The sequence below is a fragment of the Eubacterium sp. AF19-12LB genome, from assembly GCF_003479125.1.
Taxonomy (GTDB): Bacteria; Bacillota; Clostridia; order Lachnospirales; family Lachnospiraceae; genus Eubacterium_U; species Eubacterium_U album.
Window position 1 is genome coordinate 1 of sequence record NZ_QUGP01000001.1, and the last position, 57,671, is coordinate 57,671.

Sequence of the window (57,671 nt, forward strand, 5' to 3'; positions counted from 1 at the left end):
TCAGTGTAAAATGTACTTGGGTCATGTAAAAGTCCTCCTGGGTATGTTTTTGTCGTTAATAAAACAGCTAATACACCGGTTGAACCAGCAAACATAGAAGTAAACAATCCTACGTTTGTCATATCACCTGTTTTTACAGGGTTCTTTTGTCCGCTAGGCTTTGTTGGAGTAGTTGGCTTGCTCGGTTTCTGTGGCTGTTGTGGACTTACAGGTTTATTTGTTACTTTTTCTTTTACGGTAACTGTAATTGTTTTTTCAGTAATTGCACCATTTTTATCTACTACACGGAAAGTTACATGATAAGTGCCAGCCTTAGAAGTATCTACATCATTTGCAATAATGTTATCTTTTGTTAAAATAATCGTTCCGTCCTCTTTATCTGTTGCTGTCACATTTGCCAATGGGTCGAACGTATCGCCTACATTCAATGTAACATCATTTGCTGAAATGATTGGAGCAGAGTTAAGGTCGCCTGTATTTTGTTTCACAGTTACAGTAATCGTTTTTTTAGCAGAAGCTCCGTTTTTATCTGTTACTTTATAAGTCACATGGTAAGTACCAGCCTTAGAAGTATCTACATCATTTGCAACAATATTATCTTTTGTCAAAGTGATAGTTCCGTCCTCTTTATCTGTTGCTGTTACATTTGCCAATGGGTCGAAAGTATCGCCTACATTCAATGTAACATCATTTGCAGAAATAGTTGGTGCTGTATTATCTTCTCCTTGTGAGTTTAACGATAATTCTACTTTTAAAACAACGTTTCCGTCTTTATAAGTACCGCAATCATACTCATAAGTAACTGGTTTTTTTACATCATCTACCGTTATAATTCCTGTATCTTTATCTAAAGTTCCATTTGCAGTAACTTTTACTTTTGAAATATCTATTCCTTGTTCAACATCTTTTTTTAAGTCGATTTTATTCCCTTTAATATCAATATAACCGTTGCCTACAAAAGCATGATTATTTTCAAGAACTTTATTCTCTCCGACATTTAACCAGTATAAATCATCGCAAATTAATTTTTTAATTTTTGTGTTTTTACTTATATCAAGACCTCTTATCCCTTGTTCAAAAATTTCACCGCAACGTAGCATTTCAAGTTCTAAATTATTGCTTAAATCTAATTTTTTAATAGTTGTATCATGACAAAAAAGGCGTGTCAGTTTTGTGTTTTTTGTTACATCTAATTCAGCTATATTTGTCATATAACATGATAGTTGTTTCAAATTAGGGTTCTTACTTATATCAAGTGTTTTTACTTTTGTATCTCCTATATCTAAAGTGACTAATTGCGGATTATGTGTGACATCAAGTTCCATTAATCCTGTATTGCTACAAGATAGTTGTTCTAAGTTAGGATTGTTTGTTACATCTAAATTGGAAATAGAGGTACTATCTGCAAATAACGTATTCAATTTTTCATTCTTAGATACATCAAGACTGTTAATTGATGTATTATCGCAAACGAAAGCTTCCAAATTCGGATAACGTGTTAAATCAACGCTTCTTACTTTTGAAGAACGACAATCTAATCTTTTTAAAGATGAGTTTTTAACCGGACTTAAGTCTGAAACAGAAGTCGTAGAAACATCTAAAGACTGCAAATTTGTTAGATATTGAATACCCTCTAATGAAGATATCGTTTTCATATCATGCAAGTTTAAGAATTGGGCTTTTGATATTTCATCAACAGATAACACACTATCGCCGTCTTTATCAAATTCTGCAATGATTTGTTCTCTAAATACTTTGTCTGGAAAATGTGCTTCATCAATAGCAATGCTTCCAGCTTTTACTTCTGTATTTTTGCTTGCTTCAACGGTCTTATCTTCGGTAACCACTTCTTTTTCTGGTGTTGCAGGTGTTTCCTGTTTTGTACTTTCTTCTTTTAAAGTTTCTGCATTTTCAGCAGTTTCTTCCTGTTCCTTGTCTGTTATATTCTCTTGTACTTCTGCGTTTTCTGTTTTCTGTTCCACAGGAACTTGCTCTGTCTTGTTTTCTTCTACAACGGCTTCCTGCACAACTTCTGTGTTTTCCTGTGCCATGACAGGAGTAGGAAGCCCTGTAAGTGCAGTTGTTGTTCCAATCATCAATGCGGAACTTACTGCAAGGACTTGTTTTTTCTTCATAGTTTGTTCACTCCTTATTTTTCATAAATTCTTTGCATAGAAAAACGCACAAACTCCCCCTTATAACTGGATAATCTGTGCGTTCTGTTTATTATTGATAGAATTGAAAAAAGGGCAGAATTTACTTGTCTGTCTGTCTGTCTGTCTGTCTGTCTGTCTGTCTGTCTGTCTGTCTGTCTGTCGCAAGCGTAACAATGTGTGAACATGACTGTCAACCCTTTCTTTCAAAAAAATTCAATCCTTGCTTCTATACAAAAAACATTATACTGGAAACAAACACCTCTTTCAATCTTTTTATGCGTGCAAGATAAAAAAATTGAGACATCACACTTTTCCTTTTTTCCTCTTGAGTACCCACAACAGAAAAGAAAAAGCCCTGTCAAGAGCTTGCCACCATTGGTGGTGCTTTGCACTCTTGATCGGGCTTTTTGTTTGCTGTATCTTCTCGCAAGAGGAAAAAGATTACTCGTCCTCATCATCAAAATGGTTATTCCTTAATACTTCCCGTAACAGTTCCATATCCTCTTTTGAGTTCGGATTTATCATTTTCACGACTTGATAAGGTGTCCTATATTTATGTCCCTCTATGCTTTCCCCAAACATATCCATACTGTATAAATCATCATAGCGGTCTAGTAATTTTTGAAACTTCAAATGCTGGATAAATTCTTTGATTGGGTAAAGGTCGGACGCTTCAATGCTTTTCCCGTTGATATAGTCTGTAATGTATTCCCGTAACTTTTCCAACTCATATTCCAGCCATTCTTCCTCGCTGTCAAAGAAGTTATCATAGTGTCCGTGTTTCAGTTCTGCATTTAGACGTTCTTCTGTTCTTAAAAACTGACAGACTTCTTTTTCAGACTGATTGACATACTTCCATTCTCCCGATAATAATTCATTCGGCGTTACGTCCAGCACTTCCATTATCTTTTCCAGCGTTTCATAAGCAGGATAGTTCAACCCTCTTTCAATCTTGGAAAGGCTCTGCATATTGATACCGATTTTGTCCGCAAGTTCCTGTTGTTTCATTCCCCTAAATTTTCTTATGGTCTGTATATTATTTCCTAAATGGCTTATTTTCATTGCACAACCCTCCATATCTCGTTATATCTTCACTGTTATAAGTCTATCATGCTTAATATGATTTGTAAAGACAAAAAAAGATATTGACAAATAAGCATATAAGAATTACTATGCTATTGTGAGTGAATAAGCACAATAGCATGAAATACAAAAACATTCAAAAAGAAATACCCATCTGATTAAACCCGTAGATATGAATATTGGTTGAAATGGAACTTGTTAGAAAAGGCAAAACAGGACTTGCTGACAAAGTATTTCTGACACGGTGGCGGAAGCCTCTCAGGCTTACCGCCATGACACCTTGTGTCAAGGGGAAGAAATGCTTTGTCGGCTGGCGAGCCTGCGAGCCTTGACTGTGCCCCCGTTATCTAACAGGGGGGCACTATTTCACAAAAGACAAGTCAAAAACCATACAACCCCAAAGCTGTAAGGAGTAATGAGGAGTTTTAAGAAGATAGTAACTTCACATTCTTTTGAATGGTGGTTTACAGGTATTTCAAGGCTATTGTGGGATTGGAGGAATACAATGAACAATTTAGAATTTGCACTTGAAATGAAGAACAAACGTCTTGCAAGCGGTCTTTCACAAGGAGAACTTGCAAGTCTTACCCATGTATCAAGATATAGTATCAACCGCTTTGAGAACGGAAAAGCCAACGCCAGCAAGGAAACACAAAATATTATCCTGCGTTGTCTGAATTACTATATCTGCGATAAGCCTTTTTATCTGCTCGTTGATTATCTGTCTGTCCGTTTTCCAACGACTGACGCATTGGAAATTGTCCGAAAGGTGCTTGGCATGAAAGCAGATTATTTTATCCATTATGACTATGGATATTATGGCTATAAAGAGCATTACGCCTACGGGGAAATCAAGGTTATGGCTTCTGATGATGAACACATGGGCGTATTCTTGGAATTAAAAGGAGCAGGCTCACGCAACATGGAATATGTCTTACAGGCACAGAACAGGGATTGGTATTCATTCTTAAACCGCTGTCTTGACTGTGGCGGTGTTATCCGACGTTTTGACTTGGCAATCAATGATATGTGCGGTCTGTTGGATATTCCCGTTTTGTCTGAAAAATATAAAAATGGCGGTGCGGATTGTCGCTGTAAAAACTATGAAAATGTGCAGGGCGGTAAACTAAGCGGGAAAAACCGTAATTTAGCAAGTACCCTTTATATCGGCTCAAAAGCAAGCACAAAATATTTCTGCTTATATGAAAAGCAAAAGGAACAGGCAACAAAAAAGAAACATACGGATATTATCAACCGTTTTGAAATTCGTCTGCGTGATAAAAAGGCAGTACAGGCAGTTGAGGAATTGTTATTGACATATAACCCTCATGGGTTGGTGTTTTACCTTATTACTGATTTTGTGCAATTTCCCGATTATCCGCTGTGGGAGATATTCATTTCCCATGACAGTTTACCTTTTGAAATGAACCCCGTACCTGTCAATATGGAACGCACTCTGCAATGGCTGGAAAGACAGGTCATGCCGTCAATCGTGATGATAGAGGAAATCGACAGGCTGACAGGCTCAAACTACATGAAAATGATTGATGAATGTACCCACCTTTCCGAAAAACAGGAAATGCTTGTAGAACAGATGTGTACGGATATAGCAGATGTAATCGAAAGTGAGGGAGTGTTTTATGAGTAATGCACAGGATATTCCCGTATGGGAAAAATATACCCTTACCATTGAAGAAGCGTCAAAGTATTTCCGTATCGGAGAAAACAAGTTAAGACGCTTGGCAGAGGAAAACAAGGACGCTGGCTGGCTCATTATGAATGGCAACCGCATACAGATTAAACGCCGACAGTTTGAACAGGTTATTGACAAATTGGACGCAATCTAATGCAAATGAGCCTTGTATGTGTTATGATGAACACAAGTCATATCAAGGCTCTTTCCAACAAGGAAAGGAGCAGACACCATGAAAGAAAAAAGACGGGATAGTAAAGGACGTATCCTGCATACTGGAGAGAGCCAACGAACAGACGGAAAATACTTATATAAATATGTGGACGCATTTGGAAACACAAAATATGTGTATGCTTGGAGATTGACACCCACAGACCCGACACCAAAGGGAAAACGGGAAAAAACCTCACTTCGAGAACTGGAACAGCAGATAAGACGGGATATTGAGGACGGTATCGACAGCACAGGCAAGAAAATGACGCTTTGCCAACTCTATGCCAAACAGAACGCACAGAGGGCAAATGTGAAGAAAAGCACAATGAAACAACGGGAACAACTCATGCGGTTATTGAAAGAGGATAAGTTAGGTGCTAGGAGCATTGATACAATCAAGCCCTCTGACGCTAAGGAATGGGCGTTACGCATGAAAGACAAAGGCTTTTCCTACAATACCATTAACAACCATAAACGCTCGTTAAAAGCGTCATTCTATATCGCCATACAAGATGATTATGTGAGGAAAAACCCCTTTGATTTCAAGCTAAGTGAAGTCCTAGAAAATGATACCAAAGAAAAAGTCGCATTGACAGAGGAACAGGAACAAGCCTTACTCTCATTCATCAAGGCGGACAATGTGTATCACAAGCATTATGATGATGTGCTGATATTGTTAAAAACAGGACTTCGTATCTCGGAACTGTGCGGACTGACAGTAGCCGATATTGATTTCAAGAATGAAGTTGTGATTATCGACCACCAGTTATTAAAGAGTAAGGAACAAGGCTATTATATTGAAACGCCTAAAACAAAAAGCGGAATAAGGCAAGTGCCATTAAGCAGAGAAACGATACAGGCATTTCAAAGGGTTATGAAGAAACGCCCAAAGGCAGAACCATTTGTGATAGACGGACGGAGCAATTTTCTGTTTGTCAATCAGAAAGGCAAGCCGAAAGTTGCCATTGATTACAACGCCTTATTTATCCGTATGGTAAAGAAATACAACAAGCACCACAAGGACAATCCCTTGCCACATATCACACCGCATACGCTACGCCATACGTTCTGCACAAGACTGGCAAGCAAGAACATGAACCCAAAAGATTTACAATATATCATGGGGCATTCAAACATCAGTATCACAATGAACTGGTACGCTCATGCGTCCATAGATACCGCAAAATCAGAGGTTCAGCGTCTAATCGCATAGAAGTATTTACCACGATTTTAACCACGCTTGATAGCGAAAATATAAGAAGATAGACCTAGATATGTGAGGTTTACCACAAAAGCAAAATGCCCGTAGAGCCTATAAAATAAGGCTTTGCGGACATTTGAGAAGATATAAAAAGATAGTCAAAAAGACATATATAATTTTATTTAATTGTAGAGATTATTTACGTGCAGCGCGTAACTCTGGTTCATTTTTTGAGAAAAGGGATATGATGCTTACACTTGTATTCTTAAGATTTATTGGTGAAAAGTATGAGGATGGTGTTGAAAAATTAAAGCAGACACTTAAAGAACAGGGATTAGACCCAGAGGATGAAAACATAAGAGCAGCATTTTTTGATGATGCTACTTTTGCAGATGGTACATATAATTTACCGCCAGAAGCCAGATGGTCAACAATTATCAATACACCTGCTCCTAAGTTAAATGTTGCATTAGATACAGCATTACAAAGACTTGAGGAAGAGGATCCACAATTAAAAGGATGTTTTGTAAAAGGTACATTTACAGCACGTAATCTAGCTGCGAATGATATAAAGAAGATTGTTGATGAAGTAAATAAAATTAGTCATAAAGCATTTGGGGAGGAAAAGGATCTTATCGGTCGTGTATATGAATATTTTCTTAAAGAGTTTGCGGTAAATGCTACAAAAGAGGAGGGAGAATTTTATACACCTCATGATGTTGTTCAGCTTATTGCTACAATGATTGAGCCGTACGATGGAACTTTATATGATCCTTGCTGTGGTTCGGGCGGAATGTTTATTCAGAGTGCTGAATTGGTAAAATCAAAGCAGGGAAATTTAAATGGAATAAATGTGTATGGACAGGAAAAAGAACCGGCTACATATCGCCTTGCAAAAATGAATTTAGCACTGCGTGGAATTAGTCATAATCTTGGAGAGGAAGCAGATTCATCATTTACCCATGACTTGCACAAGGGGCTGTACTTTAATTATATTATGGCAAATCCACCTTTCAATCTTAAAGGTTGGTATAACGATAATTTAAAAAATGACCCTCGTTGGAATAATTATCAGACACCACCAGAAAGTAATGCAAATTATGCTTGGATTCTTCATATGCTTTCACATTTAAAACCGGCAGATGGAGTAGCAGGATTTCTTCTTGCAAATGGAGCATTAAATGATAGCGATACATTGGAAATCCGTAAGAAACTGATTAAGAATGACAAAGTGGAGGCAATTATAGTTCTTCCAAGAGAACTGTTTATCACTACAGATATCAGTGTAACGCTTTGGATATTAAATCAGAATAAAAAAGGTGGAAACTATCACGATAGAAAACTTCGTAGTCGTGAGCACGAAATCTTGTTTATGGATTTGCGCCAATGGATAGAAAATCCAGTAAAGGGCGAGAGTAAAAAGAAAGTTCGTTTGGTTACAGAGCAGATTGAGAAGGCTGCTGCTATATACCATACGTGGCAATCTGAAGGTACCGATGGCGTAAATTATGAAATACCGGAACTTTATCGTAGTGTAGGTATTGGCGAAATAGAAAGTAAAGGTTGGGCACTTACACCAAGCAAATATATTGAGTTTATTGACCATGATTTAGATATTGATTATGAAAAGGAAATGGCCCGTATTCAATCTGAGATGAAAGATATATTAAAGCAGGAAAAGAAATCCCAGCAGATGCTGGAAGATGCATTTAGGGGGATTGGTTATGGGATTGACTAAAATTAGATTGGGTGATTATATCGAGCGTTCGACAATAAATAATAAAGATTTAAAGTATGGAACAGATTTAATTGTAGGCGTAAATAGTCAAGGCGTTTTTGCACACCCTAAAGGAAATACAGATGGAGTTGATTTGAAACCATACAAAATAGTAGAAAATGGTGCTTTTGTGTACAATCCAACTCGATTGGAATTAGGTTCAATTGCTTATCGAACAGATGGATTATGTATAGTGTCACATTTATATATGGTATTTTATTTGACAAATGAAGGAAAGAAAATAATTAACCCTATGTGGTTATACATGTATTTCAGACGTTCGGAATTTTGTAGAGAAGTAACATTTAGAAATTTTGGAAGTCAAAGACCAGAATTTAATTTTAATGATATGAGTGATATTGTTATCCCACTACCTGATATAGAAGTACAAGAAAGATATGTCGAAATCTACAATGCCATGCTTGAAAATCAAAAAAACTATGAGCGAGGACTGGAAGATTTAAAAGTCGTTTGTGATGTGTATATTGAGGAACTTAGAAAAGAGATGCCACATAAGAAGTTAGGAAATTATATCTCTCTTTGTGACGAAAAAAATGATGATTTAGTGTATAGTTTAGATGCGGTACGTGGTATATCAATTGAGAAAAGGTTCATATATACAAAGGCAAACATGGAGGGAGTATCCTTGAAACCATACGCAGTTGTAAAGCCAGATGAATTTGCATATGTTACAGTCACTTCAAGAAATGGAGAGAAGATATCACTTGCTAGAAACGATAGTGATGAAACATATATATGTTCCTCATCGTATATTGTGTTCAAAGTAGATGACACGAATACGTTATTGCCTGCATATTTATCTATGCTGTTTGAAAGAAGCGAGTTTAATAGATATTCTCGATTTAATTCATGGGGAAGTGCAAGGGAAACTTTTGATTGGGAAGAAATGAAAAATGTTTTAATTCCGATTCCAAACATTGAAATTCAACAAGATATTGTAAATATTTTTGAGGCTTATAATACTCGTAGAGATATCAGCGAAAAATTCAAAGCACAGATAAAAGATATTTGTCCAATTCTTATTAAAGGTTCTATTGAAGAGGGAAGAAAAGCAAAGGAGGCATAAGCCTATGGCTAGATTAAAAGAATACAATGGTCATTATTGTGAATCAGAATATGAATATGCCTTTATTGGCTTTTTAGAAACAGAGGGATGGAAATATACTTCTGGAAATAAGCTTTCTCGTGTTACCAAAAGAGATGTGTTGATAGAGGATGATTTCAAGAAATTTATAGCAGTTGGAAATCCTGATTTGACAGAAGATGAAGTGACACAGATTTATGATACTGTTCGTCTTGTGGGTGCAGAGAGTGATTTTGCAACATTGCATAAGGTGTACAACTGGTTGGTGGATGGTATCCAATTTACTCCGAAAGATGGTATTGCAAGAATGATACCGCTGATTAACTTTGAAAAGGATGGTGTTAAGAATATCTTTCGAGTGGTGAATCAGTTTACAGTAGAATATACAAATAATGGTCAAAAAGAGAACCGCAGACCGGATGTAATTCTCTTTGTGAATGGTATGCCATTATGTATTATGGAATTGAAGAACCCTGCTGATGTAAATGCGACTATTTATGATGCTTGGGAGCAGATTAATATTCGTTATTGGAGAGATATACCTCATTTGTTGCATTACTGTCCTTTAGCTTGTATTTCTGATGGAGTTAAAACCAGATTAGGAACAGTTCGCACACCATATGAACATTTTTATGCCTGGAGACGTGTTAATGATGGAGATGCTGTATCAACACTTCCATTTGCTGAAACAGAAACTATGATTAAGGGTGTTTATTCTCCTGAGCGTTTTTTAGAAATCTTTAGAGATTACATTTATTTTCAGGATAGCATTTATGATAGTGATGAAGTGGAAATTGTATGCCGTTATCCACAGTTTTTTGCTGCGAGGCTTCTGAAGAAAAGCATTGTAGATTCTGTTGTTACCAAGAGTGGAAGAGGCGGTACATATTTTGGGGCTACGGGATGTGGTAAAACTTATACGATGGCATTTTTGGCGCGTCAGTTGGCATTACGCTGTACAGGTATCTCAGAGATAGGTTCTCCAACGATTATATTGATTGTCGATAGAGAGGAATTGCAAAAACAGGGGGCGAAGCTTTTTACAAAGAGTACAGAATTCCTTAATCTTGGAGAGGTTTCCGTTGTTAAGAATAGAACACAACTGAGACAGGAACTTGGAGCAAGACAAAGTGGTGGATTCTACATATGCACTATTCAGAAGTTTTGTGATAGGGAAGATGACAAAATAGGTCTTATCAATGACAGACAGAATATTATATGTTTCTCTGATGAAGCACATAGAACTCAGCTTGAGCATTCTAAAAAAATTCAATTCAGTAAAGATGCGGATGCGAATATGAAAGCTATGGTATCAAAGCCATATGCAAAGGTGCTAAAAGAGGCATTTCCACAGGCTACATTTGTAGGATTTACAGGAACACCTATTGCAGAAACATATCAGACTTTTGGTGATGAAATTGATAGATATACGATGGATCAGGCTGTTGCAGATGGACTTACTGTTTCTATCAAATATCATCCGCGTATTGCAAAGGTATTGCTTGATAATAAAAAAGTAAAAGAAATTGAGAATTATTATAAAAAATGTGCTAATGATGGTGCAACATATGAGGATATTGAGGCGAGTAAGAAAGCAATGAGCTCTATGGAAGTAATCCTTGGCGAGCCTTCCAGACTTGAGCGCCTTGCTACAGATATCCACGACCATTATGTTGCGTCTTGTGCAGGTGATCCGGATAGAATACAAAAAGCAATGGTGGTTTGTTCTAATAGAAAGATTGCTTATGCTTTATTGCTAAAGTTCAAAGATAAGTTCCCTGAATGGTTTGAGGAAAAGCAAGTGCCAGAGGGTACTGACATAACAGATGAAGAATTAAAGAAATTGAAACCGATGCCATTTATTGCAATGGTATCTAGCGTTGGAAAAAATGATGAGCAGAACATGTATAACTATCTTGGTGGAGTTAAGAATGATAAACGTTCTGAAGAGTTAGATGCTGCTTTTAAGCAAGAAAAGTCAAATTTTCGTATAGTTATTGTTGTAGATATGTGGATTACTGGGTTTGATGTTCCGTGTCTCACATATTTATACAATGATAAACCATTAAAAAAGCATTTGTTAATACAGACCATAAGCCGTGTAAACAGAAAATATCCGGGAAAAGAATATGGTATGGTGATTGATTATATTGGAATCCGTGATAATATGCGTGAAGCCATGAAAATATATGGTGGAAATACATCGGTTGCACCAACTTCTGATGATGTTGAGCAGGCTACATTGGTATTTAGGGAAGAATTGGAAGTGCTAAAAAATATATTTACAGGCTATGATTTAACACCATTCATAAATATGGAATGCAATCCAATTGAACGATACAGACTTCTTGCTAAAGCAGCAGAATATGTTTTTGTATCAACTCAGGAGTTGCAGTCAGAAGGTAAAAATGGTTCTCAGACAGTATCTTTTAAAACATATTTTCTGAAGACTGTTAAACGTATGAGAATGGCATTTGATATATGTCAGCCTTCAGGGTATCTTGGAGAAGAAGAATCTGCTTTGGCACAATGCTTTATGGCAATAGCAGGTTTTGTCCGTAAAATGAGTGGGACAAGTGAAGTAGATACTGACAGTATGAATCGTGCAGTTTCTAAGATGGTGGAGGAAGCGTTAAAATATAATCAGGTTGAGAGTGTCCTTGAAAGTGGTGAGGAAGAAGATATCTTTTCACTAGAATATTTCGAAAAGCTATCCGATGTTAAGATGCCGGCGACTAAGCTAGAACTTCTTGTTAAAATGCTTCGTAAACAGATTAAGGAGTATGGGAAAGTTAACAGATTAGCTGCAAAGACATATCAGGAAATGTTGGAAAAGACTATTGCAGAATACCATGAGAGACGTAAACATCTTTCTGCGGAAGAAGCAGGTGAAGCACAGGAACAGGTTTCAGAAGATATTATTAAAATTGCAACAGAGCAGGCGTTAGCTATTCTTAGAGCAATGAATGAAAATAGAGAAAGCTTTCGAAAAATAGGACTTACTTTTGAAGAAAAGGCATTTTATGATATTTTGATTTCTATGCGTGACCAATATGATTTTGAGTATGGAACGGATAAAGAGGTCGATGGTATTGTAATCAATGATAAGTGTAAAAACCTGGCAATAAAGGTAAAGGAAATCATTGATACAAAATCTTCTTTTGCAGATTGGCTTAATAATCAAAATGTAAGAGACCAATTGAAACTGGAAATAAAGATTTGCCTAGTAAAGAATGGTTATCCACCACAATATAGCCCGGAAGTATTTAAGAAAGTTATGGAGCAGGTGGAGAATTTTGAAGAGTATTCTGGTGAAACAGTAGAAAAAGGTAATAATGCTTCTGCGAAGGTATATCAATATGAGATGCCCGAAGGTAATGTGATGATGGTTGCAGAGAAGGCAACACCTTATGGTAAATTGTGAAATAATATTGTGTTGTGACTATATAATTTGAATTGGAAACAGGAGGAAAGTATGAGAACAATAGATGTTAATACATTTGTAAATAGTTTTAAAATAAAACCAGATAAGAGCATGTCTTTCCTCTTGGGAGCGGGGGCATCTGTATCATCTAATATTCCATCAGGTGGACAAATGGTATGGGATTTTAAAAGAACATTGTATTGTACAGCCAATAAGATTCGGACAAGTTTGTATGGTGATTTGTCTAAGGAAAATGTACAGAAAGAGATACAATCATATTTTGATGGTAAAGATGGATATCCGAAATTGTGGTCAACAGAAGAATATTCGTTTTATTTTGAAAAATGTTATCCATCAAGAAGTGATAGAGAGTATTATATTCGGAATAAAGTGCGAGACATAAAACCATCGTTAGGGTATTTATGTATGGGAGAGATGATAATCAACGGAAAAATAGATTTGGTTGCAACGACTAACTTTGATAATTTAGTTCAAGCTGGTGTTCATTCAATTAATCCAGGGTTTTCGCTTAAAACAATATCGTCGGCAGTGAGTAATAGTGTTGGTTTTGCATTGAATGAGGGGTTTCCTAATATCATAAAGCTGCATGGGGACTATTTGTTTGATAAATTGAAAAACACAACATCTGAATTACAAAATCTGGAAGATGAAATTGCAGACATATGGAAATCGTCAATAGAAGAAAACGGATTAATTGTTATAGGATACGCTGGCAATGACAATTCTGTTATGTCGGTGTTGGAGGACTTGATCAAGGAAGGTGCCATAAAGAAAGGTGTTTATTGGTGTAAGACCAAAGACAGTAAGCTTAGTGAACGGGCACAAAAGTTTATGGAGAATGCGTGCAATGATAATGAACAGTCTGCCGTGGTTGAAATAGAAGATTTTGATGACCTTATGTATAGTATATATGTGGCAATGAATTTAAATAATTCTAATATAGATGAATTATGGAAAGCTAATGATAAGAAGCAAGAGATTACATATAATTCAATAGGAAGGCATACCGAAATTGCAATAACCAATGCTTTGCATGCAATACAATTCCCTAAAAAATGTTATGCATTTAGTTCAAACATTAGCACCTGGAAAGAATTAAGAGCAACAATAAATGATTCTTGTGTTGCAATTTTGCATAAAGGAAAAGTATGGGCATTAGGTAGCAAGAACGGAATATTAGAAGCTTTTGCAGATAAAATTACTAGTAATATTGAGGAAATGGATGTTCCTACATACATGATGAAATTGGAAAATTCTGATGTTATTGGTATGTTTTATGAAATCATAGGAAAAATCTTGATAAGTAAAGGTTTGATTGCATATGGGAAAAATAAATATTTTGATAGAAGTAGCAGACGATTAATAAATGATTGTTTTGTCTATGATGCAATTAAAATATCATTATCATTTGTTGATGATAATGTAATTATGAATTTATTACCCACAGTACATGTATTAAAAAGTGATGAATCCCAATTGGACAGGTTTAGATACCAAAGTATCGTAAATAATGAAATATCAAAACTGTATAATAAGCAAATGGATGAAAAGATTGATATCTGGATTAAGAAATTATCAAATAATAGGAAATTAATCTTTGAATTAGGAAATGCAATAATAGAATTTAATACACAAAGAATTCACTTTTCTGGAACAGGTAGTATTGATAAATGCTATTTGGCAAAGGAAACAGAACTTGTTTTTGACTATGATAATGATGGTTGCGTTGCGGTTAATCAGTTAAAAGGATTAATTAATTATGGACCATTAGAATCATATGCTAATAGGAGTGTTCGATTAGCGGTATTGTCACCTAGAGAATGTGCAAAAGATATATGGGGACACTTAAATGAATTAAATAGGCATCATGCAACAACTTTAAGGCAGGATAAGACTTTTTTGCCAGAGTATATTGGATTTCAAGATGTGTTTAGATGTGGATTAAATATTCCAAATGGTAACGATGCAAAAAGGTTTAGGGGATATTCTTTAAGCGGAGCTCTAAAAACATCTGCTCAAGATTTTTTTAATGGAATATGTAAATATATAGATGCTATGGAAAGAGAAAAGCATGAATTTGATGTACTAGTAATCTATATTCCAAATCAGTTAAGTAAAATGCGAGAACTTAAAAACGAAAATGTATATTTTGATTTGCATGATTCATTAAAGATATATTGTGCAGGAAAAGGAATTGTTACGCAGATAATAGAAGAAAGATCAGTGCATACGAAGAATGATATGGCGAAAATTATGTGGGGACTTTCTACTGCTATATATGCAAAAGCTATAGGAAAACTGTGGAAGCCTAGGATAACAAGATATGATACCGCATATATTGGATTAAGTTATGTACAATCAATAAAAAATGACGAAAAAATATCCATCGGCTGTAGTCAGTTGTTTGATTCAGAAGGAAATGGTATGGAGTTGTATTTACGTCCGTTAAAAGATCCTCAGATTATACAGAGAAATCCATATATGAGGAGTGGAGACGCATGTCGTCTTATGAATAATTTGAAAAGAATTTATGATGAATCAGTTCCTTTGCATAAACTGAATCGAATTGTAATACATAAGACAACGCATTTCACAAAGGAAGAAATGGAAGGCATAACCAAAGGACTTGCAGGCGTGGATAATATTGAACTATTGCAAATTCAAGAATTTTCGGCATGGAGGGCAATAAGATTTCAGAATGATACTGCAACACCTTTTCCAATTCAGCGAGGTACAGTTATTCCACTTGACAAAGATACATTTTTAATTTGGACACATGGAAGTGTTCAACATGATGAATTAGCTGGAAAAAAATTGAATTATTACAAGAATGGTAGAGGAATACCAGCACCATTATTGGTAAAAAGATTTATGGGAAAATCATCAGCACTGGAATTAGTCAATGAAATTTTAATGCTTACTAAAATGAATTGGAATAGTGGTGATGGATTATATAAAATATTACCTGTAACATTGGATTTTGCTAAAGCATTGTCACGAGTTGCTAAGCAAGATTTAGTGATTTATGACAGACCTTATGATTTTAGATATTTTATGTAAGTATTATCAATAATCAAGAATGAAATCTGTTTAAAGGATAACACTGGAAGAGGAGTTGTGCTATGAGATATTTATGGACAGAGGATACCTATGCAGGGCTTCATTTCTGGGAATTAGTTAATCAGATTTTCTTTAACAATGAGCTTGTTGTTGAAAGCAAAGGGAGTAATAAGGGATTATTGGATGCATTAATAGACTTGGGTACTAAATATGATTATGAATACTATGTTGCATGTGTGATGAAGTCCTTGGTAGGTGAATTTACACAAAGTGGAAAGTGGTCTGTTAAAGGTGCTCTTATGGGTGAATGTTGGAAAAAGTTGTGTGTCGGAATATACGGATAATCTTAAGTATGGTAAGCTGAGGAGTATAAATTAGACAGTTAAAAGAGAAATAAGAGTGTAGTCGATATGAGTTTTGGAAATAGCAATGGTATATATCATGGCTGACACAAAATAAATGGCATATGATAAGGAGAAGAATATGACACAAAAATATTATAATTTCGAAAAGCTTACACCTGATAAAGATGCGGATATATCAGTGTATGAAGAAGCAATTGAATTCGTATTTGATAATTCGGATGTTACAAATATTGCAATTTCTGGAGCTTATGGTGCCGGTAAAAGCAGTGTTATAGAATCATATGAGAAAAAACACGATAATAAAAATTTCCTGCACATTTCTTTGGCACATTTTGAACCTACAGAACGTAATGAATCAGAGGATAGTGTGAAAGAAACTACTCTTGAGGGTAAAATATTAAATCAGTTAATACATCAGATTCCGGTAGATAGAATACCACAAACAAATTTTAGAGTAAAAAAGGATGTAGGAAGAAGGAATATAATCATTATTACAATACTGTTATACGTGTTGCTTGGTAGCATAACATTCATATCAATGTCAAATAAAATCCAAAATTGGGTAGATGCATTATGTGATGGAAGATTGAAAAGTTTATTGGCTATCTTCACGAATGACTTTACTGTTTTTTTTGCAGCTATTGCGTTAGCCGGTAGTGCATTTATTTGCATATATAATGCTGTTAAAGTACAGAAAAATAAAAATTTATTTCATAAGGTTACAGTTCAAGGGAATACTATTGAAATATTTGAAAATAAAGATGAGTCATATTTTGATAAGTATCTGAATGAAGTACTTTATCTCTTTGAACAAGTAGAAGCAGATGTAATCGTATTTGAGGACATGGATAGATTTAATTCCAATGTTATTTTTGAACGTTTAAGAGAAGTAAATAATTTAGTTAATGTACATAAATATAATAAGTTTAAAAACAAAAAGCGGCATAAACTGATTAATAAGATTTTTCGCGGGAAAGAAAAACAGTACAAACCCTTACGATTCTTTTATTTGTTAAGGGATGATGTTTTCGTTACAAAAGACAGGACGAAATTCTTTGATTATATTATTCCAATTGTTCCAGTGCTGGACGGAACTAACTCATATGACCAATTTATAAGACATTTAAAGAAAGGAAATATATTAGAAAAATTCGATAGTACCTTTTTACAAAGACTTGCATTATATATAGATGATATGAGAGTTTTGAAGAATGTGTATAACGAATTTCTTGTATATATGTATCGTTTAAATAATACAGATCTTAATTGGAATAAAATGTTAGCTATAATTGTGTATAAGAATATATTTCCAAGAGATTTTTGCAATCTTCAGTTAGGTAAAGGATATGTTCATGAATTGTTTGAACAAAAAGAAAATCTTAGCAAAGAGACAATAGGAAAACTGGAAGAAGAAAAGCAACTTATACAGGAGAAAATAACATATATAAATAAAGAGAATCTGACTGATGTACAAGAATTGAATGATGCATATGAAGCAAAGTACAATAGATTACCAAGAGATTCGTGGTATAACCAATTAACCCAAGAAGGTCGAAAAGAAAAAGATAAGTTAGAAAAAGAAAAAGAAAAAAGAATAGAGGTAATAGATAACAGAAATAAGGGGATGATGACTGAATTAGAAGTAAAACTTCAGGATATTGAACAAAGAATTTCTGCTACAAAAACAAAATTATTAAGTGAATTAATTACTAGAGATAATACTGATTCGATATTTATGATAAAGAGCATAAATCCTATTGGTGAGGAGAATCAATATAATGAAATTAAGGGGAGTGATTATTTAGAACTACTAAAATTTCTTATTAGTAATGGGTATATTGATGAAACATATAATGATTATATGACATATTTTTATGAGGATAGCTTATCTGCTCATGATAAGATGTTCTTGAGAAGGATAACTGATAAAAAGGGAAGTGATTATGAATATTCTCTTAATGATGTTGAGAAGGTACTATCCTCTCCAGTTTTAAGAGTTGTTGATTTTTACGAGGAGGAAACTCTAAATTTCAATCTTTTAAAAGGGCTTCTTGTTAATCAGGAAAATCCTAAATATCAAAAATATTTATCGGCATTAATAAAACAGATGAAAGATAATAAGGATACAGAGTTTATATCAAAATTCTACGATAGCACACAGTTTGATAAAACATTTATTATTAAACTGAATGAACAGTGGACAGATTTCTTTAGTTATATTGCTGTGAACAAAATCTTACCATTGAAACAGATAAGAGGATTTTCGCTGGATTCGCTATGTTTATTAGATGAGAATAAAATACAGGATATTAATGTAGAGGGATGTCTTACTGATTATATATCAAACCAGAGTGATTATTTAAACATTCAAAATCCAGATGTTGCAAAAATAATTTCTCAATTTTGTATTCTTGGTGTAAAATTAAAGAAAATTGAGATTGATACAGCAAATAAAGATTTGATTGTAGGAGTGTATGAAAATAATTTATATGAATTAACATTTGAGAATATCAAATTAATGATTAAGTCAATGTATGGGGAATATGATTCATATAATATCGAACATAGAAATTATACAGTTATTCAAGGAAAATCGGAATCTCCATTAGCTAAGTATATTGCAGAAAATATAAATAGATATGCAAATGAGTATTTAAAAAATTGCAATGGATATATTGAAGATTCAGAGGATGTTGCCATTAAATTTATTAATGATGAAAATGTTTTAGGCGATATACAGGAAAAGTATGTAAATGTATTAAAAACAGTTATTTCAGATATATCGGTAATACAGAATAAAAAATTGTGGAATGAAATGCTTGACAAAAGGATAATTAAAAAGACAGTTCCGAATATTATACATTATTATACAGAGTATTGTTGCGATAGCCAGTTAATCAAATTTATTAATGAATGTGATGCGGGTATGGACTATTCTCATATTGAGAATGAGTTTGGTGGTGAAATTGCAAGACAATTCTTTGATTCTGTAGCGGTAAACAATGAGATTAAAACAAGTAGATATCAAGAAATTTTGTGCAATATGGGATATGGTTATGATGTTTATGATGCGTTTGATATTTCGGATGATAAGATGGAGGTGCTGATAAAGAAGGATGTTATAGAAATGAATAATGTCGGATTAGAATATATTCGAAATCATTATAAAAAATATACAGCATTGTATATAGACGAAAACATAGAAGCATATTTGAGAATTATTACTTCAGATAATTTTAGTTATGAAGAAGCTTTGCATATATTAGGTATGGAAATAGGAGATAAAGAAAAAATAGATTTACTTGGATTAACAACAGAACCTATATCGGTAGTTGGAAAAGGTTATTCGAGTTCTCTTATTAAATATATTCTTGATAATAATTTTGATGAACATGATGAGAATGAATTATATCAACATTTTTCGGAATATGAAGAAGTTATTCAATCATCAATATATAGAGTTGCGAAATCGAGAATTGCTAATATAATTGATAATTCAACTATAGTACTTGATGATAATTTGTTATCAGAACTTTTGACAATGAGCAAATGTAGTATGGATGATAAGATTCAATTGTGGGCGAAGGCGCTTCCTAATCTGACAGAAGAAACATGTAAAAAACATTTTGATGAACTTGGATTTCCGGAACTTAAGGGGATTTTTACAAAACGAAATAACTATACAAAGACATATGAAGATAATAGCTTTATAAGGGATATACTATATGTGCTAAAGAAGAATACATGGATTTTTGATTATTATAAAAAGAGTGATGACGAAGGTTATGTTGTTGTGAAGAATCCAATCAAAGATAAAAGATATTAGTTTTGATTAAATGAATGAATATAGGGGGAAGTGAAGCTCACATTGACATATATGATGACAGAATGGAACTCTATTCTCTGGGAGAAATGCCAGATGATTCCATGATTCAGGAAAGAAATCCGCTGACTGTATCTTCTACCAGAAGAAATCCAGTTCTTGCGGATCTGTTTCATGCGGTTTTGATATATGGAGCGCAAAGGCAGTGAATTCGGAAGAATTATTGGTAAATTTGAATTTCAAATCAATTATAGTGAGAAAATAGATAATGTTTTGAGTTGACCTAATTAAATTTCACTGATATAATAAGTTTCACTATATGAGTGAAAGCGGTGATGTAAGTGAAAATAGATAGAATTGGATTAGAATGTGTTGAGAATAAGTTTTTAAAACTTCCCAATATTCAGAAGTATGAAGTTATCCACAGGACAGAAGGCGGTTTTATTGCATCTGTGGAGATGGATGATGGGTATGAGTTTCAAATAAATGCGTACTTCTTGGACAGGGTGTTTCCGTCTACAGTTATAAAATTGTTTGAAAAGCAGAATAAAAGTCAGGGAGTTAACATTTTGGTTGCTCCATATATTTCAGAAAGAACTGCACAAATATGTGAAGATAACGGAATGGGTTATTTTGACTATGCAGGAAACTGTTGGTTTGTGGGTCATTCTATTTATTTGTCCGAGAAAGGAAATAAGAATCCAAGACCAAAAGAGCAAAGTTCTGTGTCTATATTTGAAAGGACTTCCGTGGTGTCTTCCTGTATTTTGCGTGAGTTGTTTGCGAATGTAACTAAGATATGGAAGCTTAAATATCTATCGGAAAAGGTAAAATGCAGCATTGGACAGGTATCCAAACTGATGAAAGTTCTGGTGGAAAACGCATGGGTAGAAAAGTTACCAGATGGTTATAAGGTTATTGATCCGGAATCACTCTTGTTGGAATGGAGCAAGGATTACGGTAAAAAAGAAATAACATCCTATGCTTGCTATAGTTTAGATAATATATCTGTTATTGAGGAGCGATTAAAAAAATTGAAGATAGATATGGGGATTGATTCTTATCTTACAGGATTGTCCGGGGGAGTGCGTTATACACCAGTGGTCCGTTACAATAAGGTACATGTTTATATAGCACCGGAAGATATTCAGGAAGCAATTCGATATTTGGATATGAAAGAGGTAAACAGTGGTTCTAATGTGGTTATTTTTCCATTAGAGAACGATTCCTATATCAAGGATTATAGGGTGATTGGTGATTCTGCAGTAGTATCCCCTCTGCAAATATATTTGGATTGTATGCAGATAAAGGGCAGGGGAGAAGAAATGGCGGATGCGGTTTTGAAAAAGGAGATACTTAGATGATAAGAGATGAAGACTTGAAAAGCAGCGTAGACTATTCGGAGGGTCAGAAGCGGGCTGCACATAGAGTTTTGGTAGAGTTGGTTAATATTTTTGAGGAATATGAAGATGAAATCCGTGTGGTAGGAGGTTGGGTTCCAGATTTAATGTTTCCCCAAGAAGGTCATGTGGGAAGTGTGGACGTAGATATTATGATTAATCATCTGACTTTGCAGGATGAAGGTTATCAGAATATGTCGAGGATACTTCAGAAAAATGGATACAAGGAGCATCCGGAAAAATATTTTTCCTTTGTAAAGACAGTGATGGTGGACGGAATATCTTATGATGTGGATGTAGATATTTTAGCTGGAATGTATGGTGGTACACAATCGAAGAGAAGAAGTCAGCATGTGCAGGGCGTTAAGGCGTTAAAGGCAACAGGTGGTAATTTTGCATTTGAATTTCCAGCACAGAAGATTAGTGTGGAAGCAGAACGACCAGATGGCGCAATAGATGTTGCAAATGTCAGTGTTGTAGCAGTAGTTCCTTATTTAATAATGAAAACAGCAGCTATGGGCAGGGGAAAAGCGAAGGATGCGTATGATATTTACTTTATTATAAAACATTATATTGGTGGAGTAAGAGAACTGGCAAAAGAATTTGAACCTGTAAGGGGTAAAAATATTGTGATAGAGGCGAAAGCTAAGTTAGCAGGTAAATTTGCTTCTGAAAATCATGCTGGTCCAAAAGACGTAGCGGATTTTATGGATTTAGAGGATGAAGAAAGTATAGAAATGACCAAGAGGGATGCTTATGAACAAGTGCAGGCATTATTGAACTTAATATAAGTATTTAAAAAAATCAGAAATGTAATAGTCTCACCAGTCTCAAAATATTTTTGAGACTAGTGAGACTAACCCAAATAGAATGCTATCTCAACTTTGGGAAAATTAATTAAACTCATTCATAGCATCCACATATTCCTGTAATCCATTAGGTTTACAAGCTAATTCAGCATACAGCAGAGGATTCTCTTGTGCTAGCCGATATAGATACGCGATATCATCAGGTGTATCAAGTAAGACAGCTGAATTGCATTCTTCACAACTGATAATAAGAGACGTACCGGAATATGTATCATTGATAGCATTAATGATAACGGAATTAGTATCAGGTTCATACATACCAAACAGGTAACAAGGATTATTTTGTTTCATGATGTACTCCTTCCCACAGATACTTAGCACCATCAAGCAGATCAATGATGGCTGTAAGCATATTGTTATAGTCAGTTTGCAGTTCCTTGATTTTATTGCTTGTAGGAAGATTGTTTAAAGTTTGATGTTCATAGCATTCAATAAATGATTTCTGCATTTTAACTAATTGTAGATACAGTGCATTAACAGTCTGTACAAGAGGATATATGGTTTCTTTCTTGCCGACAACGCAGATGCGGTTATAGATGCAGGAACGGACAAAGTAATCTTTCTTCATCATGCCGCTGGCAAGGATGCGGGCTTCGATTTGCTTGCGTTCAGCATCGCTGATTCTAAAACTTATAGTTGGATGTTTGTGTTGATTGCTCATGATAAAGCTCCTTTCATAGAGGGTGTGGCAGCAGGCACAGTTAAGCACCCGCAAGCCACATTTGATTATTCGTTTTTAGTAGTAAAAGTAGATTATATCTGCCATGAATTTCGTAGATGTATGATTGAATAATTGCAACTAATTTGCTACTAAAGTTTTTGAAAACGATATGAAAAGAGTAACATTAGATGAAACAGATGCTGTGGAATGCCGCATAAAATCAGCATTTTTGATTTGATGATACTTCCTTTGGGAAGAGTTTGAATAAGTGAACGTATGTTCGAACATCCCATAAATAAAGGGAAAACACAGAATATAAGTCTCTTATGAGAACATTTTGAGAACAAAATTAAGAAAAAGAAGAGTTATTTTGACTAATAAGTTGAAATAGCTCTTCTTTTTTTGCTTGAAAAGCCGATAAATAAAGGAAATTAGAACTTTAAGCCTGATAAAAAAACAAATTTGTTTAATGTTGGTTACAAGAGAAAGAAGAAGTTTATTAAAGGAAAAGGTATAGTGCCACTAACTCCTATTTGGAAAGTAAAAGGACTAAAGTAGAACTACGGTCAAACAAAAACAATTTAATCAAGAGAGAGAAAGGAGATTAGAAATATGACAGATAAGATGTTTATGGAAGTTCAGGATGTAACAGAGATGCTAAATATTTCAGAAGGAAAGGCATATGAAATCATAAGAATGCTTAATGCTGAACTAAAAGAAAAAGGATATATCGTAGTTCGAGGAAAAGTAAATACAAAGTACTTTTTTAAGAAACTTATTTACAACGAGGAGTAGGAGGAAAAAATGTCAGTTTACAAAGATGAAAAAAGAAACAGTTGGTATGTAAAGTTTCGTTACGTTGATTATTACGGAGTAAAGAAACAGACAACAAAACGTGGATTTGCAACAAAGAGAGAGGCAAGTGAATGGGAAACTACTGAAAAGCTTAAAAGAAATTTTAATCTTGATATGACATTTTCAAAATTTTATGAGATTTACGAGGCTGATGTAAGGCATAGAGTTAAGGAGACAACCTGGGAAAACAAGGAAACAACGGTAAAAGCAAAAATCATACCGTTCTTTGGAGAAAGAAAAATGATAGAGATATCTGCAAAGGATGTAAGACATTGGCAGAAAGAAATGATTGAGTATAGGGATGAACAAGGAAAGTCATATTCCCAGTCATATCTTGCAACATTACACGCACAGTTAAGCGCGATATTCAACCATGCTGTAAAATTTTATGATTTGAAGAACAATCCTGCAAAGATTGCCGGCAGCATGGGAAGTAAAAGAGGAGGCAACATAATGTTTTGGACACAGGAACAATATAAAGCATTTATTGAATGTGTGATGGACAAGCCATTATCATTTTATGGATTTGAAATGCTTTATTGGTGTGGATTAAGAATTGGAGAATTATTAGCACTAACTCCGGAAGATTTTGACTTTGAAAAGAAGACGGTTTCCATTACTAAAAATTATCAGGTGGTAAGAGGTGAAAAGCTAATATTAACTCCTAAAACTGCAAAAAGTGTAAGAACAATATATATGCCGGAGTTTTTAAATGAAGAAATGGAAGACCTGATTAATAGTATGTATGAGCCTGACGGAAAAGAAAGAATATTTCCATTATCAAAAAGATATTTTCAACATGAAATGGAAAGGGGAAGTGAAATGTCGGGAGTACCGAAAATCAGATTGCATGATTTAAGACACAGTCATGTTTCACTTCTTATAAATATGGGATTTTCAGCATTGGAGATTGCAGAACGAATGGGCCATGAAAGTGTAAGAATTACATATCACTATGCGCATTTGTTCCCATCAAAGCAATTGGAGATGATTAATAAACTGGATGAAATTAAAGGAGAATTAGGAGATGTCTGATAGAAAATTGGATAGCAAAGGAAGATGGCGCAGCAGAGTAGTTGCATTTAGAGTTTCTGATGAAGAAGCAGAGTTATTAAATAGACTTGTAGACATATCAGGACTTACAAAGCAGGATTATTTAATAAAGAAAACAACAGACCATAAAGTAGTTGTAAAGGGTTCCATTCGCGTGTTTGGAGCCCTTAAGGCGCAACTTACATATGTATATGAAGAATTAAAAAGGCTGGATAAAGTTACGCCTAAAAATGATGAATTAATGGAATTGATTAAAGTAATTTCAATGATTCTTTTAAAGATAGAGGAAAATGAGAATCTAAAAGAGCAGCAGAGGGTGGAGAACTTTGAAAAGAAAATGGCAGAACAAAAAAGGCTTAAAAACAGCAGTATGGGAAACAGAAAGTTAAAAAGTTTTAGAGAAGAAGGAGAGAAAACAAATGTGTAAAATAATAGCAATAGCAAATCAAAAGGGTGGAGTAGGAAAGACTACAACAACATTAAATTTGGGAGTGGGTTTGACAAGAGAAGGGAAGAGGGTACTTTTAATAGATGCGGATCCTCAGGGAAGTTTGACAATTAGTGTAGGTATAAATGAACCGGACCAGTTAGATTATACACTTGCAAATGTGCTTATGGATATAGTAAACGAAGAAGAGTTACCAGCCAATAGAGGAATAGTTAGGCACGAAGAAGGAATAGATATATTGCCATCAAATATTGAATTATCAGGAATAGAAGTTTCTTTAGTAAATGTTATGAGTAGAGAATTGCTAATGAGAGAGTTTATAAGAGAAGTAGAAGATGATTACGATTATATTTTAGTTGACTGTATGCCTAGTCTTGGAATTATTACAATTAATGCCCTTGCCTGTGCAGATACAGTATTGATACCAGTGCAGGTTTCATATCTACCGGTAAAGGGTTTACAACAGTTAATAAAGACAATCGCAAGAGTAAAAAGGCAGATTAATCCCAAACTAGAGATTGAAGGTATTTTACTTACAATGATGGACTATAGAACCAATTACGCAAAGGATATTTCAACAGCAATCTATGAAACATACGAAGCGAATATTCCAATATTTAAGAGCATAGTGCCAATGTCTGTTAGAGCAGCAGAAACGCCAATTAAAGGTACAAGCATATTTAAACATAATCCGAAAGGAAAAGTAGCACAAAGTTATGTGAAAGTTACAGAGGAGGTTTTAGAACATGGCAACAAGAGAGAAAATTAAGTTAACAAGTTACAATGAATTACTTGGCGTAAACAACGATATGATTAGTGAAATAGATATAAACAAATTACATCAATTTAAAGATCACCCATTCAGTGTGGTTGATAACGAAAAAATGTTAGAGCTGGCTAAATCAATAGAGAACAATGGAATATTATCACCTTTATTGGTAAGACCATTGGGCAATGGTGAATATGAAATAATTTCAGGGCACAGAAGAAAGAGAGCCTGTGAAATTGCAGGAAAGGAAAAAGTTTCGGCAATTATAAAAGATATAAGTCATGAAGAGGCAATACCACTTATGGTTGATGCAAACTTTCAAAGAGAAGATACATTACCAAGTGAAAAAGCAAAAGCTTATAAAATGAAAATGGAAGCCTTAGCACATCAGGGAAAAAGTTCAGATGAAATGTCATCGGCAAAACAGATAGGACAGTTGGCAGGAATTTCAGACAGACAGGTTCAAAGATACATAAGACTTACGGAACTAATACGAGAATTAAGCAAATTGGTGGATGATAAACAAATAACATTTGTACTAGGTGTAGAGATTTCATTTTTGAAAACGGAATATCAACAATTAATTTATGAAAACATTTGCAAAGGTAAAAAGGTAAGTAAAGACAATGTACGGATGATTAGAGAAAATCAGGAAAATTTGTCATTAGAAGAAGTAAGGCAAATACTATTTGCTGACAAGACAAAGGTACAAAAAAAGATATGCAATGTGACGCTTAAAGAAAACAAGTTGTCTGAATTTTTTGATTCGACTTACACGAAAAAAGAAATGGAGAAAGTAATCTATTCATTGCTAAAGGAATGGAAGAAAGGAAAGGATTAGTGTATGGCATTTGAATATTATTATGGAAAACAAGCCGACCAATATAGTTTCATAAAAGTACCTAAATTGTTAGTACATGATAAGGCGTTCATTGGATTATCAGTGGACGCTAAGATGCTATATGGTTTGCTTTTAGACAGAATGAGTTTATCTATGAAAAACGGATGGCTGGATGAAGAAAACAGAGTTTATATTATTTATCAAATAAAAGATATTATGAGCGATATGAATATGGCAAGAGCAACAGCTGTGAAATATCTGCAGGAGCTGGTAGATTTTGGATTAGTTGAAAAAAAGAAAAGAGGTTTGGGGCTTCCAAACATATTATATGTTAAAAGTTTTCTTGTGGAAAAAGAAAGCACAGAACAAGAAAAAACTTTGGGTGGAAGGTATACAAATACACCAGAAACACCGAATAATACACAGAAGTTCAACAATTATACTTCAAGAAGTTCAAAAATTGAAACTCAGGAAGTTCAGAAATTGAACTACAAGGAGTTCAATAATTATACTTCCGGAAGTTCAGAAAATGAAATTCAAGAGGTTCAAGAATTGGACCCTAATAATACTAATATAAATAATACTAAAAACATTAATACTAATATCTTATCTTATCCGCTAACAGAAGGCGAAGAGCCAGATATGACAGGTGCAGATAATTGGACGCATAAAAAAGGGCTTAGTACAACTATGCCTAAAGCAGATAGGATGGGATGCGATAAGAAAAAATCTGAATATGAACTTTATATGGAACTAATCAAAGATAATATTGAATACGATGCATTGAAAGAACGTTATCCACTTGATGCAGAACTTATCGATGGAATAGTTGAAATGATGACAGAAGTTACAGTTAGCACGAATGATTATATTGTCATAGCGAGCAATTCGTTTCCGAAGGAAGTTGTAAAATCAAGATTTCTTAAACTTAATTTTTCACATTTGGAGTATGTCATGAGTTGCTTTAAATCAAATACAACCAAAGTGAAAAATATCAAAAAATATTTGCTGGCATCATTGTTTAATGCACCATCAACAATGAATGGGTATTATACAGCAGAGGTAAATCATGATATGCCACAGTATGCACCTAGGAGGTAAGGTTATGGAGAGAGCAAAAAGTTTAGTGGAATGCATAATAGCAATTATAATGTTTATATGCAGAGTGACAATTGCAGTACTGAGAAGTTTGCTAAAGATATTTTTAGTATTGACTATAGCAGTATTTAAAATTGTGTTTTCTTTAATAAGAGTTGTAGAGTATAATTAAAGACAGTTATTTATAGCTTGGGAGGTTTGACAAATGATAAAAAAATTAAAAAGAACGCTGATAGTTGTGGGGATGTTTGTTTTGATGATGGGAATTGGTACAAATATTCAGGTAAAGGCTGATACTTTGGGACAAGTAAAATCAATAAAAACAAAAACTAATTATAGGTATTATAAAGGCATAGTTAGTGCCAAGGATATGAGAAAAAAGAAAATTAAATACAAATATGGAATTAAAGCTTCATGGAAAAAGGTGAAGAATGCAAATGGATATGAGATATATGCTTATGGTGTTGCATCAAAGAAGTGGAGAAAAATTAAAGATACAAAAAAGACAAGTTATGTATTCACCAATTTATTAGAAAAGGACAAATTTAAATTTAAAGTACAAGCTTATAGAAAAATAAATGGAGAAAGAGTTTACGGTAATTGGTCAAAAAAGAAGACAATAAAAACAAATTCGGCACTTTATAAGATAAATAACAACTTTAAATTGCCGGGAAAATATTATGACAGATATGCAGCAGAACAGGCTTTTGTATTGCAGAATGAATATAGAAAAAGTGCTGGAAAACAAAGTATCGTTTGGTCGGATGTTTTATACGAAATATGTAAAGCAAGGGCAAAGGAACTTGTTAATGATTTCAGTCATAATAAATTTATAAGTACATCGACAGAGTTATTAGAAAAAAAGTATGGACTAAAAGATGGTGGAATACCATATGAGGGAGACGATGGTTATATACATTATCATATGTATGCAAATGCAGAAAATATTGCAATGGGGTATTATACATATAAGTCTGCTATGGAAGGATGGAAAAGTAGCCCGGGACATTATAGAAACATCATAGATGAAGAACACAGAGCAGGTGCCATTGCTTGCTATAAACAAGGTGGAAACACATATTGGGTAGTAATATTTGGTGGAGTGGATATAGATGGAAAATTAAGAAAACAATAAGAATAAGTATATGATTTCTTTTAAATTATAATAGAGAGAAGGAGAAGAACAGTGAATATAATTAATTATATTAAAAATGAATTAAAAAAAAGACGTTCAAAGTTTTATATATCAAAATATGAATTAGCAAAATCGGAACATAGATATTTTAGATATTTGTATCGCGAACGCCCAGAAGGTGCAATGTATTGGTATGAGTATAAAGAAAATCAAATCAATATAAATACTATAAATGCAGTTCCAGAAGAGGAACTTTTTTTCGCAAATGAAAAAGATATATTTGATGCTGAAGGAGACTATGGGGATTATTTTGCAGAAGTGATTTTTGATAAAAAGGATAAAGATTTTAGAAAATTAGAAAAATGGTATTTTTGTGAAGGCTGGAAGTTATGTGGTCATACATTAAAGATAGGAAAAATAATAAAAGTTGGTGATGTGGAATATGAAAATTTAAAACAAAAATATAGAAAAAAGTAATTGATATAATATAGAGAATAGTGTAGGCTAAGAATATAAAGGTAGTTGAACAAACACCGAACTGAATGTATGGAGGTCTTATTTATGAGAGTACAATTTACAGTAAATAAAACAGAATGGTCAAAATTAGAAAAGTTAGCATTAGCAGATGGATACCCAGATGTTCCAACATATTGTAAGGATATTTCTTTAAGGGAAAGAACATATGCAAACATGTGGAAAAATATTATGGATAAAATTAGAGAAATGCCATCAGGTTCTCAGTTTGCACTGAAAGATTTAGTCCAGTCACCACCATCTAATTTAGGAGTAAAGTTGTATAATAATCAAGGTAAGTTGGGTATTAAGGTTAATCCACAAAAAGATAGTTCAAATACAAATACATACACAAAAATATAAAATTGGCTATTTGTATATTTAAATAAGTATTATATATGCTTTAGAGCTCCACTATAAAAAATGGTGGAGCTTTTTCCAATATTTTCACACTCCTGCTGAAATATAAATTTAATTTTAACAGTATGACTTTTAGGTAAAATAGATAATCAATGTTAAAATATGATTGTCAGTAACCGGGAATGACAAAAAACAAATTAATAGATTAACGCCAAGATGAGCTCATTATATGTGAGTTTTATTCTTGGCGTTTTTTATTTTGTCAGGAGGAAAGTAAATGTTAGGTAAATTAAAAAGAATTACGGCAACAATATTAGCAATAGCAACGGTGGTAACATCGATTCCTATAATCAATGTTGCAGCAGCAGGCAATGGAGAGAAGAAGCAGGCAGGTATAGTAACTCTTGGAAACTTGGAACAGTAAATATCGGGTCAAAGAGTGAAAGTGGAACATGGGTAAAAACATTAGTGGATGGAAATGATGTGTTTTGCTTAGACTTAGGAAAGGCATGTCATACCGGATACACATACATTGCATCCAACAGTACAATATCAAGTGATAGTTCTAATAAGAAAAATGCTTTGGAGACAAAAATAGGATATTGGTATGATCAAACAAAAAAGCGTTCAAACAAGGCATGGGTTTATGCACAGTGTCTTATATGGGCTGTTGAAGAAGGTATTACAAGTGAAACCGGATTAAAGGATATAATTAAACAAGTTAAAAATAATACAGGATATTATGCAAATGATAGCCTTTATGCTGATATTTTTGAAGGGACAAGCGTAGTTAAGTGTACAATTACAAAATGGAAATACAGTGGAAAAACTGATAGTGATGAAGTTCAGGAACTAATGGAAATTGTAGGAAACACAAAAGAATACAAGTATACACCTATTAGTAAAAAAGACTATTACCGTCAGAGAATTACATTACAAAAGTGTGATGAAGATGGAAAAGAACTTCCTCAGGTCACTTTTAGATTTACGGCAAAAAATATAAAGCAGTTATATTCTTATCAGTACAATGGCTGGGAAGATTCTGTTAAGGAAGATGTAGATGATGATGCTAACAAATTTAGTCAGGAAGTAAAAACAGATTCTAAAGGAAAAATCGTATTTCGTTTTACATACGAACTAAATTCTAAGAGCTATTATTATGTAGCAGATGAAGAGTTAAAGGATATGTCATCAAGTGATAAAAAACTAATTAAGGATGAATTAGATGATAAGGGATATGATTATGCATCAGATTTGTCAAAAGCAGGAGCAGAAAAGTTAATAAAGAATGACATCAATGACCAGATGGATGATATCTCAAACAATTACGTAATTGAAGAAATCTCATCAGGTAACAACAACATTCTTACATCGTTTGTTGTTGATGCAGGTTCAAACAAGATTACCAGTCAGTCAGCAAACAAGGTTACAGTAACACTCAAAAAGGCTGACTCATGGAAAAAGAACAGTGACGGAAAGTGGCCTGAAACTTCAGAAGAGTCATACAGTAATTACAAGCTTGCATACAAGCCCGTTCTTAAGGACAAATACAAGAAAGTCAAAATGACTGTGTGGAAAAAGGATTCTGAAACAGGCAGTACACCACAGGGAGATGCAACATTGGAAGGTGCAGTGTATGGAGTATATTCAGATGCAGCATGCACAAAACTTGTAAAGTCATACAAGACCAATGCCAAGGGTACATTTGAAACAGACTATTACAGATGTGGTGTAAATATGTACTTAAAGGAAATTACACCGCCTGAAGGCTACCTTAAAAATGAAAAGGTATATACAATCACAAAAGACGGTCAGCAGTTTACAAATGAGTATAATTCTGCAGAGACACAGGCTGATGAGGACGTGGTAAAAGGTGACGTGGCAATTATCAAGGGAATGGGCAACGGAAAGCCGGGAATTGTTTCACCTGAAAACAATGCACAGTTTCAGATTTATCTTGCAAGTGCAGGTTCATATGAAAAGGCAAAGGCTACCGAAAGGGACATTCTTACAACAGACTTAACAGGTTATGCCAAGTCAAAGAAAATGCCATACGGAACATACGTGGTTCATCAGACAGCTGGAGCAGCAAACACTGAAAAATGTCCTGACTTCTATGTGAATGTAAAGGAAAATGGAAAGACATACAAGTATCTTTTAAACAATCCTGAATTCAATGCATATTTAAAGATTGTAAAGAAGGATTCAAAGACACATCAGACAGTTTTAAAGGCAGGAACAACATACCAGATTTATAAGGTAAATAAAGATGGCAGTGAAACACTTGTTACACAGACATACAGTAATGGAAATGCAATTGAGGTTGTGGACAGATTTGTAACAGATGAAACAGGAGAAATCATTACTTACGAAAAGTTAAAAGCCGGCACATACAAGGTCTATGAAATTGAAGGACCCGAAGGGTACAGGGTAAACAGACAGCCGGTGATGGTTGAGATTAACAGTAATTCATACAAGACCATGGTGGACAAGCTTGGTAAGGAATATCTGTACGCAGAATGTGAGTACTATAATGACGTGACTTACGGAAAATTTACAATAAACAAGACTGGTCCTGAATTATGCAAGAAGGAAGATGATGGCAATATGTCAAATGACATTGCTGCAAATCCATTTGACTACAAGGAGACATTGCTAAACGGTGTTGTGTTTGAACTTACAGCAAAAGATGACATTATGTCACAGGATAATCAGGGAACAGTATTGTTTAAGAAGGATTCAGTTGTTGCAAAAATTACAACAGGTGAAAAGGCAGAGTTTACAAATGATTGTAATGGCATCTGTGGTTACGTGTTAAATGATGACGGAACAATGACACTTAATGTACCGCTTGGAGAGTACACTTTAAAGGAAGTAAAGACAAAGTATGGTTATGTTCTTCCAGAACAGTCATCCTGGGACTTAAGTTTTAAATGGAGTAACAAGGATGATGAGTATGTGTTAGACATTTCTGAAAACTCAAAGGATGGAAAGATTGACATACACAATGACATGGTAAAGACGGACATTACACTTGAAAAGCAGGATTCAAAAACATCTGTACCTGTTGGAAATGCAAAATTTGAATTTTATTCAAGGGACAACATTTATGACAAGAATGGAAATGTAATTGTTGCTGCAGGTGAAAAGATTGCAACAGTAACAACAGATAAGGAAGGAAAGGCGAAAATCCCATTTGATGTGCCCGTAATGGATGAAGGATATGGAAAGATGGAAGGAAACTTAAATTCAGGAGATTACTATTTCCTTGAAGAAAGTGTTAGCAAGAGTTATTACATTAACAGGGAAAAACATCAGGTACATCTTGAATACAAGGATCAGGAAACTGCAGTTGTATCAGCAAAGGCAGTGGTTAAGGAAGACCAGACTGAAACAGTAATCAGCAAAAGGATGATTGCATCATCAGTTGAGATTAAGGACTGCCATTTGAAAATCAGTGATGAAAACGGTAACGAAATCGTAAGCTGGATTACAGGTGACATTTCATCAGTTAAGTTAAATGAAAAGATTGATGAGATGGGATATGATAATGTTCATGTAGAAAAAGGTGACGGTTATGAAGTTAAGATATATGGCTTACTTCATGACAGGGAATACACATTAACAGAAACAAAGCCGGCAGACGGTTTTGCAACTGCAAATGACAGTACATTTAAACTTGTGGAAAGTGATGATGAAAATACAAAGACAAGGGTACTTATTAGGAATGGTGACAGCTTCAATGAAAACATTGATAATCAGGTGATAATGTATGATGACACAACAAAGATTGAATTTTCAAAGACAGACATTACCAATGGAAAAGAACTTCCGGGATGTCACATGCAGGTAACTGATAAGGACACAGGAAAGGTAATGGATGAATGGGTTTCATCAGAACAAAGTCATGTGATTGAAGGAAAATATGTTGTAGGTAAAACTTATGTGTTAACAGAAACAAAACCAAGAGACGGATACGCGACAGCAACAAGTATTGAGTTTGTAATAGCTGACAATGGAGAGATTCAGAAAGTAAACATGGTTGATGACACAATCAAGGTTAAATTCAACAAGATTGCATCAGACACAAAGAAACAGCTTGGCGGTGCAAAGTACAAGGTATACGACAGCAAGGGCAAAAAGGTGTATGAGTTTACAACCGGAAAGAAAGCAGAATTCATAGAAGGCATCTTTAAGGCAGGAGAAACCTACACATTTAAGGAAGTGGATGCACCAGAGCATTACAAGATTGCAAAGGATAAGAAAATCAGGATTAAGGACACAGGAAAGATCCAGAAACTTACAGTTACGGATGAAAGAATCCCTGTGGTACCAGACACACCACAGACAGGCATTAATGGAAGGACTGCAGGAATGGTAGTTTCACTTATTTCATTATTACTTGCACTTGGATGTTTTGCATGCGTAAGAGCGAAGGACAAGTCAAAATAAAATTTTAAACAGGAGAAGGACGATGAAGAGTATAATTAAAATATCTCTGATACTTCTTTTAGTGGGGATGGCTGTGATTGCAGCTGTCCCTTTTTTAAAGGAAAAAAGAGCAGAGAAAAAGTATGAGAATGATTTTAAAAACATACAGGAGAGCGTGACAGAAAAGAAGTCAGATGTAAATGGTCTTGTAAAGAAAAACAAAGACTGCATAGGTTATGTGGAAATACCGGGAACCACCATAAGTTATCTTGTTATGCAGACAAAGGATAATCCGGATTTTTATTTAAATCATGATTTTAACAGGAATTACAGTTTTTATGGGACACCATATTTAAGTGCATACTGTGATGTGGAAAAATCAGACAATCTGATTATTTACGGTCATAACATAAACGGTGGAAAAATGTTTGGAGCACTGGAACAGTATAAGGATAAGGAGTTTTTTAATAAGCACAGGAAGATATATTTTACAACGGATAAAAAGATGGAGTATGAAGTGTTTGCAGTGATGATTGTTAACATACATGAGTTTGAATACTGGAAATTTGTAATGGCAAGGGATAAGGAAGAGTATGATGAGTTCGTTGATAAGGTGGAGGAGCATAGTTTGTGGAGACAGGGGGATAAGCCTAAGTATGGGGAGCAGATATTGATGTTGTCTACTTGTGATAATGGGAAAGGGGATGATTGGAGAATTGCGATTGTAGGGAAGATGATTGTGCAGTATTACTAAAAAAGATGCAAAAAAATATCGTAAATGTAGAAAAAAATATTTTTTGTATATTAGTGTTTTTTTACGAAAAAAATATCATCTTATTTATGTAAGATGGTAGAAAGGAGGTAACGTATAAATGATAAGTTGTAACTATGAATACGGTTAGGAAAATTATTATTAATGGATTTAATAAGTTAATATGAAAATAGGAGGTTATTATGATTAATATTGTTTATTACAAAAAATTAAAGAAAATTATAAAGCAAGTAAAAAAATGCAGAAACCTAAAACATCAAGAAAATATAATAAAATGTTATGAAAATAAATTGAGAGAAGAAATAGGAAATGATAAATACAAGTTTTTACAATATAGTATGGAAGTAGAAACGGAATTAGATTTAAATTTTTCAGCCTTTTTAGTATCGATAATTGCATTAATTACAACATGTGTTATTGGAGTCCTATCAATAACGAAGGTTGAAGTGAATGATTGGGGTGTTGTTATACTGGGAATAGCACCAATAGTCTTTGTTACGCTATATTATTATGCAACAAAATATGTTAGAACTAAATATATGCCAATAAAATATGCATTAGAACAAATTAAAGAAGATTTCAATTTATAAATCATACATAGTAAGTATAAACTAAGAGAAAGCACTCTGTTTAATTGATGATAAACAAGGGTGCTTTCGTGTTTTCAAATAAAATGAATTTAAAGTAGAGAATAATTATGTATCCAAGAAGAAAGGCAGGGATACATAATTGATAAAAAATATTAAATTTATTGAACAAAAAGAAAAAATATTATTGTAGAGAGGAAAATTGATTCACGAGGACCAGCAAGGAAAACACATAATAGGTCATAAGAATTATAAAGAGGAGGAAGGTAAAAGCATCACAACATTATCAATGGTAAAAATGGAAGAATTACTTCAAAAATATGCAGGAACAGGTCAAATTGCAAGAGATAATGGAGAAAGGGTAGATTTTAAAGAAATTATTGGTTTTTACATAAATAAACAAAAAAATAAAAAATATGAAACCACAGTTGGTATAATACATTATTCCAAGAATGGGTTACACATAGTGCCAGCTAGACCAAGTTGGATGGGCAGATGATGTGAATAATTACACAAAAGACACTTTTTCTGAAATATAGATAATTAAACAATTATATGTATTGTAGTTATTGATAAGTAAATATGATAATATTAAAAATAATCATTCATATTAAATAATAAAAAGATTTGTTAGTAACAGAAAAAATGAAGATAGAATTAACAGATTTAACATTTGATAACTATGAGTAGGTGTTAAAACTCAAACCAAGCAGAGAACAGAAAAATATGTGGGAAGCTGGGAGGACATACTTAATCTTGCATATATAGGAACATGTTAGGAATTAGATGGCAATCTGTGGATTATATATGCTGATGGAAAACCGATAGGAAGAGTATATGGAAGAACGAGAAAGACAAAAAAGAGCAAAAGAAACAATAGCAATATTTATGCCTATTGTAAAGAAATTGCAAGATGACAAATTAATAAGTGAGTTAAATGAGATTTCGATAAATTGTTTAAAATAGGAATTATATGCAAGTCGGTTTTGTGAATTCAAAACCGGCTTTTTCTTTCAATAGCTAAATGTATATGATAATATTATAAAAGAAAAAAGCCGTGAATCTAAAAATAAGTAGAATTGCATAGTATTTGTAATATCAAATACTATTTGGAGAAATAATATGTTAGGAAAGATTGTAAAAGTTACGGTTGATAGACCAATGGGGACATATCACCCAAAGCATAAAGATATTTATTATCCGATAAATTATGGATATATCGAAGGAATAATGGCACCTGATGGAGAAGAACAAGATGCTTATATATTGGGTGTAAATAAACCGGTTGAAGAATTTACAGGGAAAGTAATTGCGATAATTCATAGGTTAAATGATGTTGAAGATAAATGGGTTGTGGCACCAGAAGATGAACTATATTCTAAAGAACAGATAGAAGAACAGGTACAGTTTCAGGAGAAATATTTTGAGCATGAAATATTATGTGAGAGATTGAATGGTTAATATGTTTCTTTGATGTTATTTCAAAATAGGAGCAATGCTACTTATTAGAATGTAGTTGTTGATTATTGTCTAATCAGCATAATAAATTTGTTTTTAGTTAGGAGAAAATGATAAAGTGATTAGGTTAGCAGAAGAAAAAGATTTCTTACAGTTAGCTCATATGAGATGGGAACATAAAAAAGAAGATGATGCTACATATGGTGAGGATAATATCACAGGAATAGATGGTTATGAATTTATAGAAGAATATGTAAATTTTTTAAAAACAGAGAGTGTATATAAAATATTTATAATGGAAAAGAATGAACAGATAATTGCAGCAATGTTTGTAAACATGATTAGAAAAGTTCCAAAACCTAATAAAAAACAATCATATATAGCATATTTGACAAATGTATACACTTTAAAAGAGTACAGAAATCAGGGAATAGGAACAGAAATATTATCCTACATAAAAAATTACCTGAAACAAAACAGATGTGAAAATATTATTGTATGGCCAAGTGATAAGGCCATTGATTGGTATACAAGGAATGGTTTTAAATCGGAAAATGAAATTTTAGAATGTGAATTATAGTATGGTTATTTATATTAAGATAGATGGAAGCTACAATTCGTAAAGAGGTTAATATTTGTGTTACAGAAAAAGTTACATATAAATTGGAAGTTGTGGCGAAAGATAAGAGAAAAAGACAATGAAAGAAATTGAGCTAATTGAACCTGAAAATAAATATGCAGAAGATATTTGGAAATTTCGTCAAGAAATTTTAGAATATGATGCAACATGTGGCGATCAATTCGCAGGTTGCCTATCCCTTGATACATGTAAATCTGCCGAGGAATGGATAAAAATATGTGAATTTAGAAAACATGCTGAGGCAACAGAGAGTGATAACTCAACAGTACCTTACCATACATATTTAGCTGTGCGAAAGAGGGACAATTGCATAGTAGGTGTGATAGATTTGCGACATCATATAAACAATCCTATTCTTGGAACGTGGGGCGGACATTGTGGATATTCTGTGCGACCTTCTGAACGAGGTAAAGGGTATGCGAAAGAAATGCTACGCTTAAATATAGAAAAGGCAAAAATAATAGGAATAGAAAAAATGCTTGTTACATGTGATGCTAATAATAAAGCAAGTGAAAAGGTAATACTTGCTAATGAAGGTATTTATGAGAAAACAATAGATGTAGATGGATGCAAGATTAAAAGATATTGGATTATTATATTGAAAAGGTAAACCAGGGAAATTAGTCTCGTAAAAACTTTTATATAAGGAGAAAATTTATATGATAGGTTTAATAGTAGCCCGTTCAAAAAATAATGTTATTGGAAAAAATGGAAAAATTCCGTGGAAAATAAAGGGAGAACAAAAACAATTCAAGGAACTTACAACAGGAAATGTTGTAATAATGGGACGAAATTCATACGATGAAATTGGTCGCCCGCTTCCAAATAGAGAAACGATAGTTATTTCGAATACTAAAAAATATATAGGTGAAAATCTTCATACAGCATCTAGTGTAAAAGAAGCTATAGAATTTGCAAAAGGAAAAGATGTATATATAGCTGGTGGCTATGGAGTATACAAAGAAGCCATACCACTTGTGGACGTAATGTACATTACTGAGATTAATATAAATGTAGCGAAAGGTGATGTCTTTTTCCCGGAATTTGATGATAATAATTTTGATATATTTATTGTAGAAACGTCTGAGAATAATGAACAGTTTATAAGAAAAATATATAGAAGAAAGAATAAGCAATAGTAGCTTACGTTTTTCTTAACAATAATAAGGAATTAAGCGGACAGGGAAATTTCGAAAATGATAGAAGAGATAGAAAATATTAAATATGGAAACTTAGAAACTGCAATGGAATATTGTAAGAGAAATCGAACAGAGGAATGGATACAACAATTCCTTCGTTGTGATGGACATAATGTTGCGTTAGCAGATGGATTGTTAATAGAAGAGCGATTCTATACAGGAATAGTTCAGTTTGATATTACTTTGTTACATAATATTAAAGAGGGCGCTCCAGAGTATTTAAGTAAAAAAGATGATATAGATTATTTTTTTAGTATAGTTGATGAGATGGTCGAGTCTACAGCTTATTGGAATCCACCACCACTTATTATTGAGTTTAGAAGTGATAATGGTTTTTATGTATGCGATGGAAGACATCGATTGGAAATGTTTAGACAAAAGAATGTAAAAGCTATTCCAGCAATTGTGTGGACAACAGGAAAAGATGATTATGAGAAATTAAAGGAGATTATAAAATGTTAGAAATTTGTTCTAAGTGTGGAAATCATGAATGGGATAAGGAGGTTGATGGAAATACAATAAAATGTCCAAAATGTGGTTATGAATGGAAGTTTGAAAAGTTACCCATATATTTTTTGACTGGTTGTAGTGGAGTTGGAAAAACAACTACAGCAATTGAATTGCAAAAATTAACAGATGAATATGTTATTTTGGACGTAGATTGGCTGCGCAATGTTGCCTGGCCACAAAATGATGAAGAAGAAAATAATTTGATAGAGCAGATTTTTTATTTGACAAAGGATATTTCTCAAAGTAAAAAAGCAGTGGTATGGACAATGGCTGGTGGCTTAGATAGACTTTCTCGCGCTTATGGAAAAAGATTTTTTTCTGAAATAAAAGTTTTAGCACTTACGGCAGAACCAGAAACTATTAGAAAGAGAATGACTGAAGGAAGAGGTATAGATGATGCCGGTTGGATTCAGAGTTCAGTAGATTATAATAATTATTTCAGAACCCATGATATTTTGGATGATACAAAGTATGACACGTTAGATTGTACTAATGGAACTCCTGCAGAAATTGCACGAAAAGTTCTTGAATGGTTAAGAAAGTAGTTGCTGAAGATGTAAATTTTATTGCTGAAAGGAGATTAATAAAATCCAAATTTCAGGGATGGAAAAGTCGGAATTTGTAGAAGGGTGTATGTTGCAAACAATAATGATATTTCCAGAGCTTGACAATATTGATTAACCACATATTACAGTTGGCAAGTTAGATGATGCACAAGCACTTAATAAAGCTTTTGAATCCATTAGAAACATAGATAACAAATTCATAGTAGTGGTGAATAAGATATCTGTTGAGATGATTGGTGAAAATGAAGAACCAATTATTGTTATTGAGAAGCAGTTATTATGACAATTTCTAGATAATATGGTTTGTAACAGTATAGTAAATCTTATGAATCATTATTTTATCATCCTAACTGTAATTTCCCACAAAATTTAACACTCCTACTTTTAGGTAATTTCCCATCTCCATGATATTATATATCTATCAGAAACCTAGGACTGATACATAACAATTTAATAAGCAAATTAAGAAACGCCAAGAATGAACTTAGTGAGTTAAGTTCATCCATTGGCGTTTTTCTTTTGGCAAAATTCATATTAGCAGGAGGAAGACAAAATGATGAATTACGAAGAATTCAAACAGAAAGTTCAGAATGAATTTAAAAATTATCTTGGAGAGGAATACAAGGACGCAGAAGCATTTATTAGAGAAGTAACAAAGGTTAATATGCAGGTAGATCAGATGTCATTGTTAAATCTTCCGGGAAATGATTTTGCATCACCTTCAATATCATTACAGAGCATTTTTGAGAATTATGAAAAAACAGGTGACTTTGAAGGTGTTATGGAAGCATTAAGCGAAACTTTTAAGGAGGCTATTGAAGGCTTTGAAAAGTCACCATTAAACAATGGATTAGATTTTAGTAATGTAGATAAAAATATTATTTTTACATTAGTAAACGCAGAGCAGAACAAAGAACTTCTTGAAAATGTTCCACATAGGAAATTTGAAGATTTGGCAATTATATATCGTTGGAATGTAGGGGTTGACAGCAATGGTTTATACACCAACATAGTGACTAATGAATTTGCTGAGAAAATTGGAAAAAGTGAAGAAGAATTATATGGACTTGCAAAGGGAAACACTAATAGAATTTTCCCATCAGAAGTTAGAAATATGGCTGAGGTTATAAGTGAAATTATTTTTGGAGAAGACGGTGAGTTGTTGCCGGAAGATGAAGAGTTCAGAAATATGATGACAGAAACACCGGATGACAAATCAATGTACGTTATTACAAATAAGTCAAAATTGTTTGGAGCGGCAGCAATGCTTTATGAAGAAAATTTATATGATTTATCACAGCAGCTTGATTCGGATCTTTATATATTGCCATCATCTACGCATGAGGTGATTGCTATTAGTGACAAGTTTGGAGATGCCAATGAACTTGCGGATATGGTTTATGAAATCAATATGGATCAGGTAGAACTTAGTGACAGATTGTCAAATCAGGTTTACCACTATGATAAAGACGCAAGAACATTAAGACTTGCAACAAATAAATTTGAAAGAACAATCTCTGATGACATTAAGGAAAAAGTACCGGAAATTGAAGAGGGAAAGGCTAGGTAGAAAAATGGATAAAAAAATCGAAGTTAAAGAAATTGAAGATGTGATTGAAATAATTAAGAACACATTACAAGGCTTGAAGGAAGATGAAGAAGTATATATAAGCGTTGAGGTGATAAAGCATGGAAAAAACAAAGTTGAATAAAGTATCTATTAGATTGATAAATGATGCACCACTTGTATCAGATGAACAACTTGATACGCCTAAAAAGGCAGCAAAAATTGTAGGTGATTTTATTAGAAATATGGATAGAGAAGTGCTTTGTGTTGTTAATTTTAATTCAAAACTGCAACCGATAAATTTTAATGTGGTAAGTGTTGGAACAGTCAATCAGTCATTGGCTGTTCCAAGGGATATATTAAAATCGGCAATACTTTCAAATGCAACAAACATAATGATTCTGCATAATCACCCAACAGGAATTTTAACTCCTTCAACAGAAGATATAAAAACAACTTCAAAACTGATTGATACTTGTGACATGATAGGAATTCCACTTTTGGACCACATTATTGTAGGTCCCAACAGAGATGAATTTTTCAGTATGAAAATGAAGGAAGTTGTTAAGTTTAACAAAAGTGTAAATTATGAGGTTAGCTTGGAATTCTTAAAATTTAAAGAACCTAATTTAAATCAGCTGACAGAGAAAAATAACAAATTAGCCAGATAGAGGTTTTAGGGTTAGGTAATCCTATGGATGCCCCTGCAAAGTAGGAGCACGGGTCGAGCCGACAGGCGAGATGTAAAGGTTTTAGGATTTATCCTAACAAGAATGCATTTGTAGCTACAAATGCGTATCTTGCAATATACATACCCGCTACCTGTCTAGCTAAGAATACAGGAAATGAAGAAGGTGATTGTATTGAAAAAGAACAACAAGGATATTACAAAGCGTGTACGTCTTACAGAAAATGAATGCAGAAAAATTATGAAGGAAGCTAAAAAGAAGAACATGAATTTTTCAGCTTATGTAAGATATGCTGCAAAGCTTGATAAGAATATGGATCCTGAATTTATAAAAGCAATTTATAAGCTGGCAAATGAAATCAACTACATAGGTCATAACATTAATCAGGTTGTAAAAAACAATAACAGTAAATTGTATTCTGAAATTGATAAGGCAAGATTAATGGAATATATGAGAATTTTAAACGAAAAAGTAGAAAGTCTTTTAAAACAGAATGGCTATAAGCAAAATTCTTCACATTAATCCACATATGAATTCGGAAACTTATCATTTAAAAACCGGATTAAATTACATTACAAAAAGTGAAAAGACTATGAATGGACTTTATGTGGGAGCTGTTAATTGTATGGTGGAAAATGCATATGAATGTATGCGAACTACCAAAGAGATATATGGCAAAACTGATAAGAGACAGGCATATCATCTTATTATCTCATTTGAAGAGGAAGAAACAAATCCTGAGACAGCATTTGAAATAATAAAAGAGTTTGTTAACAGGTATTTGGCAGATAATTATGAGGCTGTTTATTCGGTACATAATGATACCAACCACATTCATGGTCACATCATCTGGAACAGTGTGAGATTTACAGATGGTTACAAATACAGATACGAAAAGGGAGACTGGGAAAGACAGATTCAACCGTTAGTAGATGAAATTTGTGATAAATATGGACTTCACACCCTAGAACAAAATAAAGCTAAAGATGATGAAAAGGAATGGGATGTTTCTAAAAATGGTCCGTTTGTTTGGAATGAGCAGATAAAAAAGGATGTTGATGAATGCATTATTATGGCAACAGATTTTGATATGTTCATACAGATGATGGAAGAAAAGGATTATACGATAAAGTATGGCAAGTACATTTCTGTGAAGCCTAAGGGAATGGAGAGGTTTAGAAGGCTTAAAACTCTGGGAGAAAACTATTCGGAGGAAATAATCAGAAAAAGAATATCACAGAAAAGCATAGCTGAGTACAAACATATTGATATGCCAAAAGGACTAAGGATTAAAAGTTACGGAGGACATATTAGAAAGAAAAGACTCACAGGATTACAGAAACAGTATTTTGCCATACTTTATAAATTAAAAAAGATTAAGAAGCGTTCATATTCTAATAACTATAAATATAAGGATGACATTAAGAAGTTGAATATATTGCAGAAACAATATCTATTTCTTTCAAATTATGACATAGAGACTATGGAGGATTTAGAAAAAGCGCAGGAGTTAATAAAGGCTAAGATTCAGACAACCAATAAGGCAAAAAAGATTTTGATAGAGGAAAATAGTAAGCATGAAGAAATCTTCAAAGCAGTAAGAACAATTAAGAAAGAAAAACAGGCAGCAGCATTTTATAAGCTGGGAGACAAAACGTTTGAAAAACAAAATAATCTTGTAGAAGAGGCAAGGAAAATTTTAAAATGCGAAGAACTTACTTACAAGGAAGCGGAAAAGTTAGAGGCATACTATCAATCGTTAATTGATGAATGCAACAGAACAATTAAGAAATTAAAAAAAGATATGAGAATATCTTACGGAATCTTAAAAGACATTAGATACAGAGAACAGAAAGAAACTTTACGACATGATGTCGCAAAGCAGGAAAAAATAACTTCACGACACGATGTCGCAAAGTAAAAGAAAATAACTTCCCGACATAATGTCGTAAAGTGTGAATGGAGGAAAAGATGGGACAGGAGTTTGAATGTGCATATAAGAATGCACAGAACGAGAGAAAGAAATCTGAAAGATTAAGGATTGAAAAAACGGAGGTACCCAAGAAAAAATTTGGATTATTAAAAAAGGTATTTTTATCAAAGAAATACAATGACAGTCTTGTAAGAAAATTGTCAGCAGGGGAACTTACTGTTGCACAGTTAAAGCAAATTAATAGAGCAATCAAAAGTGGTCTTTCAGACAAGCAGCTTAATTCTATTATAAATAGTAAAAAAGATGCCAGTAGAATGTCTGTGATAATAGACATTGCAATAAATGTTAATAAGATGAATCAGAAAGAGGTGAAATGTTAATGGCAGATGAAATCATGGAAGCAATACAAATGTTAAGGTTTGGATATGATGGTATAAAGTTAGGATTAGATGTAACAGGTTCATCAATAAGAGAGGCAAAAAATCTAACAATATTCATTGTTGGACTTTTAAATCATGAGAAAACACAAGGAAAAACAAGTCTTAAAAAGATGCTTAAAAATAGTGGTAATCTTCAGGTACTTCAAATAAAAGAAAAAGACGTAAAGGAATTTGAAAAACTGGCAGGGAAATATGGAATTTTGTATTCAAAAATGCCGGATATAAACAAAGGCGATGGAATGAAAGAATTTATCTTTCCGGTGGAGGCAACTCCAAGGATAAATGCATTGATAGAAAAACTAGGTAATGGCAAGCTTGAAGATATTGCAGAATATGTAAGAAATGGAGATGGAAACTGCAAGAATACAATGGACTATCTTAAGAAGAAAAAATTATTACCGGAAGCACCAGTATCTGTTACTGCAGAAAGAAAAAAAGAAATTGTAAATGCAGAAAAGAATATTAAGTATAACGAGAATATTAATGACCTTGAAAAAACAGATATTACAATTTCAAAGAATCTTGTTGAAAGTGAAAATAGAGATTTATTCATAACAAGAGTAACGGGAACGTTTGGAGAAAATGTTAAATATCTTACTATAAAAAAGGAAGACATAATAACAATAAATGGAGGAAAGACATTTCTTACATTTTTAAACAAAAATCAGGAATATGAACTTCTTGATAAAAATAAGAAACCGGCAGGAAAAATGCGTGGTGAGGAATTAAGGGACAACTATTATGACAAAGTTGGAGAAGAGATAAGAAAGAGAGCGAATAAGCAAAGGGACAAAGAAAGACAGAAAAAGGAAAAAGTGAAGAAACATCAGGAAAGGGAAAGTAAGCCTATTGCAAAAAAGAAATAACAAGATGTTAGTTCCTTTTCTTATTGCAGGAGAACTTTTTGTCTTATTTATTTCATACATTATAAGTGGTGTATGGAAAGAAGGAATGGATGTAATAACTTTACTTAACAAGGTAAATGATGCATTAGATCATCCATTTAAAAATTATTGGACTGAACATAGTTTAAAGGCTATGATAGTCGGAACACTTATTTATGCAATGGCAGTACTTTTGTATATTACAAGCAGAAGAACTTTTATGCATGGAAAAGAGTATGGTACTGCAAGCTTAGCAAACATAGATCAGGTAAATAAATCTATAAGTGATAAATCTGATGATAAGAACAGAATACTTAGCAGACATGTAAGGATGAGTACAGATACTAAAGTTACAAAGCTAAACAACAATATGCTTGTAATCGGTGGTTCAGGTGCAGGTAAAACATTTTATATTGTAAAACCAAACATAATGCAAATGTTACCAAAGGGTTCGTTTATCGCAACAGATCCAAAGGGTGAGCTGCTTAGAGCAACCGGTGGGATGTTGAAGAAAAACGGATATAACGTAAAAGTACTTAACTTGATAGATATGGCTAAGTCGGATTGCTACAATCCATTCAATTATATAAGAACAGAAAATGATGTGATAAAGCTGGTCACAAATTTAATTAGTAATACAACGCCAAAGGAATCAGCCCCTACAGACCAATTTTGGGAACATGCGGAGGGGATGTTACTTCAGGCGTTGTTTTATTATGTATGGCTTGAGATGCCACCAAACCAAAAGAACTTTCAAGCGGTTTTAAAGTTGTTGTCAGAGGCAGAGGTTAATGACAAGAAGGATTCAAAACTAACTATACGAATGAAAAAACTTGTAGATACAAGTTCACTTGGTGAACATCATCCGGCATATAGGCAGTATATGAAAGTGGTAAGAGGTGCAGGAGATACTGTAAGGTCAATTATTATTTCAGCAAATTCACGGTTAGCATTATTAGAAAATCCGCAGATATTGAGAATTTTGTCAAAGGATGACCTTCATATTGAAGAACTGGGAATAGGGACAAAACGAAACAGGAAAAAAAGAACAGCATTGTTTTGTGTAATACCCGATTCAGACAAGTCATACAACTTTTTGGTTGGGATGCTTTATACACAGCTATTTCAGGAACTTTATTATCAGGCTGACTTTAAGTTTGGAGGAAAACTTCCACTTGATGTCACACTTATGTTGGACGAGTTTGCCAATGTGGCGTTACCTGATGACTTTTGTTCGTTATTGTCAACTATGAGAAGTAGAAGAATCAGCGCAATTATCATTATTCAGAATTTGGCACAAATAAAGGCACTGTTTAAAGAAACCTGGGAAACAATTACAGGTAACTGTGACACCCTTGTATATCTTGGTGGAAATGAAAAGTCTACCCATGAATATATATCTGAGTTACTTGGTAAAGGCACTATAGACAAAAGGTCAACAGGTGAAACAAGAGGTGTACATGGTTCGGCATCAAGAAATTATGATGTGCTTGGCAGATCCCTTATGAATCCTGATGAAGTAAGAAATATGGATAACAAAAATTGCCTTATTTTCATAAAGGGATTTAATCCTATATTTGATGAAAAATATTGGCCTTTTGACCATAAGAATTTTAAACAAACAGAAGATGGAGGGGCAAAGCCTTATACACACAATATTAGGAAAAGTAACAAAATTAAGGATGGATTAAAAATTTACAGTGAAAGAGAAATCAAAGAAGTTGAGAAGTCAGGAGAAAAAGTTAACATTATTGATTTGACTCCACAAGAGATTGCAGCATTACAGGAGAGTGAGTTTCAGATGGAGACAAAACCAACAGATGAAGACTTAAGAGAGGAGCTTACAACAAGACTATGTACAATGGATTTTTCAGCAGAGCAAATGGACGAAGCAAAAAAGGCATTAGCAATAAAAATGGATTTGGAGTATTTGCTTGAATATTTAAAACCAGAAACATCCATTGAGGAAATGAAAGAGAAACTAGAAAAATATCAAAGCAGATAAGGAGAAAATCAGATATGAAGAGATTTAAGAAAAATATTGGAAACATAAAAAACTGTTTAATTGGGGCAATGTATATGACAGTATTTCAGGTAAATAACGTACTTGCTGCGGGAGATGCAAGTTCAGTTACAAAACCACTTGATAACTTAAAGACACTGGTGCTTGCAATCATTGGGGCAATCGGCGTAATCATTCTTGCAAAAAATGTAATGGAGTTTGCACAGGCATATCAGGCAGCTGATTCATCAACAATGAACTCGGCACTTAAGGGAATTGTTGCAGGAGTAATGATGGCAGGCATTTCATCAGTACTTGGAATATTAGGATTCTAGAGGGAGGTGCAACATGAACGAAGTGAATATTTTGGAACGCACCGACCGACTTGCCGACGAGCAAAGCGAGGGGGCGTTACCGAAGGGAGGTAAGAGATTATGGACATATTTAGCTTAGGCGGTGTAATCCTTGATCTTTTGCAGACGGTTGTTGATTTCTGGAATGACAAGGTGTCTCTTGTTTTTGAACTGCTGGGGCAGTCCCCGGTAAGCTTCAAGAACGGAGGCCCCTGGGCAGTGGTGGCAAACCTTGAACCCATATTTGTGGCGGTTGGTTCGTCACTGGTGGTTCTGTTCTTTGTAATAGGTTTCTGTTCGGAGAGCATTGACGTAAAGGAAGAGGTAAGATTTGAAACCATACTAAGGATGTTAATGAGAATAGGAATAGCTGAATGGCTTGTTGCAAATAACGTGACAATAATGAAGGCATTCTTTACATCAGCTGGGAATCTGGTGGGGCTCATGACACAGGGAACAACAACCAAGTTAAAGATACCAGGTGAACAGCAGACAATCATAAAGGACCTTGGATTCGGAGAAAGCCTTTTAATGATGATACTTGCAGTAATCATTGCACTTGTAATCATCTTCTGCGGTTTCATGCTCATATACACCGTGTATTTCAGATTCTTAAAAATACTTGTGGTTGTGCCATTTGGCGCACTTGCGTTTTCAACTGTAAGCGGAAACCGGATGGTAAGTCATTCGGCAGTAAGCTATGCAAAGTACTTTCTGTCAATAGTGCTGGAGGCAGTGACAATGGCACTTGCAATAATAGTCTGCAATGCATTTTTAAATGCAGGACTACCAACATTTACAAGCGATTACGCGGACTGGACAAAGGCACTGATGTACATGTGTGAACTTACATTCAGCGTGGCAATGACAGTCGGAGCAGTGAAGGGAGCACAGAATCTTACAAGTAAGGCACTGGGATTATAGAAACAGGAGGAACAGATGAACATATCAATTAACAAGGACATAGAAAAATATCAGGAGTCAGTGGTGATGGGACTTACTGCAAGACAGCTGATATTTTCCATCGCATCAGTTGCATGCGGTGGGGCAATAGTTCTTCTTACATACAGATACGTGGGCCTTACGGGAAGTGCATACATTGCAATTCCCGTGGTGGCACCACTTGCATTAAACGGATTTTATTCATATCAGGGAATGAGTTTTACACAGATGTTTAAAAGAAAACTGTGGTTCGCTTTTAAGAACAGACCACTTACATACATTTCAGAGGAAAGTGAGAAAACCATAAAAAGAATGAGAATGGAAGAGGAACGGCAGAGAAAAAAGGAAGACAAAAGGAAAAAACAAAAGAAAAACAAAAGAAGTGACAAAAGCAGAAAATGAGAAACATACAAAAAAAATTAACACAGGAAAATAAACGGAGGAACAGGAATGAACATATTTAAGGACAGGTTTTCTGAAATAAAGAAGGCATCAGAGCCGCTTTACAAATCACCAAAGTCGGTGCAGGAAACAATAGAAATATTAAAGATATCGGAAAGCGGGATATTTGAGGTGGCAGATGGAAAGTATTCAAAGACATACAGATTCAGTGATGTCAATTATGCCACACGTTCAGAGGATGAACAGGAAAGCTTCTTTCAGAGATACTGCAGGTGCCTTAACTCATTTGACTGTACATTCAAGATAACAGTCAACAATAAAAACAAGGACATGGATGTGCTGAGAAATGAGGTAATGCTTAAGTACAGAAATGACGGATTCGATAAGATGAGGGAAAGTTACAACAGAATCATTGAGGATAAGATACTTGAGGGAAGACAGGGCATCGAGCAGGAAAGATATCTTACCATAACAATTGAGAGAAAGAACTTTGAGGAGGCAAAGGCACAGTTTGCAACAATAGAGGCATCAATGTTTCGAAGTTTTGCCGAACTTGGTTCAAAACTGACACCACTTACAGGAAATGAAAGGTTAAAGATTCTTCACGACTATTACAGACTTGGAAGGGAGGATGAATTTAACTTTGACATAAGACAGGGAAGAATTACCGGAACAGACTTTAGAAATGAAATCTGCAACACAAGGATAAAATATCATCCTGACTATTTTGAGGATGAGGGAAAGGTTGGAAGGGTTCTTTTCATAAAGAAATATCCCACATACCTTTCTGACAGATTTTTTACGGAGCTGACATTTCTGCCGGTACATTCGGTTACAAGTGTGGATGTGGTTCCGGTGCCAAAGGACCTGACAATGAAGATGCTGCAGAAAAAGTATCTGGGCATTGAGTCAGACATAATAAAACAGCAGAGAACAAGAAACAGAAACAATGACTTTTCATCAGACATTTCATATGCAACAAGACAGAAGAAAAAGGACATTGAGGAGATAATGAACAACGTAAGGGAAAATGACGAAAGCCTTTACTATGTTTCAGTGACAATGATTGTCATGGCAGATAACAGGGATGAACTTGAAAGCATCTGTGAGACAGTTGACTCCATTGCAAAGGGAGCAGGATGTGCTGTTGACACATGCATGTACAAACAGAGGGAAGCAGTTAACACAACACTTCCAATAGGAGTAAGACAGATTGAAACAATGAGAACAATGCTTACACAGAGTCTTGCAGTGCTGATGCCGTTTAATGTGCAGGAACTTTGTGACAGAAACGGCATTTACTATGGCGTAAACCAGATATCAAAAAACATAATTGTGGGCAACAGAAAGAAGCTCTTAAACGGCAACGGATTCATATTTGGTGTGTCAGGTGCAGGAAAGTCATTTCAGGCAAAGATGGAAATGGGGTCGGTTTTACTCTCAACAGATGACAATGTAATTGCAGTAGATCCAATGAATGAATATGAGGATGTCACTGAAAAATACAATGGAACTTACATAAACATTTCAACAAACACAAGAAACTACATTAATCCCATGGACATGGATGTGTGGAACCTTGATGTATTGGACAGTAAGGGCTGGGTAAGGGATAAGTGCCAGTTCATGTTAAGCATCTGTGAGCAGATAATGAAAGAAATAACACCACAGCAGCGTTCTATCATTTCAAGATGTGTAAAGGATTTGTACATGGACATTGCAAGAAGCAGGGAAAAATATGTTCCAACAATGGAGGACCTTTACAACAGACTGCTGGAGCAGGAGGACAAGGAGGCAAGGGACGTTGCACTTGGACTTGAAATATTTGTGACAGGCGCACTTAACATATTTAATCATCAGACAAACATAAACGTAAACAACAGATTCATTGTTTACGGAATAAGGGACCTTGGAGAATCACTTGCCCCACTTGCAATGCTTGTGATGATGGAGACAATACAGCAGAAAATCATACAAAACGGAGAACACGGAAAGGCAACATGGTTCTACATAGATGAAGTGCATGTGCTCCTTAATTCACCATTCAGTGCGGAATACCTTAGACAGATGTGGAAGAAGGTAAGAAAGCAGGGAGGACTGTGTACAGGAATCACACAGAACATCGTGGACCTTTTAATGAGTGAGACAAGCACCACAATGCTTTCAAACTCAGCATTCATACTTCTTTTAAATCAGTCAAGCAAGGACATAGAAAAGATAGTGGAGGCACTGGAAATATCAGAGGAGCAACTTAACTATGTGATAGACTCACCGTCAGGATGCGGACTGATAAAATGCGGAAGCAGAATGGTGCCGTTTGACAATGTGATTGACAAGGACAGCGAGTTGTACAGACTGTATAACACTAATCTGTATGAGAAGATGGAAAATCGCAAAAAGGATGAGTAAATCTATTAGAGAGTAGATAAAATATAATTGCTGGGAGATGGGCGGTGTGGTAGAATTGTGTAGGTTAGAATGTAAATGAGTGCAACATAAATTTGCACTCATATCTTAGGAGGGTAAAATGAAAGTAATAGCAATTGCTGCTGTGACAGCAGGTGGAAAAACAACTATAGTTAATGAACTGAAGAATCAAATCGCAAATACGAAAGCTTTGTATTTTGACGATTATTCTTTTGAAGGTGAAGTTGATAATTTTTATGAATGGACGAAACAAGGAGCAGATTATAATGTATGGAATTTGAGTCCATTGGTAGAAGATGTTATTGATATAAAAAATTCAGATTGTGAATATCTATTGCTAGATTATCCTTTTGCATACTGTCACAAAGCCTTAAGAAACTATATTGATTGTGCGATTTTCATAGATACCCCATTAGACATTGCAATGGCAAGAAAGGTTTTGCGAGACATGAAAAACGCTACAGGTGAGGAGATTAGACAAGAGATGGAGACATACCTAAAGTATGCCAGAATTGCTTATGTTCAAATGTTAAAAGATATTTTGCCGTCATCTGATTATGTAATAGATGGGACAAAAGAATTATCTGAAAAGGTTGACGAAATAAAAAAGATTATTTTATCGCTATAGCATTAATTTGCCAGAGCGGTTTATCGTTAGAGGGAGTGATGAAATTGAAAATTGAAACTGATAGATTAGTAATTCGTTCTATTCAGTACGGAGATGAGAAGAGTTTTGCAGAGATGGCACAAGATGGTAGCTTGGAAGCAATAGGATTTGATTGTAATTGTTCTGAATGGATTGAAGATTGGATAGAAGAAGCCGTTGAATATGATAAAAGGGATAACCCGGAAAATGATTATTTGGCATATACAGTTTGTCTCAAGAAAGACAATAGAATTATTGGTTCGGTTGGGTGTTCATGGTACAATGATTTTGAGCAAACAGGTGTTACATATTTTTTAGGAAAGGAATATAGAGGAAAGGGTTATGCTTTGGAAAGTTTGAAAGCATATATAGAATATTTCTTTAAGCAATATCAAATAAATAAAATTATTGCTACTATTCGAGATGATAATATAAATTCATGGAAACTATTGGAAAAGACAGATTTTTATTTGTGTGAAAAGAAAATGTGGAAGGATTACGATGATTCAAAAGAATGCATGTATAGGTTTTATGAATTTGTGAAGCAATAAGAAATGGAAATGATAACAAATAAATTGAGTGAGGACAATAAAAATAATGGAATATATATTTGAAACAAGAAACTTGAAAATTAGAAGATTTGAAATACAAGATGCACAAAAATTATATGAAAATCATCTTGAAGAAGAAGTTAAAAAATGGATACCTAACGAAAGTTATGCAGACATTCAAGAGGCACGGGAAGCAATAAGGTTTTATGCAGAGTGTGTTAATGAAAAGCATTTACCATTTGTATTGGCTGTAGAATTAAAGGAAAATGGAGAATTAATTGGAGATACAGGCATAAATGAAGTTGATGGAAAACCAAATGAGGTAGAAATCGGTTATACAATTTGTAAAGAATATAGTGGAAATGGTTATGCAACAGAACTTGTGCAAGGAATGACAAGGTTTGCATGTGAAACCTTTAAAGTAAAGATTTTATATGGTCGTGTTATGCATGGAAATAATGCTTCGGTACGAGTATTAGATAAGAATGCATATTCATTTGTTTCAGAAGAATTTGATGCAGATGACGATCCATACGGCAAGGGAATGTTAATTTATAAGAAAGAATGTTAGTTTTATATTGATAATATAAGAAATATTGGAAAGAAAGGAAAAAAGTCATGGAGAAAGGAAAAATTATTTTCTTAAATGGAGTAACCAGTTCAGGGAAAACATCAATTGTAGAGGCATTGCAGGATACTGACGATATATTCTTTTATGTTGTGGCAAATGATTTGTTTGAAGAAATGATTGGAGAAAAATATTTAAGGGAGAATTACTGGAAATATTTAAGTGAAGTGATAATAATGATGTATCATACAGCAAAATTATATTCCGATATGGGTAAAAATGTTCTAATTGATGGAATTTTAGTCGAAAGAGATGAGATAAAACCACATTATAAGCAAATGTTAGAAATTTTTAATGATAATCCACTGGATATAATTGAAGTTTATTGTCCTTTAGATATATGCAAACAAAGAAATATTGAACGAGAGAATAGATATGCGGAGCAATCAGCAGAACAACATGAAATAATGTCAAAGGGCATAAAATATAGAATGCGAGTTGATACTAGCATACATAGTCCCAAAGAATGTGCAGATATTATTTTGAAGGAACTGTTTAAATAATTTAACAATTTACAAATTATATAGAAAACTAAAAGTATTATATCTAAACGCCAAGTTAGCATAAAGCTAGCCTGGCGTTATTTTTTACCCAAAATCAAGGAGGACAACATGAAAATAAACAAGGAGCAAGAAGTTAAGACAGAAATACACAAGAAAAAGACCGGAAAGATTCATAAAAAGAATGAAGCTAAAATTGACAACAAATCAATGACAACCAGAGCCAAAAGAAGTGTAAATTTAGCAGGAATAATGGCTGAATCAACTATTACTGAAAATGTTGAGGGTGGTGAAAACATTGATGGAGCATTTGAGGCAACAGGCATTGCAATAAGAGCTGTAAAGGGAGCGATAAGCGAAGGTAACCGAATTAGAAAAAAGGTGAGCACGTCAAAACTACAAAAGGAAGTGGCAGGCAAGAGAATCAGAAAGAAAGCATCGACCAAAGGTAAAGAACTTGCCAAAAAGTCAGTCAAGAATACATCAAGAAATGTGGCAAAGAAAACATCCAAAAAGGTAGTCAAGGATACAACAAAGGAAAGTACAAAACTTGCAGTAAAAACCGGCACTACAGTTGCTGGTTCAGCGGCAGGTCCTGAAGGAACCTTAATAGGAATGGCTGCAGGTGAAGCAGTGGGAATGAAGATTGAAAACACATTTTACAGGGCAGAGCAAAAGAGCAGAATGATGAAATATTTTATGGACAAGCTAAAGTCCGGTGAGGAGCAAAATGACAGTCTGTTTAAGCTCGTAGGAAGCATTGTAAAAAACAAGGTGGCATACATAATTATGCAGGTGATGTCACTACTGGCACCATTAGTAGTTCCGATTCTCATAGTGGTGATGGTCGCAACAGGAATTGTGTTCGCTATCATTGCAGTTCTTTACAATTCACCATTTGCAATATTTCTTCCACCACTTGAAAGCGGAGATACAATACAGACAGTGACAACGCAGTATGTATCTGAATTTAATCAGGAAATACAGACACTGGTGGATGAACACAAGGATGCGGATGAGGGCAGAAAGGTGTATGTGGACTACGAGGGAATGAACAGCGAGCCATCAAACTACTATGACATCATGTGCGTGTACATGGTGAAATACGGTTACGAAAACACGGCAACAAAAATGAATGAAACAAACAAGCAGAATTTAAAGGCGGTGTTTGATGACATGTGTAGGTACACAACAGAAAAGGTAACAGAGAAAAAGGGAAAAAAGAAGAAAAAGTACCTTGAAGTGAGAATTACATTAAAAAGCTACACGGAAATGTCAGTGGAGTATCAGTTTGACGAGGAAAGACAGGAAACACTTAATAAGCTGATGAGTGCCTGCATTACAAGTAATCCGTCAGGCGGTCAGACAGGTGGAAGTCAGTTAAGTGGCTTGCAGGGAAGTCTTACAGCACAGGAGATAACAAGCATAACAGACAAAATAACAGATCCAACACAAAAGACAGTGGCATCCTTTGTATTGTCAAAGGTTGGATATCCATACAGTCAGAGCTTAAGAAACAGTGGAAAAGCATTTGACTGTAGCTCACTGGCATTCTATGGGTGGAAATCAGCAGGTGTAGACATATCATTTAATGGTTCAACAACTGCAGCTGCGGAAGCAGAAGGACTTAAGGACAAAACAGTCAAGGAAAAGGACATACAGCCAGGAGACCTGATATTTTATAGCTATACAACCAATGGAAGATACAAAAACATAAGCCACGTGGGTATTTATGTAGGTAACGGAAAAATGGTTGAGGCTGTGGATGAGGCACACGGAGTATGTTTGGGTAATTATCATAATGGAGGATTGGTGATGATATGTAGACCAGGAAAATAAGAACCCTAAGGTATAGCAACACTAACTCTTAAATCAGATGGCTTTAATATATCATAACCATACATGGTTAAAAAATTATATTTATAAAAATAAGAAAAAGGAATTAAGGAAAGGAGACTAGCTATGAATTATAGTATAAAAGTAAACAAGTTAGAAAAAGAAAATTGGAGTACAAAGGCTTTTGTTTCAGTGGTATTTGAAGAAAGCTTTAAGTTAACAGACATTACAATCAGGGAAACAAAAAATGGAGAAACATTTGTGGCAATGCCAGGATATAAAACAAGTAAAAAGGATGAACAGGGAAATCCAGTTTACAAAAATTACTTTTATCCAACAACAGCAGAGTTTAGAAAGGAATTGTACGATAACATCATAAAGGCATATGAAAGCAATGCGAAGGAACTTAATATAACATCTGGAAAAGATAAGGTTAGTGTTTCAGTGGCAATGTACCCATGCAATTTTAATGAAAAGATAGAAAGCATCGGAAAAATTTACATAGACAAGTGTTTTGTAATAGATGGTGTCAGAGTAATTGAAGGTGAAAAAGGTAGTTTCGTTGCAATGCCGACAAAAACCACCGAAGGTAAAGATGGAAAAACAGAGTATTCAGAAGTATGCTATCCAGTAACAAAGGAGTTCAGGGAGCAGCTTTATGGAGAAATTATAAAAAAGAGCAATGCGGTAAAGGAGCAGAAAAAAGAGATTGGAGGATTTGAACCTATAAGAGACTTTGGAGATGAAAAGTTGCCGTTTAGATAAAAATTTAAAACAGTAAATCACAAAAAGCTTAAAATGAATATTTTACAAAGTTACATAATCAGAAAATAACTATAGTTATGATTGAGAAAAATAAATCTTGACAGTGAAATATAAAGATTATACAATGTGGCTGAAAAAAGATACATTGTGAAATATTAGAAATACATAGTTTGTTGAATTATCTACTATCACAATAAAGTTTTATAATCAGCAAACATTGGGAGATGATAAGGAAGCATGGTGGCTTCCTTATTTTTACATTATGAAAAAATATTTGAAATTTAGTGTGTTAAATTAAAAACAAAACCAAAAAACAAAAATTTGAAATTTTGCACCCAACGTTTGAAAACAATCGTGTTCTATATAGAAAGAGAAAACTTTCAAATAAATCAGAAGGGAGGAATTATATGTATAAAGAATATGCCGGCATGAGCTATGAAGAAGTTATAGAAAAATATTCTGATTACATAACAAGAATGTGTGTGGTATGGACACAAAATGAAGAAGCAGCTAAAGATTGTTTTCAAAATACATTTATCAAGCTTTATAAGAGTTCAAAAACATTTAATGACAGTGAACATTTAAAAGCGTGGTTGCTTAAGGTGGCTAGAAATGAGTGTAACGATTATCATAAGTCCTTTTGGAACAGAAATGTATCCGTTGGTTTAGAAAAGGACAGGCTGGAAGGAATGCAGAATAATTCAACTAATGGACTACAATTAGATAATGACACAGAAATTCTGGTAAAGGCGTTGAGAAAAATATCTTTAAAATATCGTGAAGTTTTAGTTCTTTATTATTATCAGGAATATAGTACAAAAGAAATTTCAGATATTCTTCAATTAAGTGTTAATACTGTGAAATCAAGATTACAACGAGGTAGGGAAAAACTTGCAAAAATTTTAGAAAAGCAGGTTTAAGAGATTATAACCAAAAAAATTGGAGATTGGAGGCAAATATGAATTTAAAAAAATTGGATACAATTAAAACTCCGGAAAATTGGAAAAAAGAATTGCTTAA

59 protein-coding genes (1 of these 59 running past the window's edge) are annotated in these 57,671 nt (G+C 34.1%); 54 read left to right on the top strand and 5 right to left on the bottom strand.

Annotated elements, in window-relative coordinates; genetic code table 11:
• The 3 genes from DWX29_RS00005 to DWX29_RS00015 all read right to left on the bottom strand — a co-directional run.
• The coding region (locus tag DWX29_RS00005) for an immunoglobulin-like domain-containing protein (protein WP_117561675.1) at positions 1–2,135 on the bottom strand (2,135 nt) is incomplete at its 3' end.
• Positions 2,136–2,195: 60 nt separating this feature from the next.
• Positions 2,196–2,363 carry a hypothetical protein gene (locus tag DWX29_RS00010; RefSeq protein WP_158567135.1) on the bottom strand — a complete coding sequence of 56 codons (168 nt, stop codon included), beginning with the start codon at positions 2,361–2,363 and terminating at the stop codon, positions 2,196–2,198.
• A gap of 234 nt (positions 2,364–2,597) precedes the next feature.
• Positions 2,598–3,218 (bottom strand): helix-turn-helix transcriptional regulator, encoded by a 621-nt coding sequence (locus tag DWX29_RS00015; RefSeq protein WP_009242236.1) that lies wholly within the window; start codon positions 3,216–3,218, stop codon positions 2,598–2,600.
• A gap of 526 nt (positions 3,219–3,744) precedes the next feature.
• Between DWX29_RS00015 and DWX29_RS00020 the strand changes: the two genes are divergently transcribed.
• From DWX29_RS00020 to DWX29_RS00080, 12 genes are all read left to right on the top strand, one after another.
• Positions 3,745–4,887, top strand: coding sequence for an XRE family transcriptional regulator (locus DWX29_RS00020; protein ID WP_118564845.1), 1,143 nt, complete (start codon positions 3,745–3,747; stop codon positions 4,885–4,887).
• The gene (locus tag DWX29_RS00025) at positions 4,880–5,086 is read left to right on the top strand and encodes an excisionase (protein ID WP_002341493.1); all 207 of its coding nucleotides are present in this window, start codon (positions 4,880–4,882) and stop codon (positions 5,084–5,086) included. The genes DWX29_RS00020 and DWX29_RS00025 overlap by 8 nt, the downstream gene beginning before the upstream one ends.
• 78 nt (positions 5,087–5,164) lie before the next feature.
• A complete protein-coding gene (locus DWX29_RS00030; protein ID WP_118564846.1) occupies positions 5,165–6,358 on the top strand; it encodes a tyrosine-type recombinase/integrase in 1,194 nt (397 codons plus the stop codon).
• 232 nt (positions 6,359–6,590) lie between these two features.
• Positions 6,591–8,084, top strand: coding sequence for an N-6 DNA methylase (locus tag DWX29_RS00040; protein WP_243053204.1), 1,494 nt, complete (start codon positions 6,591–6,593; stop codon positions 8,082–8,084).
• Positions 8,071–9,210, top strand: a complete 1,140-nt coding sequence (locus DWX29_RS00045) for a restriction endonuclease subunit S (protein ID WP_118351282.1) — start codon at positions 8,071–8,073, stop codon at positions 9,208–9,210. Before DWX29_RS00040 ends, DWX29_RS00045 begins: the two co-directional genes overlap by 14 nt.
• Positions 9,211–9,214: 4 nt before the next feature.
• Positions 9,215–12,652 (top strand): HsdR family type I site-specific deoxyribonuclease, encoded by a 3,438-nt coding sequence (locus tag DWX29_RS00050; protein ID WP_118564848.1) that lies wholly within the window; start codon positions 9,215–9,217, stop codon positions 12,650–12,652.
• A gap of 51 nt (positions 12,653–12,703) precedes the next feature.
• Positions 12,704–15,733 (top strand): SIR2 family protein, encoded by a 3,030-nt coding sequence (locus tag DWX29_RS00055; RefSeq protein ID WP_118564849.1) that lies wholly within the window; start codon positions 12,704–12,706, stop codon positions 15,731–15,733.
• Between the two features lie 62 nt (positions 15,734–15,795).
• The gene (locus DWX29_RS00060; RefSeq protein ID WP_242979901.1) at positions 15,796–16,077 is read left to right on the top strand and encodes a hypothetical protein; all 282 of its coding nucleotides are present in this window, start codon (positions 15,796–15,798) and stop codon (positions 16,075–16,077) included.
• Between the two features lie 139 nt (positions 16,078–16,216).
• On the top strand, positions 16,217–19,924 hold the full coding sequence (locus tag DWX29_RS00065; RefSeq protein WP_118564850.1) for a hypothetical protein: 3,708 nt from the start codon (positions 16,217–16,219) through the stop codon (positions 19,922–19,924).
• Positions 19,925–19,938: 14 nt separating this feature from the next.
• Entirely contained in the window at positions 19,939–20,130 is a 192-nt protein-coding gene (locus tag DWX29_RS00070) for an ATP-binding protein (protein WP_243053205.1), read from the top strand.
• A gap of 132 nt (positions 20,131–20,262) precedes the next feature.
• Positions 20,263–21,285, top strand: a complete 1,023-nt coding sequence (locus tag DWX29_RS00075; protein WP_118564851.1) for a type IV toxin-antitoxin system AbiEi family antitoxin — start codon at positions 20,263–20,265, stop codon at positions 21,283–21,285.
• Positions 21,282–22,112 carry a hypothetical protein gene (locus DWX29_RS00080; protein WP_118564852.1) on the top strand — a complete coding sequence of 277 codons (831 nt, stop codon included), beginning with the start codon at positions 21,282–21,284 and terminating at the stop codon, positions 22,110–22,112. Before DWX29_RS00075 ends, DWX29_RS00080 begins: the two co-directional genes overlap by 4 nt.
• A 102-nt stretch (positions 22,113–22,214) precedes the next feature.
• Here DWX29_RS00080 and DWX29_RS00085 read toward each other — a convergent pair whose 3' ends face one another.
• Together DWX29_RS00085 and DWX29_RS00090 are read right to left on the bottom strand one after the other, a co-directional pair.
• Positions 22,215–22,481, bottom strand: a complete 267-nt coding sequence (locus DWX29_RS00085; RefSeq protein ID WP_118564853.1) for a hypothetical protein — start codon at positions 22,479–22,481, stop codon at positions 22,215–22,217.
• A complete protein-coding gene (locus DWX29_RS00090) occupies positions 22,468–22,851 on the bottom strand; it encodes a hypothetical protein (RefSeq protein ID WP_118564854.1) in 384 nt (127 codons plus the stop codon). The genes DWX29_RS00085 and DWX29_RS00090 overlap by 14 nt, the downstream gene beginning before the upstream one ends.
• A gap of 612 nt (positions 22,852–23,463) precedes the next feature.
• On the opposite strand from DWX29_RS00090, the gene DWX29_RS00095 reads away from it, so the two are divergent.
• The 42 genes from DWX29_RS00095 to DWX29_RS00280 all read left to right on the top strand — a co-directional run.
• Positions 23,464–23,646 carry a DNA-binding protein gene (locus DWX29_RS00095; RefSeq protein WP_118564855.1) on the top strand — a complete coding sequence of 61 codons (183 nt, stop codon included), beginning with the start codon at positions 23,464–23,466 and terminating at the stop codon, positions 23,644–23,646.
• A gap of 9 nt (positions 23,647–23,655) precedes the next feature.
• Entirely contained in the window at positions 23,656–24,741 is a 1,086-nt protein-coding gene (locus tag DWX29_RS00100; protein WP_118564856.1) for a site-specific integrase, read from the top strand.
• Positions 24,734–25,186, top strand: coding sequence for a mobilization protein (locus DWX29_RS00105; RefSeq protein WP_243053206.1), 453 nt, complete (start codon positions 24,734–24,736; stop codon positions 25,184–25,186). Before DWX29_RS00100 ends, DWX29_RS00105 begins: the two co-directional genes overlap by 8 nt.
• A complete protein-coding gene (locus tag DWX29_RS00110) occupies positions 25,179–25,976 on the top strand; it encodes an AAA family ATPase (RefSeq protein WP_118564857.1) in 798 nt (265 codons plus the stop codon). The genes DWX29_RS00105 and DWX29_RS00110 overlap by 8 nt, the downstream gene beginning before the upstream one ends.
• The gene (locus DWX29_RS00115; RefSeq protein ID WP_118564858.1) at positions 25,954–26,817 is read left to right on the top strand and encodes a ParB/RepB/Spo0J family partition protein; all 864 of its coding nucleotides are present in this window, start codon (positions 25,954–25,956) and stop codon (positions 26,815–26,817) included. Before DWX29_RS00110 ends, DWX29_RS00115 begins: the two co-directional genes overlap by 23 nt.
• 3 nt (positions 26,818–26,820) lie before the next feature.
• Complete coding sequence (locus DWX29_RS00120; protein WP_118564859.1) at positions 26,821–27,918, top strand: DUF6017 domain-containing protein; 1,098 nt, start codon at positions 26,821–26,823, stop codon at positions 27,916–27,918.
• A gap of 4 nt (positions 27,919–27,922) precedes the next feature.
• Complete coding sequence (locus tag DWX29_RS12575) at positions 27,923–28,087, top strand: hypothetical protein (RefSeq protein ID WP_158574471.1); 165 nt, start codon at positions 27,923–27,925, stop codon at positions 28,085–28,087.
• Positions 28,088–28,120: 33 nt separating this feature from the next.
• Positions 28,121–29,050 carry a CAP domain-containing protein gene (locus DWX29_RS00125; protein ID WP_118564860.1) on the top strand — a complete coding sequence of 310 codons (930 nt, stop codon included), beginning with the start codon at positions 28,121–28,123 and terminating at the stop codon, positions 29,048–29,050.
• 51 nt (positions 29,051–29,101) lie between these two features.
• The gene (locus tag DWX29_RS00130; RefSeq protein WP_118564861.1) at positions 29,102–29,527 is read left to right on the top strand and encodes a hypothetical protein; all 426 of its coding nucleotides are present in this window, start codon (positions 29,102–29,104) and stop codon (positions 29,525–29,527) included.
• An 84-nt stretch (positions 29,528–29,611) separates the two neighbouring features.
• Entirely contained in the window at positions 29,612–29,926 is a 315-nt protein-coding gene (locus DWX29_RS00135; protein WP_118564862.1) for a hypothetical protein, read from the top strand.
• Positions 29,927–30,200: 274 nt separating this feature from the next.
• A complete protein-coding gene (locus DWX29_RS12875) occupies positions 30,201–30,347 on the top strand; it encodes a hypothetical protein (protein WP_243053207.1) in 147 nt (48 codons plus the stop codon).
• A gap of 44 nt (positions 30,348–30,391) precedes the next feature.
• Complete coding sequence (locus tag DWX29_RS00140; protein ID WP_243053208.1) at positions 30,392–34,375, top strand: SpaA isopeptide-forming pilin-related protein; 3,984 nt, start codon at positions 30,392–30,394, stop codon at positions 34,373–34,375.
• A 22-nt stretch (positions 34,376–34,397) separates the two neighbouring features.
• Complete coding sequence (locus DWX29_RS00145) at positions 34,398–35,108, top strand: class B sortase (protein WP_118564863.1); 711 nt, start codon at positions 34,398–34,400, stop codon at positions 35,106–35,108.
• Between the two features lie 200 nt (positions 35,109–35,308).
• A complete protein-coding gene (locus DWX29_RS00150; protein ID WP_118564864.1) occupies positions 35,309–35,716 on the top strand; it encodes a hypothetical protein in 408 nt (135 codons plus the stop codon).
• A gap of 199 nt (positions 35,717–35,915) precedes the next feature.
• On the top strand, positions 35,916–36,212 hold the full coding sequence (locus DWX29_RS00155; RefSeq protein ID WP_118564865.1) for a polymorphic toxin type 50 domain-containing protein: 297 nt from the start codon (positions 35,916–35,918) through the stop codon (positions 36,210–36,212).
• 338 nt (positions 36,213–36,550) lie between these two features.
• Positions 36,551–36,679, top strand: coding sequence for a hypothetical protein (locus tag DWX29_RS13005; RefSeq protein ID WP_278286946.1), 129 nt, complete (start codon positions 36,551–36,553; stop codon positions 36,677–36,679).
• 156 nt (positions 36,680–36,835) lie between these two features.
• Positions 36,836–37,174 (top strand): inorganic pyrophosphatase, encoded by a 339-nt coding sequence (locus tag DWX29_RS00160; RefSeq protein WP_118564866.1) that lies wholly within the window; start codon positions 36,836–36,838, stop codon positions 37,172–37,174.
• A 115-nt stretch (positions 37,175–37,289) separates the two neighbouring features.
• A complete protein-coding gene (locus DWX29_RS00165; RefSeq protein ID WP_118564867.1) occupies positions 37,290–37,751 on the top strand; it encodes a GNAT family N-acetyltransferase in 462 nt (153 codons plus the stop codon).
• A 118-nt stretch (positions 37,752–37,869) separates the two neighbouring features.
• The gene (locus DWX29_RS00170; protein WP_118564868.1) at positions 37,870–38,421 is read left to right on the top strand and encodes a GNAT family N-acetyltransferase; all 552 of its coding nucleotides are present in this window, start codon (positions 37,870–37,872) and stop codon (positions 38,419–38,421) included.
• A gap of 49 nt (positions 38,422–38,470) precedes the next feature.
• Positions 38,471–38,950 (top strand): dihydrofolate reductase, encoded by a 480-nt coding sequence (locus tag DWX29_RS00175; protein WP_118564869.1) that lies wholly within the window; start codon positions 38,471–38,473, stop codon positions 38,948–38,950.
• Between the two features lie 57 nt (positions 38,951–39,007).
• Positions 39,008–39,472 (top strand): hypothetical protein, encoded by a 465-nt coding sequence (locus tag DWX29_RS00180; RefSeq protein ID WP_118564870.1) that lies wholly within the window; start codon positions 39,008–39,010, stop codon positions 39,470–39,472.
• On the top strand, positions 39,466–40,065 hold the full coding sequence (locus tag DWX29_RS00185) for an AAA family ATPase (RefSeq protein WP_118024853.1): 600 nt from the start codon (positions 39,466–39,468) through the stop codon (positions 40,063–40,065). Before DWX29_RS00180 ends, DWX29_RS00185 begins: the two co-directional genes overlap by 7 nt.
• Before the next feature lie 574 nt (positions 40,066–40,639).
• On the top strand, positions 40,640–41,656 hold the full coding sequence (locus DWX29_RS00190; RefSeq protein ID WP_118564871.1) for a DUF5688 family protein: 1,017 nt from the start codon (positions 40,640–40,642) through the stop codon (positions 41,654–41,656).
• Positions 41,657–41,660: 4 nt separating this feature from the next.
• The gene (locus DWX29_RS12580; protein WP_158574472.1) at positions 41,661–41,798 is read left to right on the top strand and encodes a hypothetical protein; all 138 of its coding nucleotides are present in this window, start codon (positions 41,661–41,663) and stop codon (positions 41,796–41,798) included.
• Complete coding sequence (locus DWX29_RS00195) at positions 41,776–42,324, top strand: JAB domain-containing protein (RefSeq protein ID WP_118024851.1); 549 nt, start codon at positions 41,776–41,778, stop codon at positions 42,322–42,324. The genes DWX29_RS12580 and DWX29_RS00195 overlap by 23 nt, the downstream gene beginning before the upstream one ends.
• A 192-nt stretch (positions 42,325–42,516) precedes the next feature.
• Positions 42,517–42,864 (top strand): plasmid mobilization relaxosome protein MobC, encoded by a 348-nt coding sequence (gene mobC, locus DWX29_RS00200; protein WP_118029944.1) that lies wholly within the window; start codon positions 42,517–42,519, stop codon positions 42,862–42,864.
• Complete coding sequence (locus tag DWX29_RS00205) at positions 42,836–44,263, top strand: relaxase/mobilization nuclease domain-containing protein (protein ID WP_118564872.1); 1,428 nt, start codon at positions 42,836–42,838, stop codon at positions 44,261–44,263. Before mobC ends, DWX29_RS00205 begins: the two co-directional genes overlap by 29 nt.
• Before the next feature lie 50 nt (positions 44,264–44,313).
• Positions 44,314–44,655, top strand: coding sequence for a hypothetical protein (locus DWX29_RS00210; RefSeq protein ID WP_243053209.1), 342 nt, complete (start codon positions 44,314–44,316; stop codon positions 44,653–44,655).
• Positions 44,655–45,581 carry a PcfB family protein gene (locus tag DWX29_RS00215; RefSeq protein WP_158574473.1) on the top strand — a complete coding sequence of 309 codons (927 nt, stop codon included), beginning with the start codon at positions 44,655–44,657 and terminating at the stop codon, positions 45,579–45,581. The genes DWX29_RS00210 and DWX29_RS00215 overlap by 1 nt, the downstream gene beginning before the upstream one ends.
• Before the next feature lie 4 nt (positions 45,582–45,585).
• Positions 45,586–47,604 carry a VirD4-like conjugal transfer protein, CD1115 family gene (locus tag DWX29_RS00220; RefSeq protein WP_118565022.1) on the top strand — a complete coding sequence of 673 codons (2,019 nt, stop codon included), beginning with the start codon at positions 45,586–45,588 and terminating at the stop codon, positions 47,602–47,604.
• Between the two features lie 68 nt (positions 47,605–47,672).
• Complete coding sequence (locus DWX29_RS00225) at positions 47,673–47,936, top strand: hypothetical protein (protein ID WP_243053216.1); 264 nt, start codon at positions 47,673–47,675, stop codon at positions 47,934–47,936.
• Positions 47,937–48,035: 99 nt separating this feature from the next.
• A complete protein-coding gene (locus tag DWX29_RS00230) occupies positions 48,036–48,878 on the top strand; it encodes a hypothetical protein (protein WP_118564875.1) in 843 nt (280 codons plus the stop codon).
• A gap of 15 nt (positions 48,879–48,893) precedes the next feature.
• Positions 48,894–49,298, top strand: a complete 405-nt coding sequence (locus DWX29_RS00235) for a PrgI family protein (RefSeq protein ID WP_118564876.1) — start codon at positions 48,894–48,896, stop codon at positions 49,296–49,298.
• Between the two features lie 48 nt (positions 49,299–49,346).
• Positions 49,347–51,707, top strand: coding sequence for a VirB4-like conjugal transfer ATPase, CD1110 family (locus tag DWX29_RS00240; RefSeq protein ID WP_118564877.1), 2,361 nt, complete (start codon positions 49,347–49,349; stop codon positions 51,705–51,707).
• Positions 51,708–51,825: 118 nt separating this feature from the next.
• Positions 51,826–52,353, top strand: coding sequence for a hypothetical protein (locus tag DWX29_RS00245; protein ID WP_118564878.1), 528 nt, complete (start codon positions 51,826–51,828; stop codon positions 52,351–52,353).
• Between the two features lie 38 nt (positions 52,354–52,391).
• Entirely contained in the window at positions 52,392–52,922 is a 531-nt protein-coding gene (locus DWX29_RS00250) for a GNAT family N-acetyltransferase (RefSeq protein ID WP_118564879.1), read from the top strand.
• A gap of 46 nt (positions 52,923–52,968) precedes the next feature.
• Positions 52,969–53,493, top strand: coding sequence for a GNAT family N-acetyltransferase (locus DWX29_RS00255; RefSeq protein WP_118564880.1), 525 nt, complete (start codon positions 52,969–52,971; stop codon positions 53,491–53,493).
• Positions 53,494–53,540: 47 nt separating this feature from the next.
• A complete protein-coding gene (locus DWX29_RS00260) occupies positions 53,541–54,053 on the top strand; it encodes an AAA family ATPase (protein WP_118564881.1) in 513 nt (170 codons plus the stop codon).
• A gap of 108 nt (positions 54,054–54,161) precedes the next feature.
• The gene (locus DWX29_RS00265) at positions 54,162–55,889 is read left to right on the top strand and encodes an NlpC/P60 family protein (RefSeq protein WP_118564882.1); all 1,728 of its coding nucleotides are present in this window, start codon (positions 54,162–54,164) and stop codon (positions 55,887–55,889) included.
• Positions 55,890–56,012: 123 nt separating this feature from the next.
• Positions 56,013–56,651: a septation protein SpoVG family protein gene (locus tag DWX29_RS00270; protein WP_118564883.1), complete on the top strand. Its 639-nt coding sequence runs from the start codon at positions 56,013–56,015 to the stop codon at positions 56,649–56,651.
• Between the two features lie 407 nt (positions 56,652–57,058).
• Positions 57,059–57,571 (top strand): RNA polymerase sigma factor, encoded by a 513-nt coding sequence (locus tag DWX29_RS00275; RefSeq protein ID WP_118564884.1) that lies wholly within the window; start codon positions 57,059–57,061, stop codon positions 57,569–57,571.
• A 38-nt stretch (positions 57,572–57,609) separates the two neighbouring features.
• Positions 57,610–57,671, top strand: partial view of a hypothetical protein gene (locus DWX29_RS00280; protein ID WP_118564885.1) — the beginning only. 1,231 nt of this gene lie beyond the right edge of the window; 62 of the gene's 1,293 nt are visible here — the first part of the coding sequence; it begins with the start codon at positions 57,610–57,612; its stop codon lies beyond the right edge, outside the window.

Coding starts and splice junctions, on each gene's coding strand:
- DWX29_RS00185 (WP_118024853.1), top strand. CDS start 39,466: ATGTTAGAAATTTGTTCTAAGTGTGGAAATCATGAATGGGATAAGGAG.
- DWX29_RS00060 (WP_242979901.1), top strand. CDS start 15,796: ATGAGATATTTATGGACAGAGGATACCTATGCAGGGCTTCATTTCTGG.
- DWX29_RS00260 (WP_118564881.1), top strand. CDS start 53,541: ATGGAGAAAGGAAAAATTATTTTCTTAAATGGAGTAACCAGTTCAGGG.
- DWX29_RS00025 (WP_002341493.1), top strand. CDS start 4,880: ATGAGTAATGCACAGGATATTCCCGTATGGGAAAAATATACCCTTACC.
- DWX29_RS00220 (WP_118565022.1), top strand. CDS start 45,586: ATGTTAGTTCCTTTTCTTATTGCAGGAGAACTTTTTGTCTTATTTATT.
- DWX29_RS00255 (WP_118564880.1), top strand. CDS start 52,969: ATGGAATATATATTTGAAACAAGAAACTTGAAAATTAGAAGATTTGAA.
- DWX29_RS00100 (WP_118564856.1), top strand. CDS start 23,656: ATGTCAGTTTACAAAGATGAAAAAAGAAACAGTTGGTATGTAAAGTTT.
- DWX29_RS00160 (WP_118564866.1), top strand. CDS start 36,836: ATGTTAGGAAAGATTGTAAAAGTTACGGTTGATAGACCAATGGGGACA.
- DWX29_RS00015 (WP_009242236.1), bottom strand. CDS start 3,218: ATGAAAATAAGCCATTTAGGAAATAATATACAGACCATAAGAAAATTT.
- DWX29_RS00120 (WP_118564859.1), top strand. CDS start 26,821: ATGGCATTTGAATATTATTATGGAAAACAAGCCGACCAATATAGTTTC.
- DWX29_RS00105 (WP_243053206.1), top strand. CDS start 24,734: ATGTCTGATAGAAAATTGGATAGCAAAGGAAGATGGCGCAGCAGAGTA.
- DWX29_RS00030 (WP_118564846.1), top strand. CDS start 5,165: ATGAAAGAAAAAAGACGGGATAGTAAAGGACGTATCCTGCATACTGGA.
- DWX29_RS12575 (WP_158574471.1), top strand. CDS start 27,923: ATGGAGAGAGCAAAAAGTTTAGTGGAATGCATAATAGCAATTATAATG.
- DWX29_RS00125 (WP_118564860.1), top strand. CDS start 28,121: ATGATAAAAAAATTAAAAAGAACGCTGATAGTTGTGGGGATGTTTGTT.
- DWX29_RS00110 (WP_118564857.1), top strand. CDS start 25,179: ATGTGTAAAATAATAGCAATAGCAAATCAAAAGGGTGGAGTAGGAAAG.
- DWX29_RS00210 (WP_243053209.1), top strand. CDS start 44,314: ATGGGACAGGAGTTTGAATGTGCATATAAGAATGCACAGAACGAGAGA.
- DWX29_RS00145 (WP_118564863.1), top strand. CDS start 34,398: ATGAAGAGTATAATTAAAATATCTCTGATACTTCTTTTAGTGGGGATG.
- DWX29_RS00080 (WP_118564852.1), top strand. CDS start 21,282: ATGATAAGAGATGAAGACTTGAAAAGCAGCGTAGACTATTCGGAGGGT.
- DWX29_RS00040 (WP_243053204.1), top strand. CDS start 6,591: ATGATGCTTACACTTGTATTCTTAAGATTTATTGGTGAAAAGTATGAG.
- DWX29_RS12875 (WP_243053207.1), top strand. CDS start 30,201: ATGTTAGGTAAATTAAAAAGAATTACGGCAACAATATTAGCAATAGCA.
- DWX29_RS00230 (WP_118564875.1), top strand. CDS start 48,036: ATGGACATATTTAGCTTAGGCGGTGTAATCCTTGATCTTTTGCAGACG.
- DWX29_RS00020 (WP_118564845.1), top strand. CDS start 3,745: ATGAACAATTTAGAATTTGCACTTGAAATGAAGAACAAACGTCTTGCA.
- DWX29_RS00135 (WP_118564862.1), top strand. CDS start 29,612: ATGAGAGTACAATTTACAGTAAATAAAACAGAATGGTCAAAATTAGAA.
- DWX29_RS00205 (WP_118564872.1), top strand. CDS start 42,836: ATGGCTATAAGCAAAATTCTTCACATTAATCCACATATGAATTCGGAA.
- DWX29_RS00235 (WP_118564876.1), top strand. CDS start 48,894: ATGAACATATCAATTAACAAGGACATAGAAAAATATCAGGAGTCAGTG.
- DWX29_RS00095 (WP_118564855.1), top strand. CDS start 23,464: ATGACAGATAAGATGTTTATGGAAGTTCAGGATGTAACAGAGATGCTA.
- DWX29_RS00215 (WP_158574473.1), top strand. CDS start 44,655: ATGGCAGATGAAATCATGGAAGCAATACAAATGTTAAGGTTTGGATAT.
- DWX29_RS00190 (WP_118564871.1), top strand. CDS start 40,640: ATGATGAATTACGAAGAATTCAAACAGAAAGTTCAGAATGAATTTAAA.
- DWX29_RS00150 (WP_118564864.1), top strand. CDS start 35,309: ATGATTAATATTGTTTATTACAAAAAATTAAAGAAAATTATAAAGCAA.
- DWX29_RS00070 (WP_243053205.1), top strand. CDS start 19,939: ATGAATATAGGGGGAAGTGAAGCTCACATTGACATATATGATGACAGA.
- DWX29_RS00245 (WP_118564878.1), top strand. CDS start 51,826: ATGAAAGTAATAGCAATTGCTGCTGTGACAGCAGGTGGAAAAACAACT.
- DWX29_RS12580 (WP_158574472.1), top strand. CDS start 41,661: ATGGATAAAAAAATCGAAGTTAAAGAAATTGAAGATGTGATTGAAATA.
- DWX29_RS00225 (WP_243053216.1), top strand. CDS start 47,673: ATGTATATGACAGTATTTCAGGTAAATAACGTACTTGCTGCGGGAGAT.
- DWX29_RS00275 (WP_118564884.1), top strand. CDS start 57,059: ATGTATAAAGAATATGCCGGCATGAGCTATGAAGAAGTTATAGAAAAA.
- DWX29_RS00115 (WP_118564858.1), top strand. CDS start 25,954: ATGGCAACAAGAGAGAAAATTAAGTTAACAAGTTACAATGAATTACTT.
- DWX29_RS00195 (WP_118024851.1), top strand. CDS start 41,776: ATGGAAAAAACAAAGTTGAATAAAGTATCTATTAGATTGATAAATGAT.
- DWX29_RS00240 (WP_118564877.1), top strand. CDS start 49,347: ATGAACATATTTAAGGACAGGTTTTCTGAAATAAAGAAGGCATCAGAG.
- DWX29_RS00065 (WP_118564850.1), top strand. CDS start 16,217: ATGACACAAAAATATTATAATTTCGAAAAGCTTACACCTGATAAAGAT.
- DWX29_RS13005 (WP_278286946.1), top strand. CDS start 36,551: ATGGAAGAACGAGAAAGACAAAAAAGAGCAAAAGAAACAATAGCAATA.
- DWX29_RS00050 (WP_118564848.1), top strand. CDS start 9,215: ATGGCTAGATTAAAAGAATACAATGGTCATTATTGTGAATCAGAATAT.
- DWX29_RS00045 (WP_118351282.1), top strand. CDS start 8,071: ATGGGATTGACTAAAATTAGATTGGGTGATTATATCGAGCGTTCGACA.
- DWX29_RS00170 (WP_118564868.1), top strand. CDS start 37,870: ATGAAAGAAATTGAGCTAATTGAACCTGAAAATAAATATGCAGAAGAT.
- DWX29_RS00270 (WP_118564883.1), top strand. CDS start 56,013: ATGAATTATAGTATAAAAGTAAACAAGTTAGAAAAAGAAAATTGGAGT.
- DWX29_RS00250 (WP_118564879.1), top strand. CDS start 52,392: ATGAAATTGAAAATTGAAACTGATAGATTAGTAATTCGTTCTATTCAG.
- DWX29_RS00265 (WP_118564882.1), top strand. CDS start 54,162: ATGAAAATAAACAAGGAGCAAGAAGTTAAGACAGAAATACACAAGAAA.
- DWX29_RS00085 (WP_118564853.1), bottom strand. CDS start 22,481: ATGAAACAAAATAATCCTTGTTACCTGTTTGGTATGTATGAACCTGAT.
- DWX29_RS00090 (WP_118564854.1), bottom strand. CDS start 22,851: ATGAGCAATCAACACAAACATCCAACTATAAGTTTTAGAATCAGCGAT.
- DWX29_RS00055 (WP_118564849.1), top strand. CDS start 12,704: ATGAGAACAATAGATGTTAATACATTTGTAAATAGTTTTAAAATAAAA.
- DWX29_RS00175 (WP_118564869.1), top strand. CDS start 38,471: ATGATAGGTTTAATAGTAGCCCGTTCAAAAAATAATGTTATTGGAAAA.
- DWX29_RS00180 (WP_118564870.1), top strand. CDS start 39,008: ATGATAGAAGAGATAGAAAATATTAAATATGGAAACTTAGAAACTGCA.